The organism is Caballeronia sp. GAWG2-1 (genome assembly GCF_023631405.1).
GTDB lineage: Bacteria > Pseudomonadota > Gammaproteobacteria > Burkholderiales > Burkholderiaceae > Caballeronia.
Genome location: NZ_JALQDD010000004.1, coordinates 1 through 50,138, shown reverse-complemented (window position 1 = coordinate 50,138; position 50,138 = coordinate 1). Strand labels below are relative to the sequence as shown.

At 62.4% G+C, this 50,138-nt stretch carries 48 protein-coding genes and 1 pseudogene; 34 read left to right on the top strand and 15 right to left on the bottom strand.

Features of this window, described 5'->3' with window-relative positions:
- Positions 1 to 1,982: caspase family protein (locus NCR98_RS02390; protein WP_250525420.1), on the bottom strand; the 1,982-nt coding region annotated here is incomplete at its 3' end.
- 696 nt (positions 1,983 to 2,678) lie between these two features.
- Here NCR98_RS02390 and NCR98_RS02385 point away from each other — a divergent pair.
- Positions 2,679 to 3,347 carry a glycine zipper 2TM domain-containing protein gene (locus tag NCR98_RS02385; protein WP_250525419.1) on the top strand — a complete coding sequence of 223 codons (669 nt, stop codon included), beginning with the start codon at positions 2,679 to 2,681 and terminating at the stop codon, positions 3,345 to 3,347.
- A gap of 141 nt (positions 3,348 to 3,488) precedes the next feature.
- A complete protein-coding gene (locus tag NCR98_RS02380) occupies positions 3,489 to 3,968 on the top strand; it encodes a hypothetical protein (protein WP_250525418.1) in 480 nt (159 codons plus the stop codon).
- A gap of 320 nt (positions 3,969 to 4,288) precedes the next feature.
- Here NCR98_RS02380 and NCR98_RS02375 read toward each other — a convergent pair whose 3' ends face one another.
- Genes NCR98_RS02375 through NCR98_RS02365 form a run of 3 tightly spaced genes read right to left on the bottom strand, consistent with a single transcriptional unit; the run spans position 4,289 to position 6,173 of the window.
- The gene (locus NCR98_RS02375) at positions 4,289 to 4,636 is read right to left on the bottom strand and encodes a hypothetical protein (protein ID WP_244827090.1); all 348 of its coding nucleotides are present in this window, start codon (positions 4,634 to 4,636) and stop codon (positions 4,289 to 4,291) included.
- Between the two features lie 54 nt (positions 4,637 to 4,690).
- Positions 4,691 to 5,245 carry an outer membrane protein assembly factor BamE domain-containing protein gene (gene bamE, locus NCR98_RS02370; RefSeq protein WP_244827089.1) on the bottom strand — a complete coding sequence of 185 codons (555 nt, stop codon included), beginning with the start codon at positions 5,243 to 5,245 and terminating at the stop codon, positions 4,691 to 4,693.
- A 37-nt stretch (positions 5,246 to 5,282) separates the two neighbouring features.
- Entirely contained in the window at positions 5,283 to 6,173 is an 891-nt protein-coding gene (locus NCR98_RS02365) for a peptidoglycan DD-metalloendopeptidase family protein (RefSeq protein ID WP_250525417.1), read from the bottom strand.
- A gap of 382 nt (positions 6,174 to 6,555) precedes the next feature.
- Here NCR98_RS02365 and NCR98_RS02360 point away from each other — a divergent pair, with 382 nt between their 5' ends.
- Positions 6,556 to 6,807, top strand: a complete 252-nt coding sequence (locus NCR98_RS02360; RefSeq protein ID WP_244827961.1) for a GlsB/YeaQ/YmgE family stress response membrane protein — start codon at positions 6,556 to 6,558, stop codon at positions 6,805 to 6,807.
- Positions 6,808 to 6,885: 78 nt separating this feature from the next.
- Here NCR98_RS02360 and NCR98_RS02355 read toward each other — a convergent pair whose 3' ends face one another.
- On the bottom strand, positions 6,886 to 7,545 hold the full coding sequence (locus NCR98_RS02355; RefSeq protein WP_244827087.1) for a VTT domain-containing protein: 660 nt from the start codon (positions 7,543 to 7,545) through the stop codon (positions 6,886 to 6,888).
- A 193-nt stretch (positions 7,546 to 7,738) separates the two neighbouring features.
- Between NCR98_RS02355 and mutL the strand changes: the two genes are divergently transcribed.
- From mutL to NCR98_RS02335, 4 genes and pseudogenes are all read left to right on the top strand, one after another.
- Positions 7,739 to 9,673, top strand: a complete 1,935-nt coding sequence (gene mutL, locus NCR98_RS02350) for a DNA mismatch repair endonuclease MutL (RefSeq protein ID WP_250525416.1) — start codon at positions 7,739 to 7,741, stop codon at positions 9,671 to 9,673.
- The gene (gene miaA / locus NCR98_RS02345; RefSeq protein WP_250525415.1) at positions 9,670 to 10,614 is read left to right on the top strand and encodes a tRNA (adenosine(37)-N6)-dimethylallyltransferase MiaA; all 945 of its coding nucleotides are present in this window, start codon (positions 9,670 to 9,672) and stop codon (positions 10,612 to 10,614) included. The genes mutL and miaA overlap by 4 nt, the downstream gene beginning before the upstream one ends.
- A 101-nt stretch (positions 10,615 to 10,715) precedes the next feature.
- Complete coding sequence (locus NCR98_RS02340; protein ID WP_250463250.1) at positions 10,716 to 11,009, top strand: nucleotidyltransferase family protein; 294 nt, start codon at positions 10,716 to 10,718, stop codon at positions 11,007 to 11,009.
- Positions 11,006 to 11,361: pseudogene (locus NCR98_RS02335) on the top strand (HepT-like ribonuclease domain-containing protein). Before NCR98_RS02340 ends, NCR98_RS02335 begins: the two are co-directional and overlap by 4 nt.
- A gap of 80 nt (positions 11,362 to 11,441) precedes the next feature.
- Here the strand turns inward: NCR98_RS02335 and purM are convergent.
- Positions 11,442 to 12,497 carry a phosphoribosylformylglycinamidine cyclo-ligase gene (purM, locus tag NCR98_RS02330; RefSeq protein ID WP_250525414.1) on the bottom strand — a complete coding sequence of 352 codons (1,056 nt, stop codon included), beginning with the start codon at positions 12,495 to 12,497 and terminating at the stop codon, positions 11,442 to 11,444.
- A gap of 267 nt (positions 12,498 to 12,764) precedes the next feature.
- On the opposite strand from purM, the gene hda reads away from it, so the two are divergent.
- The 7 genes from hda (at position 12,765) to NCR98_RS02295 (ending at position 18,408) form a co-directional block, all read left to right on the top strand.
- Complete coding sequence (hda, locus tag NCR98_RS02325; RefSeq protein ID WP_244827083.1) at positions 12,765 to 13,568, top strand: DnaA regulatory inactivator Hda; 804 nt, start codon at positions 12,765 to 12,767, stop codon at positions 13,566 to 13,568.
- A gap of 11 nt (positions 13,569 to 13,579) precedes the next feature.
- On the top strand, positions 13,580 to 14,266 hold the full coding sequence (locus tag NCR98_RS02320; RefSeq protein ID WP_244827082.1) for a histidinol-phosphatase: 687 nt from the start codon (positions 13,580 to 13,582) through the stop codon (positions 14,264 to 14,266).
- Entirely contained in the window at positions 14,259 to 15,821 is a 1,563-nt protein-coding gene (gene pcnB, locus NCR98_RS02315) for a polynucleotide adenylyltransferase PcnB (protein WP_250525413.1), read from the top strand. Before NCR98_RS02320 ends, pcnB begins: the two co-directional genes overlap by 8 nt.
- 98 nt (positions 15,822 to 15,919) lie before the next feature.
- Positions 15,920 to 16,480, top strand: a complete 561-nt coding sequence (gene folK, locus NCR98_RS02310) for a 2-amino-4-hydroxy-6-hydroxymethyldihydropteridine diphosphokinase (RefSeq protein ID WP_250463170.1) — start codon at positions 15,920 to 15,922, stop codon at positions 16,478 to 16,480.
- Positions 16,477 to 17,157: a deoxynucleoside kinase gene (locus NCR98_RS02305; protein ID WP_244827079.1), complete on the top strand. Its 681-nt coding sequence runs from the start codon at positions 16,477 to 16,479 to the stop codon at positions 17,155 to 17,157. The genes folK and NCR98_RS02305 overlap by 4 nt, the downstream gene beginning before the upstream one ends.
- 47 nt (positions 17,158 to 17,204) lie before the next feature.
- Positions 17,205 to 18,020, top strand: a complete 816-nt coding sequence (gene panB, locus NCR98_RS02300) for a 3-methyl-2-oxobutanoate hydroxymethyltransferase (RefSeq protein WP_244827078.1) — start codon at positions 17,205 to 17,207, stop codon at positions 18,018 to 18,020.
- Positions 18,021 to 18,108: 88 nt separating this feature from the next.
- Positions 18,109 to 18,408 (top strand): hypothetical protein, encoded by a 300-nt coding sequence (locus NCR98_RS02295; protein ID WP_250463162.1) that lies wholly within the window; start codon positions 18,109 to 18,111, stop codon positions 18,406 to 18,408.
- A gap of 15 nt (positions 18,409 to 18,423) precedes the next feature.
- Here the strand turns inward: NCR98_RS02295 and NCR98_RS02290 are convergent, their stop codons facing one another.
- Positions 18,424 to 19,365, bottom strand: a complete 942-nt coding sequence (locus NCR98_RS02290; protein ID WP_250525412.1) for a CopD family protein — start codon at positions 19,363 to 19,365, stop codon at positions 18,424 to 18,426.
- Positions 19,366 to 19,834: 469 nt separating this feature from the next.
- Between NCR98_RS02290 and NCR98_RS02285 the strand changes: the two genes are divergently transcribed.
- The 4 genes from NCR98_RS02285 to NCR98_RS02270 all read left to right on the top strand — a co-directional run bounded on the left by NCR98_RS02285 (position 19,835) and on the right by NCR98_RS02270 (position 24,509).
- A complete protein-coding gene (locus NCR98_RS02285; protein WP_244827960.1) occupies positions 19,835 to 20,578 on the top strand; it encodes a c-type cytochrome in 744 nt (247 codons plus the stop codon).
- A gap of 21 nt (positions 20,579 to 20,599) precedes the next feature.
- Positions 20,600 to 21,898 (top strand): cytochrome c, encoded by a 1,299-nt coding sequence (locus NCR98_RS02280; RefSeq protein WP_250463157.1) that lies wholly within the window; start codon positions 20,600 to 20,602, stop codon positions 21,896 to 21,898.
- 110 nt (positions 21,899 to 22,008) lie between these two features.
- A complete protein-coding gene (trhA, locus tag NCR98_RS02275; RefSeq protein ID WP_250525411.1) occupies positions 22,009 to 22,629 on the top strand; it encodes a PAQR family membrane homeostasis protein TrhA in 621 nt (206 codons plus the stop codon).
- A 251-nt stretch (positions 22,630 to 22,880) separates the two neighbouring features.
- Positions 22,881 to 24,509, top strand: coding sequence for a DEAD/DEAH box helicase (locus NCR98_RS02270; protein WP_250525410.1), 1,629 nt, complete (start codon positions 22,881 to 22,883; stop codon positions 24,507 to 24,509).
- Between the two features lie 17 nt (positions 24,510 to 24,526).
- Here NCR98_RS02270 and NCR98_RS02265 read toward each other — a convergent pair whose 3' ends face one another.
- From NCR98_RS02265 to ggt, 3 genes are all read right to left on the bottom strand, one after another.
- The gene (locus NCR98_RS02265; protein WP_250525409.1) at positions 24,527 to 25,039 is read right to left on the bottom strand and encodes a hypothetical protein; all 513 of its coding nucleotides are present in this window, start codon (positions 25,037 to 25,039) and stop codon (positions 24,527 to 24,529) included.
- 66 nt (positions 25,040 to 25,105) lie between these two features.
- Positions 25,106 to 25,930, bottom strand: coding sequence for a ferritin-like domain-containing protein (locus tag NCR98_RS02260; protein WP_244827071.1), 825 nt, complete (start codon positions 25,928 to 25,930; stop codon positions 25,106 to 25,108).
- Positions 25,931 to 26,261: 331 nt separating this feature from the next.
- On the bottom strand, positions 26,262 to 27,899 hold the full coding sequence (ggt, locus tag NCR98_RS02255) for a gamma-glutamyltransferase (protein ID WP_250525408.1): 1,638 nt from the start codon (positions 27,897 to 27,899) through the stop codon (positions 26,262 to 26,264).
- Positions 27,900 to 28,343: 444 nt separating this feature from the next.
- On the opposite strand from ggt, the gene NCR98_RS02250 reads away from it, so the two are divergent.
- Positions 28,344 to 28,541, top strand: coding sequence for a hypothetical protein (locus tag NCR98_RS02250; RefSeq protein ID WP_244827069.1), 198 nt, complete (start codon positions 28,344 to 28,346; stop codon positions 28,539 to 28,541).
- Positions 28,542 to 28,589: 48 nt separating this feature from the next.
- Here NCR98_RS02250 and NCR98_RS02245 read toward each other — a convergent pair whose 3' ends face one another.
- Positions 28,590 to 28,970, bottom strand: coding sequence for a hypothetical protein (locus NCR98_RS02245; protein WP_250463143.1), 381 nt, complete (start codon positions 28,968 to 28,970; stop codon positions 28,590 to 28,592).
- A 255-nt stretch (positions 28,971 to 29,225) separates the two neighbouring features.
- Between NCR98_RS02245 and glpK the strand changes: the two genes are divergently transcribed.
- Complete coding sequence (gene glpK, locus NCR98_RS02240) at positions 29,226 to 30,722, top strand: glycerol kinase GlpK (RefSeq protein WP_250525407.1); 1,497 nt, start codon at positions 29,226 to 29,228, stop codon at positions 30,720 to 30,722.
- On the opposite strand, the gene NCR98_RS02235 is transcribed toward glpK, so the two are convergent.
- Positions 30,719 to 31,900 carry an MFS transporter gene (locus tag NCR98_RS02235; protein WP_250525406.1) on the bottom strand — a complete coding sequence of 394 codons (1,182 nt, stop codon included), beginning with the start codon at positions 31,898 to 31,900 and terminating at the stop codon, positions 30,719 to 30,721. The two genes, glpK and NCR98_RS02235, sit on opposite strands and share 4 nt — an antisense overlap.
- Before the next feature lie 19 nt (positions 31,901 to 31,919).
- On the bottom strand, positions 31,920 to 32,297 hold the full coding sequence (locus NCR98_RS02230; protein ID WP_250525405.1) for a VOC family protein: 378 nt from the start codon (positions 32,295 to 32,297) through the stop codon (positions 31,920 to 31,922).
- Positions 32,298 to 32,400: 103 nt separating this feature from the next.
- On the opposite strand from NCR98_RS02230, the gene NCR98_RS02225 reads away from it, so the two are divergent.
- The 14 genes from NCR98_RS02225 to NCR98_RS02160 all read left to right on the top strand — a co-directional run bounded on the left by NCR98_RS02225 (position 32,401) and on the right by NCR98_RS02160 (position 47,499).
- Positions 32,401 to 33,372 carry a LysR family transcriptional regulator gene (locus NCR98_RS02225; protein ID WP_459909435.1) on the top strand — a complete coding sequence of 324 codons (972 nt, stop codon included), beginning with the start codon at positions 32,401 to 32,403 and terminating at the stop codon, positions 33,370 to 33,372.
- 120 nt (positions 33,373 to 33,492) lie between these two features.
- A complete protein-coding gene (gene miaB / locus NCR98_RS02220) occupies positions 33,493 to 34,872 on the top strand; it encodes a tRNA (N6-isopentenyl adenosine(37)-C2)-methylthiotransferase MiaB (protein WP_244827063.1) in 1,380 nt (459 codons plus the stop codon).
- 21 nt (positions 34,873 to 34,893) lie between these two features.
- Complete coding sequence (locus tag NCR98_RS02215; RefSeq protein ID WP_250463127.1) at positions 34,894 to 35,979, top strand: PhoH family protein; 1,086 nt, start codon at positions 34,894 to 34,896, stop codon at positions 35,977 to 35,979.
- A gap of 4 nt (positions 35,980 to 35,983) precedes the next feature.
- Entirely contained in the window at positions 35,984 to 36,445 is a 462-nt protein-coding gene (ybeY, locus tag NCR98_RS02210; RefSeq protein WP_250463125.1) for an rRNA maturation RNase YbeY, read from the top strand.
- 35 nt (positions 36,446 to 36,480) lie between these two features.
- Complete coding sequence (locus NCR98_RS02205; protein WP_244827959.1) at positions 36,481 to 37,158, top strand: gamma-glutamylcyclotransferase; 678 nt, start codon at positions 36,481 to 36,483, stop codon at positions 37,156 to 37,158.
- Between the two features lie 193 nt (positions 37,159 to 37,351).
- On the top strand, positions 37,352 to 38,257 hold the full coding sequence (locus NCR98_RS02200) for a CorC family transporter (RefSeq protein WP_244827060.1): 906 nt from the start codon (positions 37,352 to 37,354) through the stop codon (positions 38,255 to 38,257).
- An 84-nt stretch (positions 38,258 to 38,341) separates the two neighbouring features.
- Positions 38,342 to 40,006 carry an apolipoprotein N-acyltransferase gene (gene lnt, locus NCR98_RS02195; RefSeq protein WP_250525403.1) on the top strand — a complete coding sequence of 555 codons (1,665 nt, stop codon included), beginning with the start codon at positions 38,342 to 38,344 and terminating at the stop codon, positions 40,004 to 40,006.
- A gap of 253 nt (positions 40,007 to 40,259) precedes the next feature.
- Positions 40,260 to 41,276, top strand: coding sequence for a glycine--tRNA ligase subunit alpha (gene glyQ / locus NCR98_RS02190; protein WP_250463120.1), 1,017 nt, complete (start codon positions 40,260 to 40,262; stop codon positions 41,274 to 41,276).
- 17 nt (positions 41,277 to 41,293) lie between these two features.
- Positions 41,294 to 43,393: a glycine--tRNA ligase subunit beta gene (gene glyS, locus NCR98_RS02185; protein WP_250525402.1), complete on the top strand. Its 2,100-nt coding sequence runs from the start codon at positions 41,294 to 41,296 to the stop codon at positions 43,391 to 43,393.
- Complete coding sequence (gene gmhB / locus NCR98_RS02180) at positions 43,390 to 43,950, top strand: D-glycero-beta-D-manno-heptose 1,7-bisphosphate 7-phosphatase (RefSeq protein ID WP_244827056.1); 561 nt, start codon at positions 43,390 to 43,392, stop codon at positions 43,948 to 43,950. Before glyS ends, gmhB begins: the two co-directional genes overlap by 4 nt.
- A gap of 25 nt (positions 43,951 to 43,975) precedes the next feature.
- Positions 43,976 to 44,749, top strand: a complete 774-nt coding sequence (locus tag NCR98_RS02175) for a lysophospholipid acyltransferase family protein (protein ID WP_250525401.1) — start codon at positions 43,976 to 43,978, stop codon at positions 44,747 to 44,749.
- A gap of 91 nt (positions 44,750 to 44,840) precedes the next feature.
- On the top strand, positions 44,841 to 45,722 hold the full coding sequence (locus NCR98_RS02170; protein ID WP_244827054.1) for a M48 family metallopeptidase: 882 nt from the start codon (positions 44,841 to 44,843) through the stop codon (positions 45,720 to 45,722).
- A 124-nt stretch (positions 45,723 to 45,846) separates the two neighbouring features.
- Entirely contained in the window at positions 45,847 to 46,233 is a 387-nt protein-coding gene (gene gloA, locus NCR98_RS02165) for a lactoylglutathione lyase (RefSeq protein WP_244827053.1), read from the top strand.
- 336 nt (positions 46,234 to 46,569) lie between these two features.
- Positions 46,570 to 47,499: a DMT family transporter gene (locus NCR98_RS02160; protein WP_250525400.1), complete on the top strand. Its 930-nt coding sequence runs from the start codon at positions 46,570 to 46,572 to the stop codon at positions 47,497 to 47,499.
- 86 nt (positions 47,500 to 47,585) lie between these two features.
- Here NCR98_RS02160 and NCR98_RS02155 read toward each other — a convergent pair whose 3' ends face one another.
- The gene (locus NCR98_RS02155) at positions 47,586 to 48,599 is read right to left on the bottom strand and encodes a DedA family protein/thiosulfate sulfurtransferase GlpE (RefSeq protein WP_244827051.1); all 1,014 of its coding nucleotides are present in this window, start codon (positions 48,597 to 48,599) and stop codon (positions 47,586 to 47,588) included.
- Between the two features lie 442 nt (positions 48,600 to 49,041).
- Positions 49,042 to 49,722, bottom strand: coding sequence for a FadR/GntR family transcriptional regulator (locus tag NCR98_RS02150; RefSeq protein ID WP_350029495.1), 681 nt, complete (start codon positions 49,720 to 49,722; stop codon positions 49,042 to 49,044).
- Positions 49,723 to 50,138: the final 416 nt, after the last annotated feature.

Genomic DNA, 50,138 nt, shown 5'->3' with positions numbered 1-50,138 from the left:
AATAGCTTTGCCTGTCCGCCAAGTCCCGCAGTTGGCTGCTGTCCTTTGATCGCTGCCGTTACAACCGACGCGATTGCTGGAATCAGGATTGCGTCGTCAACGCCAAATAGCTTTGCCTGTCCGCCAGGTCCAGCGGCCGGCTGCGTTCCTTTGATCGCTGCCGTTACAACCGACGCGATTGCCGGAATCAGGATGGCGTCGTCAACGCCAAATAGCTTTGCCAGTCCGCCAGGGCCAGCGGCTGGCTGTTGTCCTTTGATCGCTGCCGTTACAACCGACGCGATTGCCGGAATCAGGATGGCGTCGTCAACGCCGAATAGCTTCGCCTGTCCGCCAGGGCCAGCGGCTGGCTGCTGTCCTTTGATGGCTGCCGTCACAACCGACGCGATTACCGGAATCAGGATGGCGTCGTCGACGCCAAATAGCTTTGCCTGTCCGCCAAGTCCCGCAGTTGGCTGCTGCCCTTTGATCGCTGCCGTTACAACCGACGCGATTGCTGGAATCAGGGTGGCGTCGTCAACGCCGAATAGCTTTGCCTGTCCGCCAAGTCCCGCAGTTGGCTGCTGTCCTTTGATCGCTGCCGTTACAACCGACGCGATTGCTGGAATCAGGATTGCGTCGTCAACGCCAAATAGCGTTGCCTGTCCGCCAGGTCCAGCAGTTGGCTGCTGTCCTTTGATCGCTGCCGTTACAACCGACGCGATTGCCGGAATCAGGATGGCGTCGTCAATGCCGAATAGCTTCGCCTGTCCGAAAGGTTGTGTAACTGTCTGCCGATCGCTCTTCACAACACCGCCAATAATTGAGGCTATTGCAGAAATAAGCCTCGCCTCATCTGTATCTGCCGAATGTGCACGACTGATCAAGCCGGCAATGCCTTCTACAAGCGAACTTACATTTCCCTGCGTTTTCGCTGCGGTAGGCGCGGATATCGGCGGTAGGTTTAAAAAGCTCTTTGCTGCGAGCCCAGCCATTCCCTTAGGTTCTTTCACAACGGCGGTCTGCCCGAATCCCATTGCATGGAGCATTTTTGCCGCTTGATCGATCAGACTGGACGTTGAGGCGGCGACTCCTAAGGATTGAACAGATCGCAGGAGCGCAAAGGTGAAGGCGGAAAAGCCCGCAGTTGCAGACGTACTGGCCGCTGCGGTCTCACCCTCAAGACATGCCGATAGGAGCATCCCTTTCATTTGCACCTCGACGATCTCATCGCTCACTGGATTCATAAGCTTTGCAAGACCGCCCGCCATCACCAGCCGAGGCGCTTTTAGGAACGGCTTGTATTGAGTGCTTATCGCCTGGGTATCGACAAAATGCTTCGTTTCCAAAGGATCCGACTGAAAAGCCTTTATTTTGGCGGGCTCAATAGAATCCGACGCATTCAACATTCCGAACGCATCCGGCGAAAATAGATTGAAAGCCAATAAGCGAGGATTTACGACCGCCTTGAATAACTGTTTTTCCATTCCACCAGAAAAACAAGAGTCCAGCACCATTGTGAATATGCCGTTGGGCAACCCCTGAGTTCTGCCACTAATCTCGTCGTCGGAAAGCAAGCCATCATACAATACCAAAAATTCTTCTAATACTCCATTTCGAGGTCGCGTATCACCATGCCCCGAATAAAAAAACACTAGGCGATCGTCCGGGGTTGCATCGCGAAATAACCAATCCAGCCCTTCACCTACGCTCGCAAGCGTAGCGTCGGCGTCGGTCAGGGTGCGGACCTCGTCGAATTGGAGCGTGTTCAAAAGCAAGCTTTCGAAACCCGCAGCGTCGTTTTTACAACTTGGAAGATCATTTATCGTCCCCATATAATCGTTTATACCGACCACAACCGCTTTTTTCGTTCCTTTCGATATGGTGACCGCACTTGCGGACGTGCTTTTTACATCTTCGCCGTTCCCAGCGGTGGAGAAATCTCGCTTCTTACCGGATACGCTTTCGTCGATCTCATTACGCTTACTTTCGGGCCTAGCCATTTTTATCTCCTATTCGGCCGTTTAAAAGCATGAGCTACCTATAGCTTGAATAACTTGGATATCTGAATATTGAGCTATTCAAGATAAGACCAGGGTCTATAAGCTGACAATTTGCCTGTCAAGTTCTTTACGGATTACAAAGAAAGATAAGTTGTTCGTAGGCTAGGACTAAAAAGCTAAAAAATCCACTACGACAGGGTTTATACGTAGTGAACGCGATAACGCGCTGTGTTTTGAGGGTCCAGGGCAAGCGGCGCAGTTGCAGTCCCGTAGCGTCGCGTGGATGAATGAAGGGATGCCGCATTTTGATAGTTTTTGCGTGCAAAAGGCTCTTCTTAGTCTTTTCAACGGTCACACGATGTCCAACGGACTGTCGAGGGCATTGCGGGTCAATGGCGTGCATTGCTGCGCTACACCCGCACTTCCCAATGGTTTGACGGGCAATATGGAGACAAAGTAGGCCAATGCCACGGATTCTAATCCGCAGGTCCGGGGTTCGAATCCCTGATTCGCCACCAACAACACTCGTGACTTGCCCGCCGCGAAGTGACGCGACGCTTCTCAAACGCCTCCTCGTTCGAATCAAGGGAGATGTTTGCTTACAAATGTCACACCGAACGCGTCCACCGGGTAGCAAACGCGGCGTTATAGCAGGCAGGCATCAATGCCTTGCAAGCACTCAACGGAGACGCTGCCATGAACGCCGTACCCCAGTTCGATCAAAAGCCCTCGCGTATTCATCCGCTCATGGCGGCGGCCGCCGTCTCGGTGATCCTCGCTTGCGGCACGGGCGTGGCCGCGATGACCGGCCTTCTGCCGTCATCGAAAGCCACCGCGACGGCCGTGACGGCTTCGCCGCTGGTAGATGCGCAAGTCGCCAAGGCGTCGCCCGCAAGCGCGCCGGCTCTGACTGGAAGCGACGCGGATCGATTGCCGCGTGCGGTTCGCGGGCATCACTTGAAACCGGCGTCGACGACGGCACATAGCGTGGCGGCCGCGGCGCCCGCAGCGGTCGAAGCCCAACCGGCGTACGATCCGTATGCCGGCCAGGTCATGGCGGTGAACGCGGTGCAGACCGCGCAACCCACCACGGGTCTCGGTGCAATAGGCGGCGCGGTCGTCGGCGGTTTGGCGGGGACGCAGATCGGTAACGGTCGCGGACGCACGGCGGCGACGATCATCGGCGCACTTGGCGGCGGGCTCGCGGGCAATCAGATCGAACATGTCGTCCACAAGACGACGACGTATCAGGTGCAAGTCCGCATGAACGATGGCAGCGTGCGCAGCTTCAATTACGACAGCGCGCCCGGCGTCGCGGTCGGCGAGCGAGTGCGCGTGGCGGGTGAATCGCTGAGCCCGGCTTGAGAACGGCGCGCCTTTGCAAAGCCTGACGCGTCCTAAGACAACACTAATTATCGAGTGCGATGATGTTTCCATGCTCATTGCACGAAGCGTCCCGGCCCGCCGGTTCGGGTGCGCGAGCAAGAACCTGTTCCGGAGATTTCCGTGAAGAAAAAATCGACGAATACGAGGTCCGGCCGTCCTGCCATGTCGCCGCTGTTGCGCGCGCTGACCTATAGCCGCGCCGCCCGCGAACCGATGACCAACGCCATGCTGCTTCAAGCCTATGCCGCACTCGACGCCCTCCGGCGCGGACACGGCTCGAAGCCGCTCTTCATGGCGCTGTGCCGGCATCTGCTGATCGCGGAAGAACTCGGCCAGCTCGGTCACGTGACGGATCACGCCGACGACATCACCGCAGCCTATGAAGCGCTCGTCGAACTGGACGAGCGGCACACCGGCACGGGCGAGTGGACGCTCGACGACGCGGCGCACGCCAACCTGTGCGATGCACTCGCCATCTATGCCGACCAGCTCGAAGACGCGACACTCGAACACATCGCGCAAGCCGAAGCACGCATGGTCACGCAATCGCTCGTCGCGGCGAACCTGCGTCACGAGGCCAAACACGAAGAACTGGCTTAGTCGAAAAGCCGATCGGACGGTTAAGGGTTTATCCGCCACGTATCTTGCTTGCGTGTGTTCGAGAACGAACACTCATACAAAACCGTTGCCTCGATACTGTGTCTGCGCACGGGGGAAGTCGATTCAAGCGCAAACGGACCACAAAAAAGATGGGCGGCATTCGACCGAGTTGTGGGTAAAGGCACAGGCGCGCCAGGCAGGTAACGAATAAAGAGCGCACGGTTTTGCCAACAGCCCGGCGAGTAGCAGGCGAACCACGCCATCGCTCCGACAAAGAAGCTCAAAAGCCGGCACTCGCCGGCTTTTCTTTTTTGCGCGACTCAGCGGTACTTCGAAAACACCGTCCGGCCGCACTCCGCACACCATGAACGCTGCGCGGATTCGATATCCGCATCCCAGACGTGTCCCCACGCGCATCGCCAGGAAGGCGGCGCCTTGATGTCGGCACGGCCCGGCGATAACAGCGCACCGCCGCGCATCTGCGCGATGCCATGCAAGCGCTGCATCTCGACCTCGCGCCGGTGCGACGCGCAGTTCATGCAACGAATATTCTGAGCCGCATCTACCGCGTCGTCCCAGTGATGGCCACGGTCGCAAGCCCAGAGCGTGAGCGTCGCATCGTTCGCGTCTTGCAGATAACGGTCGCGATAGCGCGCGGCGTCATTCATCAAGGCGTTTCGTCTCTTGTCGTTATTCTGATTGTTCATTGCCTCTGCAACCTCTCAATGACGTCCGCCGCCCTCCGCCTCCGAGCGCGAAGTCGTCACCACGATGCCGTTCGGGTCGAAATGCGCGTTGAACATGGCGTCGCGATTCACGCCATCTTCGAGCCAGTGCCAACTCCACACGCGTTCCTGCTTCAGTCGATACTCCGCGACGGTGGTCGGCTTGCCAAGCAACCGGCGCACTTCATCCTGCGTCATGCCGGGCCTTACCTTCGCGATATTCGCCGCGGTCAGAACCTGCGTCACCGACACGAAGAGTCCGTCGGCGTCGAGATCGACGAAATAGGTGTTCGTTCCCGCCGGGCCGCGCGGATATTCGAGCCGCTTGGAACCGTCGGTGAAAGTCCGTTCGATTTCCGGGTCGCCCATCTGACTGCGAATCTGCGCCTCGGTCGTGACGCCAGGCTGCAAATCCTTCAGCAGCAGATTGTCGGGCTTCACGGCATTGAAAATTGCCTTGAGCTTGTTCAACCCATCCTCGCTTTGCTGCTGATCGCAGCCAGCAAGCAATGACAGCGCGACACATGCCGCGCCCATGACTTTCTTCACCATCACTCTCCTTCGACCTTCATTTTTCAACCTTCATTCTTCAACCACCTGCGCCAAGCAGGGGCAACGGGTCAACCGCCGCGCCCGACTTGCGTACTTCGAAATGCAGCTCCGGAGAGCCGCTCGGTCCCGTGCCCATGTCGGCGATGGTCGCACCTTGCTTGACCGTATCGCCTTCGTGCACGAGCAGCTTGTCGTTATAGGCGTAGGCGGTCAGAAAATCGTTGCCATGCCGCACGATGATCATGCGCCCATACGAGCGCAAGCCGCTGCCCGCATACACGACCTTGCCGCCGGCCGCCGCCTTCACGGGTTGCCCGACCTTGCCGGAGATATCGATTCCCTTGTTGCCGCTCGCGCCGAACTTGCGCACGACCTCGCCCTTCGCGGGCCACACGAACGTGCCCCTGGCCGCGCTCACATGTTCTTCGCTGGCTTCGGGCGCGGGCTTTTGCGCGACGGACTTTTCGGTCTTGTCGCTCGATGACTTCTGCGGTGTGGGAATGAGCGGCGGCATGTCTTTCTTTTGCGCCGTGCTCGCGGATGCCACGGCTGCGCCCGGCGGCGCCACGCGCAACAGCTGTCCGATATTCACCTGCTTGCTTTCGGGCAGCGTGTTCCATTTGGCGAGGTCGTCGGGCTTCTGCTTGTAGTTTCGCGCGATGCCGTAAAGCGTGTCGCCCGGCTTCACGCGATAGAAGCCCGGCTCCGCTGGCGGCGCGTTGAGCGGCACGACCGGCGCGGGAATGACGGCGGGCGACGTCGTCTGAACGACAGGCGGCGCGCTCGACGCCGAACTCTCGACGATAGGCGCGGGCGTGCGCGGTGTGGAGGAACATCCGGCGAGCATTGCCGCGACCGCTGCCCCCGCGATGCCCGCGCGGCTGAATAGCTTGAAACCTTCCATTTGCATCGACACCAACGTTCTCATTCTCTTGTTCTAGTCTCTTGCAGCGTGTTCAAAGCCCACAGCGCCGATTACAGCAATGCGTCGCGCCGCTCCTGTTGCAATACGTGAAACGATCAACATCCGCCAGCATAAAACATTACCGAAACAATTCCGCCGTCGTGACATAAACGACACACGTGGCCATTCGGTGCACCGGGCGTTTCGGCATTCTAAATTTTGATCAAATTACACACTATCTTCGGCGCGCTTGCCGTGTCTGGCGCGAGCCGTGGCATCGACAAAACTTGACACTCAGGCCGGTCCGCGTGGCCGTTCTTTGGGCTAAATTCACCGCGCTCGAAAGCAGGAGCTTCCTGCAGTCCTGCAATCATCCAATCTCTCGGAGTTTTTTCTCATGAATTTCTTGCAACACGGAATCATCCTCTGGCTGATCATCGGCGGCGTCGCGGGCTGGCTCGCCGGTCTCATCATGAACGGCAGCGGCTTCGGCGTGATCGTCGACATTATCGTCGGCGTGGTCGGCGGTCTGATCGGCGGCTGGCTGTTCGGCACGCTCGGTATCTCGTTCGGCGGCGGCATCTTCGGCTCGCTCGTGACGGCCGTGATCGGCGCAGTCGTGCTGCTGTTCCTTATCCGCCTGATTCGCCGCGGATAAAACGCATCGAGCGAGGCGCGCAGTAACACGCGTCTCGCTCGATTTCAGTGCCCCGAAGCAGCAATCGGCCGTTACGGCTTACGCCTTCGAGCGCCGCCGCGTCAGCTTCCAAAGCGCACCCAGCGCGATCGGCACCACTGCCGCGCCGATTCCCACCAGCACGATCACGTTCAAATACTGCCGAATGAACGGAATGTTGCCGAAGAAGTAGCCGAGTAGCACGAGCAACAGGACCCAAACCAGCGCGCCCAGAATATTGAAGAACTGAAAGCGCGTGTGATTCATCGACGAAGCGCCCGCCACGAACGGCGCGAAGGTCCGTACCACCGGCACGAAGCGCGCGATCACGATAGTCTTGCCGCCGTGATGCTCATAAAAGTTGTGGGTCTTCTGCAGCGCCGCGCGGTCGAGAAAGCGCTCCAGCACGGGAATGTTGGTGTCGAACACCTTCGGGCCGATAGCACGCCCGATCCAGTAATTCACCGTGTTCCCCAGAACAGCCGCCACGAGCAGCAGCACGATGAGCGCGCTCAAGTCCATCGCGTGGGACGCGGCAAACGCGCCGCCGATGAACAACAGCGAATCGCCCGGCAGGAACGGGAATACGACGAGCCCGGTTTCGCAGAACACGATGAGGAACAACACCGCATAAACCCAAGCGCCGTAGTGCTGGATAAAGACACCGAGCGACTTGTCGATGTGAAGGATCATCCCTAGAAATTGCAGCAGCGTGTCCAAAAGCTTTCCTCGAAAAAAATGGCCCGGCGCGACAGGAATCTGCCCGCCGTCAAGAACCGTGGAAGGTCGCGCCATGATACCGAACGCAAACGCGCCTTCAATTAGGAAGCGCTCATCCAGACGCCGTCTCGACGCCCTTTTGCCGCCAAAATCGCGCATCGGGACGCTCGGATGCGAATCGCTATAATTCGGGATGGCCGAACTCAACGATCCCTCCGCCTACACATTGACCGCAGACGCCGCGCGCGGTTCGCGCGCCATCGCGCCGCTTCCCGACCAGCTCATCAGCCAGATCGCGGCGGGCGAGGTGGTGGAACGGCCGGCATCGGTCGTGAAGGAACTGCTGGAAAACGCGCTCGATGCAAGCGCGCGCACCCTGCGCATCACGCTCGATGAAGGCGGCGTGAAGCGAATCGTCATTGCCGATGACGGCAGCGGCATTCCGCCCAACGAACTTCCGCTCGCGCTTTTACGCCACGCGACCAGCAAAATCCGCTCGCTCGCGGACCTGGAAGCCGTCGCCACGCTCGGCTTTCGCGGCGAGGCAATTGCCTCGATCGCTTCCGTCGCGGAGTTGTTCATCACGAGCCGCACCGAGAGTTGTCCGCACGCGACGCGCATCGACGCGCAAACGGGCGCCATTTCCCCGGCAGCCGGCACGGTCGGCACCACCATGGAAGTGCGCGAGCTGTACTTCAACACGCCCGCGCGGCGCAAGTTCCTCAAGAGCGAACAGACCGAACTCGGGCATTGCCTCGATGTGATCCGGCGCATGGCGCTCGCGCGCCCGGACGTCGCCATTTCGGTGATGCACAACGGCAAGGCCGTCGAGCATTGGAACGCGAGCGATCCGCGGACGCGCGTCGCGAAGATCCTCGGCGAGGTGTTCGAAACCGCGCATCTGCCGCTCGATGAACGCGCCGGGCCGCTCGCCGTCTACGGTTGCGCGGGCCTGCCGACCGCCAGTCGCGGACGCGCCGATCAACAGTATTTCTTCGTCAACGGCCGCTTCGTGCGCGACAAGCTGCTGACGCACGCGGTGCGCGCGGCCTATGAAGACGTGCTGCATGGCAATCGCTATCCGGCCTATGTGCTGTTTCTCGACTTGCCGCCCGAATCGGTGGATGTGAACGTGCATCCGTCGAAGATCGAAGTGCGCTTTCGCGATTCGCGCTCGATTCACCAATACGTGTTTCATGCCGTGCAGCGCGCGCTTGCGCGGCAAGCGGGCGCGTCGCCGGAAACCACGTCGGGCGGGCATGCGGCGCAGTTGTCGCCGACCGGACCGGCTTCGTTCAGCGCAAAGCCTTACGCCACGGGCAGCGGCGATACGGCGCCGATGCGCGGCGAAAACGGCACGTCATGGATGCGCCAGTCGCGCATGACGCAGGGCACCTTGCCTGTCGCGCAGCCGCTTGCGCTGTACGACGCGCTCTTCGGCCGCAAGGACAACGCCGCGCCCGAGGCGTCGCCTTCGGTGGCGTGGGCCGGCGAAAGCGCGCCGGCTTATGCGCCGCGACCCGCTCCGCTCGATCACGCCGATGACCAGCCGCTCGGCTTCGCCGTCGGGCAGATTCACGGCATCTACGTGCTTGCGCAAAATGCGCGCGGACTCGTGATCGTCGACATGCACGCCGCGCACGAACGCATTCTCTACGAGCAGTTCAAGAATGCGCTTGCGGATCGTGCGATCGTCGTGCAGCCGCTTCTCATTCCGGTATCGATGACGGCGGATGCGGTCGAGATCGGCATCGTCGAGGAAGAGCGCGCCACGCTCGATGCGCTCGGCTTCGATCTGGCCGTGCTCTCGCCGACATCGATTGCCATTCGCGCAGTTCCCGCGCTGCTCAAGGATGCCGATCTGCAAGCGCTTGCGCGCGCCGTGCTGGCGGATTTGCAGGCGTATGGCGGGTCGCGCGTGCTCACCGAGCGTCAGCACGAGTTGCTTGGAACGCTCGCGTGCCATCACGCCGTGCGCGCCAACCGGCGCCTTACGCTCGATGAAATGAATGGCCTTTTGCGCCAGATGGAAGCAACCGAACGCGCCGATCAATGCAATCACGGCCGGCCGACGTGGTTCCAACTCACGCTCGCCGACCTCGACCGTCTCTTCATGCGCGGACAATGACGGCTCGTTCCATCGCGTGTTTATTGGGGCCGACGGCATCGGGGAAGACAGCGGCGGCACTTGCGTTCGCCGCGCGCTCGGCGCGGCCGGTCGAGATTATCAGCGTGGATTCGGCGCTGGTTTATCGCGAGATGGATATCGGCACGGCCAAACCGAGCGCGGAAGAACGCGCGCTGGCCGCGCATCATCTGATCGATATCATCGATCCCTCACAGAGCTATTCCGCCGCGCAGTTTCGCGGCGATGCGCTGCGGCTCGTCGGCGAGATCGTCGCGCGCGGGCATGTGCCGCTGCTGGTCGGCGGCACGATGCTGTACTTCAAGGCGCTCACGCAGGGCTTGAACGACTTGCCTCCCGCCGATGCCGATACGCGCGCTCTTCTGGATGCCGATGCCGCGCGCGACGGCTGGCCGGCGTTGCATGCGCGACTTGCGTCAATCGATCCGCAAACCGCCGCGCGTCTCGCGCCGAATGACTCGCAGCGCATTCAACGCGCGCTCGAAGTGTTCATGCTCACCGGGCAGCCGATGTCGGCGCTGCTTGCCGCGCCGCGCGAGTCTTCGGGCGATGCGCCGTATCGCTTCGTGCCGATTGCACTCGAACCTTCGGATCGCGCGGTGCTGCATGCGCGTATCGCGGCACGCTTCGATGCGATGCTGGCGCACGGTTTCATCGACGAAGTGAAGCGGCTGCGCGCCCGTGGCGACCTCGATCTGTCGATGCCGTCGATGCGTTGCGTGGGTTATCGGCAAGCATGGGAGTATCTCGACGGCGCGACACGCTATGACGAAATGCGCGATAAGGGCGTCTTCGCGACGAGGCAGTTGTGCAAGCGGCAGTTGACGTGGCTGCGTTCGATACCGGAGCGGGCGGTGGTGGATTGTTGCGCGGGGGATGCAACGGAGCGGGCGGTGGCGACGGTGTTGGCGGTCGCGGGGTGAGTGGCGTCAAGAAAAGCGGCGAAACCGGTTCTCGCTTGCGCTTCATGCCTCAAGGCAAAGCCGCGTTATCATTCATGCGTGGCTTCTTATCGTTCCGTCCCATGACCAAACCTTCATCAGCGCTCGAAGTGCATCGCAACGACGTTCGTCGCATCATCGCGGCCAACCATGCGGCAAATCCGCGGGTATTCGGCTCGGTTCTTCACGGCGAAGACGACGACGGCAGCGATCTCGATATTTTGGTTGATGCTCTACAGGGAGCGACGCTTTTCGACCTTGGAGCAATTCAGGTCGAACTGGAAGAACTGCTCGGCGTGCCGGTGGACGTCGTGACACCGCAAGACTTGCCAATGAAGTTTCGATCCGTTGTTCTGAGTGAGGCGCGCGCGGTATGAATGCAAAACAGCGCCAGTTGCGCCTGACCGACTATATCGACCATCTGCTGGACGCTTCGCGAACTGCACGCGGCTACGTTCAGAAGCTGAGCAAGGAAGACTTCGTCGCTAATCGGATGGTTCAGCAGCCGGTTATTCTGACCCTCATCGTAATAGGGGAAGCCGCGGTTCAAATTGAGGCCGAGTTTCCCGACTTCGCGGAAAGCAACGCTGCCGTACCGTGGAAAAGCTACGCGGCATGCGCAATCGCATGACACACGGCTATTTCGATACGAATCTGGACATTGTTTGGGAAACGGTGCAAAGCGCGCTGCCCGAACTCGAACGCGTCCTCGCGCAGCCGTCTGAGTAATGTCGTTGCTGTAGTTGAAAAACAAAAACCCCCGCCACCAGCGAGGGTTTTCAACACCGACATCACAACGCGGCAAGCCTTCAAACCACCACCGTCTGCGCCTCCCCTTCCGCGCTTTCCCGCACCACACCAATCTGCCAAACCTGTTCACCCGCTGCCGACAGCAAGCCCGTGGCTGCCTGCGCGTCTTCCGCCGCGACGATCACCGCCATGCCGATGCCGCAGTTGAACACGCGATGCATCTCCGCATCCGCGACGCCGCCGTGCTTCTGCAGCCATGCGAACAGCGGCGGCAAAGGCCAAGCGCGATGGTCCAGCTCTGCCGTCAACCCTTCGCGCAGCGCACGCGGAATGTTTTCGACGAGACCGCCGCCCGTGATATGCGCCATGCCCTTCACGGTCACGGTCTGCATGGCCGACAGCAGCGACTTCACGTAGATGCGCGTGGGCGCCATCAGCGCGTCGGCGAGCGAACGGCCGTCGAAATCGGCGTTCAAATCGGGATTTGCCCGCTCGATGATCTTGCGCACCAGCGAATACCCATTCGAATGGATACCGCTCGACGCGAGACCCAGCACGATATCGCCCGGCTTGATCGCGCTGCCGTCGATAATCTTGCTCTTCTCCACCGCGCCGACCGCGAAGCCCGCGAGGTCGTACTCGCCGTCCGGGTACATGCCCGGCATTTCCGCCGTCTCGCCGCCGATCAGCGCGCAGCCCGCATATTCGCAACCCTGCGCGATGCCCTTCACCACGTCCGCCGCCGTATCCACGTCCAGCTTGCCGCAGGCGAAATAGTCGAGGAAAAAGAGCGGTTCCGCGCCCTGCACGAGGATGTCGTTCACGCTCATGGCGACGAGATCCTGGCCCACCGTGTCGTGCCGGTTCAGTTCGAACGCAAGACGCAGCTTGGTGCCGACGCCGTCCGTGCCCGACACGAGCACCGGTTCCTTGTACTTCTTGGGCACTTCGAACAGCGCGCCGAATCCGCCGATGCCGCCCAGCACGCCTTCGCGCAAGGTTTTCTTGGCGAACGGCTTGATCCGGTCGACGAGCGCGTCGCCTGCGTCGATGTCGACGCCCGCATCGCGATACGACAAACCGGGAGCATCAGGGGCGGATTTCGGTTGATTCATGGGGGGAGCGCAAGAAGGTCGGTAAAATGCGATTTTACCCGATGACAGCCGTCCGGCTGGTTTTCCCGCGCGTGCATCGAAGCCTGCCGGCGCTCTTTTCGAGATCGAATACGGTCCGGCGAAAGCAGCGGCGCCGCGCGCGAAAGGCGGCCAGCGGCGGCGTTTCGAACATCGGCGCACCCGAACCGCCTGTTTTCAAGACACGACGAAGACAAGACGAAGACACAACCGATCCGCCCAAACAGCCCGAACCGACTCCTTTCTCACGTGCAACGCCAACTGACGCTCGACCTGGGCACACCACCGCCCGCCACCTTCGACAACTTCTTCGCCGCGAGCAACCACGAACTGGTGACGCGCCTGCGCGAGCTCGAAGGCGCGCTCGCGGCCGGACCCGTCGCGGATCGCACGTTCTATATCTGGGGCGAAGCCGGCAGCGGCCGCAGCCATCTGCTGCACGCGCTCGTGTACGAGGCGAACGGCCGCGCGCGCTTTCTGAGCCCGCAAAGCGCGCTGAACGCGTTCGGTTTCGATCCGCGCGTGACGCTCTACGCCGTCGACGATTGCGACGGCCTCTCGCCCGCGCAACAAATCGCGCTGTTCAATCTCTTCAACGAAGTGCGCGCTTATCCCGCCAGCGCGCTCGTCGCGACCGGCAATGTCGCGCCAATGCAGCTCGCCGTGCGCGAGGACCTGCGCACGCGGCTCGGCTGGGGCCTCGTGTTCCATCTGCTGCCGCTCGCGGATGACGCCAAGGCGTCGGTGCTGCGGCACGCGGCGCGCGAGCGCGGCATCGTGCTGGCCGAAGGCGTGCCCGCTTATCTGCTCACGCATTTCCGGCGCGACATGCCGAGTCTCATGGCGCTGCTCGACGAACTCGACCGCTTCTCGCTCGAAAAAAAGCGCGCCGTGACCATGCCGCTTTTGCGCACCGTGCTCGCGCGCTTCGGCCAGCCTTCGTGGGACCTGGCCGGGTCCGAGACGGAAAGCGCATCGCCCGATTCCATCGACCTGTTCGGCGAGCCTCACGCGCACGCCGCTACAGACAACGCTCCGACCCGCTTCAAGTAAAATGCGCTCCCATGAACCTAGCCCTCTTTGATCTCGACCACACGCTCATTCCCACCGACAGCGACCACGAATGGGGCCGCTTCATGGTCAAGCTCGGTATCGTCGATGCAGACAGCTTCGCGCGGCAAAACGATGCCTTCTACGCTCAATACCAGGCGGGCGTGCTCGATATCAACGCGTATTTGCACGCCATGCTGGGGCCGCTTGCCAAGCATTCGCGCGAGCAACTAGACGACTGGCACGCGCAGTACATGCGCGAGGTGATCAATCCGCGCATCGTCCCGGCTGCCGTCACGCTCGTGCGCGAGCATCAGGATAATGGCGATCTCTGCTGCCTCGTCACCGCGACCAACGCGTTCATCACCGCGCCTATCGCGGAAGCGTTCGGCATCGAAACGCTGATCGCTTGCGAATTCGAAACCGTCGACAACGACCCGCAAGGGGCGCTCACGGGCCGGCCGACCGGCACGCCGAGTTATCGCGAAGGCAAGATCGTGCGGGTCGAGGAATGGCTCGGCACGCTCGGCAAGTCGCTCGCCGACTTCAAACACAGCTATTTTTATAGCGATTCGCACAACGACATCCCGTTGCTCGAACGCGTGACCGACCCGGTCGCAACCAATCCCGACGACACCCTGCGCGCGCATGCGCAAGCCAAAGGCTGGCGCATTCTGAACCTCTTCGATACACGTGATTAAAAAACTCATCCGCAAGCTGTTCGGACAAGAAAGCGCCGATACCACCGATGGCGACGTTCAAGCCAGCGCTTCGTCAGAAACGAAACCGGCTCGCAAGAGCACGCGCAAGAAAACCGTCGCGCCGCCCAAGCGCGATCCGAGCGTGCCGGTCATCCTGTCGTCGGATGTTCATGGCATCGATCCTTCGCTCATCTCGAAGAACGCGGTGCGCGTGACCGACGGGCTGCAACAGGCGGGGCATCGCGCGTTCATCGTCGGCGGCGCGGTGCGCGATCTCCTGCTCGGCGTCGCGCCCAAAGACTTCGATGTCGCGACCGACGCCACGCCCGACGAAGTGCAACGGCTTTTCAGGCGCGCGCGCATCATCGGGCGGCGCTTTCAGATCGTGCACGTGCAGTTCGGGCAGGAGATCATCGAGACTTCCACGTTCCGCGCGCTCGTGGATGCACCGTCCGCGCAAACCGCGCCCGCCGCCGAAGCGCCACGCCGCTACAAGCGCAGCGAACTCGACACGCGCACGCACGCGGTCGACGCGAGCGGCCGCGTCTTGCGCGACAACGTGTGGGGCGAGCAGCACGAAGACGCCACGCGCCGCGACTTCACCATCAACGCGATGTACTACGATCCGGCCACGCAAACCGTGCTGGATTATCACGACGGCATGGCCGACATCCGCGCGCGCCTGTTGCGCATGATCGGCGACCCGGCCACGCGTTATCGCGAAGACCCGGTGCGGATGCTGCGCGTCGTGCGCTTCGCGGCCAAGCTCGGCTTCGAGATCGACGACGCCACGCGCGCGCCCATTCAAGAACTCGCCGATCTCATGGACAACGTGCCCGCCGCGCGTCTGTTCGACGAGATGCTTAAGCTCTTGCTTTCCGGTCACGCATTGGCGTGTCTCACGCGTCTGCGCAAGGAAGGGCTGCATCATGGCGTCCTGCCTTTGCTCGATGTCGTGCTGGAGCAACCGCATGGCGAGAAGTTCGTCACGCTCGCGTTGACGAGCACCGACCAACGCGTGCGCGCGGGCAAGCCGGTGTCGCCGGGCTTTCTCTTCGCCACGCTGCTTTGGCACGATGTGCAGACGCGCTGGCAACAGTTCACCGCAGCCGGCGACTATCCGGTGCCGGCGCTGCATCGCGCAATGGACGACGTGCTCGACATGCAGACCGAAAAGCTCGCCATTCACAAGCGTTTTTCGTCGGATATGCGCGAGATCTGGGGGCTTCAGCATCGGCTCGAAAAGCGCGGCCGCACCGCCTTGAAGCTGCTGGAACATCCGCGCTTCAGAGCGGGTTATGATTTCTTGCTGCTGCGTTGCGAGTCGGGCGAACTGGATGCCGAAATCGGTCAATGGTGGACCGATTTCATCGAAGCCGATCACGCCGATCGCGAAGCATTGCTTTCGCAAGGCGGCACGAAAGATCGCGGTCCGAAGAAACGCCGGCGGCGCAGCAACGCGAAGCGCAAGAACGGCGAGACCGTGGAGCACGAAGCACACGAAGCAGGCGCGGCGAGCGACTCGGGCCCAGTCGAAGGCGCCGACAACGAATAACGCCGCTTTTCGTTACAGTAGCGAATACAGGTTTGCCCCCGGGCCGTATCGCCGGGATCTACCCGCTTTTCGCCGAACGACGGCGTAGGACTTCTGCCATGACGATTGCTTATCTGGGCCTGGGAGCGAATCTCGGCGATGCGCGCCAGACCCTGAAAGACGCAGTCGTGTGTCTCGCCCAGCAGCACACGATCACCGTGCTCGCCAAATCGAGCCTTTACCGCACCGCGCCGATCGACTCTTCGGGCGACGACTATTTCAATTGCGTCGTGAAGCTCGAAACATCGTTGCCGGCGCGCGCGCTTTTGCGCTTGTGTCACCACATCGAGGAACAATTCGGGCGCGAGCGGCCGTATCGCAATGCGCCGCGCACGCTCGACCTCGACATCCTGCTGTATGGCCAGTCGGGCATCGACGAAGCGGACCTGATCGTGCCACATCCGCGCATGACGGAGCGCGCGTTCGTGCTCGTGCCGCTGCTTGAACTCGAACCCGAACTCGTCATTCCGCAACGCGGCCGCGCCAATGCATTTCTCGCGGGCGTCGCCGATCAGCGTATCGAGCAGGTCGCGACCTGCCAATGTCAGGTGCTCACGCGCGCCGCTCCATCCAGTGCAGCAGAGGCACCCGCTGCCGCCACCAAACCCAATTGCCGATGAGCGCTCCGCCTCTCACTGTCACCGCGCCGCAACTGCGCCCGCCGCACCGCTATATCGCAATCGAAGGTCCGATCGGCGTGGGCAAGACCACGCTTGCAACCTTGCTCGCCGAACGCTGGTCCATGCGCACGCTGTTCGAGCGCCCGCAGGACAACCCGTTTCTCGAACGCTTTTATCGCGACACCACGCGCCATGCGCTCGCGACGCAACTGAGTTTCGCGTTGCAGCGCGTGACGCAGACGCGCGAAGCCGCGGAAATGCTCACCGGCCATACGCCGTTGATCGCGGACTTCCTCACGCAGAAGAGCGAGCTTTTCGCACGCCTCACGCTGCCCGACGACGAGTTCCAGCTGTACAAGGACCTGGCCTCACGCATCGGTACGACCGGGCCCGCGCCGGATTTCGTCGTGTATCTGCAGGCGAGTCCCGAAGTGCTGTTTTCGCGCATTCAAAAACGCGCGCTGCCCATGGAACTGCAGATTTCGGATTCATATCTGCGCGCACTGTGCGATGCGTATAACGAGTTCTTCTATCACTACGACGCAACGCCGCTGCTCACGGTGAACGCGGAGCATCTGAACCCGCTGACATCGGAAGAAGATCTCGCGTTGCTCGTCGAGCGCATCGAGACCATGCGCGGACGCAAGGAATCTTTCGTGAAAGGCGTGTCGGTCTGAGCGCTTGGCTTGCTGCTGTTTTCCCCTAATCGAGTTTTGAAACGACCATGACGTACTTGCAGGAAACGAGCCGTTCGGCGATCACCGTCCCGAAACTCCAGGCCATGCGTGAAGCCGGCGAGAAAATCGCGATGCTCACGTGCTACGACGCGAGCTTCGCCGCGCTGCTCGATCGCGCGGGCGTCGACGTCATGCTGATCGGCGATTCGCTCGGCAACGTGCTTCAGGGCCATGCGACGACGCTGCCGGTCACGCTCGCGGACATCGCGTATCACACGGCTTGCGTGGCGCGCGGCAGCAAGGGCGCGCTGATCGTCGCGGATATGCCGTTCGGCACCATCGGATCGCGCGAGGAAACCTACGCCAACGCCGTGCAACTGATGCGCGCCGGCGCGCAGATGGTGAAGCTCGAAGGCGGCGAATGGCTTGCGGACACGGTGCGCTTTCTCGTCGAGCGTTCGATTCCCGTGTGCGGACACGTCGGTCTCACGCCGCAATCGGTGCACGCGTTCGGCGGTTTCAAGGTGCAGGGCAAGTCCGAAGCGGCCGCCGAGCAAATGCGCCGCGACGCGCTGGCGCTCCAGCAGGCGGGCGCCCGCTTACTCGTGATCGAAGCCGTGCCGACGCTGCTCGCGCGCGAAGTGACCGAGAGTCTGGCGATTCCGACAATCGGCATTGGCGCGGGCATCGACTGCTCGGGACAGGTGTTGGTGCTGCACGACATGCTCGGCATCTTCCACGGCAAGCGTCCGCGTTTCGTCAAGGATTTCATGCAGGGACAGCCGACCATTTTCGCGGCGGTCGACGCGTACGTGCGCGCAGTGCGTGAAGGCACATTCCCCGGCCCGGAACACACCTTCTGATTTTTTTGACGCCGATTGCGTTTTGTCGTACATATGGCGAGATTCTTGCAAAGTAAGCTGCGAACAGTCACCAAGAACAAGAACAGCCATGTGGCAAGTCCTTCCCGATGAATATATCCGCGCGCAGATGGCCGTCGGCGCGCTCGTCGCTTTCGGCGTCGCGCGCGTCGTTGCGGCGGCAATTGGCGCGCAGCGTGGCTGGCGCATTCCTGTCGTTACCAACTGGTTCATTGGCGTGGCGGGCATTTTCTGCGCGCCGCAAATGCTCGAAGTGCTGCTCGTTGCAAGCTCGCACACGGCTTATGTCGAATTGCAGGGGAAAGTGATCGGCTGCGCGGTGGCGCTCTTCTGTGCGCCGATCGTCAGCCATCGGCTGGGATACGAGTAAGCGTTCGAAACGCGTTCAGCCGGCGAGCGCCGCGCCCGGCACGCCGTGAGATAACACCGACGCCGTGGCGAACACGCAAAGCATCAGCACCGCTTCAAGGCGCATCACGTTGATGACCGTGTGCGCATCCATCGTCGATGCCGTGCGCTGCAGGCGCGGCAACACCGACCAGCGGTTGAGCGCACCCAAGGCGAGCGCCGCCAGAACCAGTCCCGTTTTCACGATCAGCGCGTGCCCCCAGTTGCTGTCGACGAGCACCGCCGCCGATCCGTCCGTGCCGCGCCACGCGTTGAACACGCCCGTCGCGATGATGACGATCACCGCGAGCGTCGCCGCCCGCGACATGCGCGCGACGTTGCGAATCAACGACGCACGCGCCACCGATGTTCCGAGCGCCGGCAACACCGCCAGCGCGCCCACGATGACGATCCCGCCCCACACGCCCGTGGCAAGCAGATGCAGCGTCTGCACGGCTTCGGCGAGGGAAAACGCGCCGGCATCGGCGGCATGGCCGATAGCCGCTTTCCCTGCAGCGGCCACGAGCGCGCCGAAGATCGCGAACCCTGTCTTCGATGCGCCTTGCGGTCTGCCCGTCGCGCAGGCCAGCACGATCACCAGGCCGCCCGCCAACGCCACCAGCCAGCCGATGCCCGCTTGCGTGCTAGTCGCGACGAGCCACAGCGACGCGCCCGCATCGCTGACAGGCGAACCGCTCATCGCCGCGGCCTGAAGCCACAAGCACACGAAGTTGCAAGCCACGAAGGTAATTGCGGCCACGGTTCCGGCACGCGCTGCATGCCGCCAACCCCGATGCGCAGGCGAAACGACCGCGTGCGCTCTTTCGCCGCAGAGCCACGCGTCGAAGAGCGCCGCGCCAAGCGCACAGGCAAACGCCGTATCGCTCAATGCTCCGAATACGACCTGCGCGAGCCAGAGAAAGTCGAAATCGCCGTTCATGGCGCCGCCGTGGACGCTTCGGGAACGCCAATTGTTGGATGTAAGGCTGGGGAGATCATGGAAGAACCTGCGAGTCTCGGCCCGCGCAGTCTAAACGAACGCACCTTGCGCGGCACCATTGAAAGGTCTTGAACCTGTGCATCGAGCTTCCTAAGCTTGCCGTGAGAATGGAGTGCAGCGACCCCGTTTTTCGCACGAAGAAAGTCGATGCTTTGTCGACATGCATTTGTGTTGCGCTATGTCAAAGTTCTTGGTTGCGACGCGGCAGATTGTCGCGATTGCGCCTCAGTGAGGGCGGAAAGTTGTGTCAAATAGTCATCATCATGCATCGATGATAGAATTCCGCGTCGCATCAGAGGCTCGTCGAGCCACTATGGCCGTGGCCCGCCACCCTCCGCCACCCAACGCGTGGCCGTGGTTCGCCACCTTCGCACCGAGCCGCACGAAGCTCGGCAGGTCCCCGAATTTCATGGAGTGTCGCGTGTTTTCAAGACGCATTTTTCGTCCGCTGCTCGCTTTGGCCGTCGTCAGCAGCGCCGGCGTATTCGGCGCGGGTCAGGCACAAGCCCAGGCGCAGAACCAGCCGATCGCCCCGGACACCATGGCAGCGCGCGTGCAAGGCTGCACGGCATGTCACGGTGTTCATGGCGAAGGCACGGACAATGACTATTTCCCGCGTCTTGCCGGCAAGCCTGCCGATTATCTGTACAACCAGCTCCAGAATTTCCGCGAAGGCCGGCGCAAGTATCCGCCTATGAACTACCTCGTCACGTATCTCTCGGACGACTACCTTCATCAGATCGCCGGATACTTCTCGAGCCAGCGCCCGCCGTATCCGCCGCCCGCCAAGACGAATGTTTCGGCTTCCACGCTTGCGCGCGGCCAGCAAATCGTGCTGAACGGCGATGCATCGAAGAACATTCCCGCCTGCGCGGCCTGTCACGGCAAGGGTCTGACCGGCATGCAGCCGGCCATTCCGGGCCTCGTCGGGTTGCACTCGGATTACATCAGCGCGCAAGTCGGCGCATGGAAATCGGGCACGCGCCACGCGAAAGCGCCTGACTGCATGCAGCAAATCGCCTCGCGCCTGACCGACGACGACGTGACCGCCGTCGCCGCCTGGCTCTCAACGCAAACCGCACCCGCCAACCCGGTGCCCGCGCCCGCTGGCTCGTTGAAGATGCCGCTGACCTGCGGCAGCGAACCGCAATAAGGCGTCTGGAGCGACAACATAATGAAACGCAAGTCCCTGTTCGCACTCTCCTCGGCTGTCGTGGTGGCAGCCGTCGCAGCCGCCGCCGTCCTCTGGTCGGGCGGCGACAACCTGCATTCGGGCGGCGCCGTCGCGGCGACGCCTACCGACAAAGCCGCGCTGATCAAACAAGGCGAATACCTCGCGCGCGCCGGCGACTGTATCGCGTGCCACACGGTGCGCGGCGGCAAGGAATTCGCGGGCGGCCTGCCCATGGCGACGCCGTTCGGCACCATGTTCACGCCGAACATCACGCCGGACGATCAATTCGGCATCGGCAAATGGACGTCGGACGACTTTTACCGCGCGATGCACACCGGCCGCTCGAAGGACGGCAGTCTGCTCTATCCAGGCTTCCCGTTCACGAGCTACACGAAGGTCACGCGCGCCGACTCGGACGCGATCTACGCGTATCTGCGCTCCGTCCCGCCGGTCAACGAAGCGAGCCGTCCGCATGAACTGCGCTTCCCGTTCAACAACCGCAATCTGCTGATCGGCTGGCGCACCCTGTTCTTCAGCGAAGGCGAGTACAAGCCGGACCCGACCAAATCGGTCGAATGGAACCGCGGCGCGTATCTGGTCGAAGGCCTTGGTCATTGCGCCATGTGCCATACGTCGATCAACGCCATGGGCGGTCCGGTCAGCTCGGCGGCATTTGCCGGCGGTCTGATTCCGCTGCAAAACTGGTATGCGCCGTCGTTGACGTCGAACAAGGAAGCCGGTCTCGGCGACTGGGACATCAAGGACATCAACGACTTGCTGAAGTCCGGCGTGTCGCAGCGTGGCGCGGTGTTCGGCCCGATGGCCGAAGTCGTCCACAACAGCTTGCAGTACATGACCGACGGCGACATCAACGCGATCTCGACGTATCTCAAGTCGATTCCGCAAAAGAAGGAAGCGCCGGAGTCGTTGCAGCTCGAAACCTCCGAGAAGTTCGGCGGCGAATTGCTGACCATGGGCAAGAAGGTCTATACCGAGAACTGCGCGAAGTGTCACCAGGAGAATGGTCTCGGCAAGCCGCCGGCATATCCGCCGCTCGCGAATAACCAGTCCATCCAGATGCCGTCGGCCGTCAACCCGATTCGCATGACGCTCAACGGTGGTTATCCGCCGAGCACGGGTGGCAACCCGATGCCGCACGGCATGCCGCCGTTCGCGCAGTCGCTGTCGGATACGGAAGTGGCCGCGGTCGTGACGTACATCCGTATGTCGTGGGGCAATCACGGCACGCCGGTGTCGCCGCAGCAGGTGAGTAATCTGCGTTCGGCGCCGCTCGACTGACATTCGGGAAAGACAGCGTACAATACGCACTGGGGCGCAGCCTTCAACTTAGGCCGCGCCCCTTGTCTTTTGTGGCGCGTCACCGGCGCGTCTTTCGGTATGGATCGGGCATGTACATAGGCGAGCGGTTCAACAGCATCAGCCATTTGATCGGCACGGTCTTGTCGATCGCCGGTCTGGTGGCGCTCGTCGTCATGGGTGCGTTGGACGGCGATGCCTACAAGGTCGTGAGCTTCGCCATCTATGGCGCCATGCTCTGCGCGCTCTACCTGATTTCGACGCTGTACCACTGCGTGCGCTCGCCTCGCCTGAAGTCGATTCTGCAAAAGTGCGACCATTCGGCAATTTATTTGCTGATAGCAGGCAGCTACACACCGTTTACACTAGTGACATTGCGCGGTCCCTGGGGCTGGTCGCTATTCGGCGTAAGCTGGGGCCTCGCGGTTCTCGGCATTACGCAGGAACTCACGCTCGGGCGCCGAACCCGCAGCGTTTCGATGGTGCTGTACGTGTTGATGGGCTGGCTCGCGCTCGTAGCCGTCCGTCCGCTCGTGACGGCGCTGCCGCCCGCGGGCACCGCGTGGCTGGTGGCGGGCGGCGTGATCTATAGCGCCGGTATCTACTTTTTCATCAACGACGAGCGTATCCGGCACGGCCACGGTATCTGGCATCTGTTCGTGCTGGCGGGCAGTCTCTGTCAGTTCGTGAGCGTCGCGCGCTATGTCGCGTGAAACGGCGAACAGCGAGTGAGCCCGGGCATCGCGGCTTCATCGATGCAACTTACGGCCAGCCGGCGTGTCTTGATAACGCGTCGAATCCCCGCGGCAACGCTTCGCGCTCGTCGATGAATCGATGAACGCTCGATGGCAAGCCGCCCGATTTTTTTCCGAGCGTCGCACATGCGCGCAACCGGCAGAACCACGGTTCGCCGCAACGTCATTCGCATGCACGCCGTTCGACACAACGAATTCGAAAATCCCTTATGTCCTTTGATTCACTCGGCCTGTCCGAACCTCTGCTACGCGCTGTCAACGAACTGGGCTACACCGTCCCGACCCCGATCCAGCTCCAGGCCATCCCCGCCGTTCTGAAGGGCGGCGATCTCCTGGCGGGCGCGCAGACCGGCACGGGCAAGACCGCCGGCTTCACGCTGCCCATCCTGCAACGTCTTTCGCAACTGGCGCCCGCTGCCGCCGGAACGAAGCGTCCGATCCGCGCGCTCATCCTCACGCCGACGCGCGAACTCGCCGCGCAGGTCGAGGAAAGCGTGCGCGCCTACGGCAAATATCTGAAGCTCAAGTCGACCGTGATGTTCGGCGGCGTGGGCATCAACCCGCAGATCGACGCGTTGAAGCGCGGCGTCGATATCGTCGTGGCAACGCCGGGACGTTTGCTCGATCACATGCAGCAGAAGACCATCGACGTGTCGCAGCTCGAGATTCTCGTGCTCGACGAAGCCGATCGCATGCTCGACATGGGCTTCATTCACGACATCAAGCGCGTGCTCGCGCGCCTGCCCACGAAGCGTCAGAACCTGCTTTTCTCGGCTACTTTCTCGGATGAAATCAAGGCGCTGGCCGACAGCCTGCTCGATTCGCCCGCGCTGATCGAAGTCGCGCGCCGCAATACGACGGCCGAGCGTATCGAACAGAAGATTTATCCGGTGGATCGCGACCGCAAGCGCGAGATGCTCACGCATCTGATCCGCACGAACAACTGGTTCCAGGTGCTCGTGTTCACGCGCACGAAGCACGGCGCGAACCGGCTTGCCGAGCAATTGGGCAAGGACGGCATCAGCGCGCTTGCGATTCACGGCAACAAGAGTCAGTCGGCGCGTACGCGTGCGCTGGCCGAGTTCAAGGATCAGACCTTGCAGGTGCTCGTCGCCACCGACATCGCGGCGCGCGGTATCGATATCGATCAGTTGCCGCACGTGGTCAACTTCGATCTGCCGAACGTGCCGGAAGATTACGTGCACCGTATCGGCCGCACGGGTCGCGCGGGCGCGGATGGCGAAGCGGTATCGCTCGTCTGTGTGGACGAGCTTCAGTTGCTTAAGGACATCGAGCGTCTGATCAAGCGCCCGATTCCGCAGGAAGTGATCGCCGGCTTCGAGCCGGACCCGGATGCGCGTCCCGAGCCGATTCAGCGCCGCAGCCAAGGGCGCGGCGGTCCGCGTGAAGGCGGCGAAGCGAAGCGCAGCAGCGCCCCGCGACGCGAAGGCGAAGCGAAGCGCAGCAGCGCCCCGCGACGCGAAGGCGAAGCGAAGCGCGGTGGCGGCGAAGCGCGACGCGATGGCGGCCGTGCAAGCGGCGCGGCATCTGGCGAAGCGCGCGGCAGTGGCAAGCCGGCGAACGGTAATCGCAACGGCGGATCGCAAGCGGCGAATTCACGCGATGGCCGCGATGCACGCGGTCCCAAGCCTGCCGGCGCCAAGCCCGCCGCTCCCAACGCCAATGCAGGCGCGGCAACGCGCCGTCCGGATGCGGCACGCGCGGCGAATCCGAACGCAAAGGCCGGTAATCCCGGCGCGCTGCTCGGCGGCAAGGCGCGCAGCGACAGCGGCGGCGCGCGGCGCGACGGCATGCGCTCGGGCGGCCGCGGACGTTAAGTATTCGAAGGTGTGTTTCAGGCGGCAGCGCTCGCTGCCCGCTTCAGCCAGTCAAGCTGCTCACGCCAGCGCGTGAGCACGCTCTCGGTCTCCGTCAGTTCGAACGTAATCCCGCTCTTCAAACGCGCATAGGCGACACGTTGCGCTTCGCCGCTTTCGATCGTGGCGACAAAGCATGCGAGCGGGACATCGTCGAGCGCCACGCGGCGCGTATCCAGCTGAACCTGAAAGAACGCTTCGTCGAATACGAAGGCGATGGTCGCGCGCCCGCTCGCGGCGATCGCCTGCGCGGTACGCGAGCCGGGCCACAACGCGAACACGAGCGTGCGCGCGTCGGGCGCGAGCAGCTCGCCCGCACTTAGGAGCGCGGTGCGGACGCGCCCGCCGCTGTCGACGGCACATAGCGACGCCGTGAAGCCGACGGGCGCGCCGGTCAGCGTGCCATCTAAGAGCGTCCTGAGTTCCGGCGGCCATTCATCGAAAGGCGTTTGCGACGAGAGTTCGGCCTGACGCGGCGTGGCATCGGTCATGGGGGAAATGACTTGAAAGGCAGATCCACCGAATGCCCGCATGAACCTGAGCGGGCATCGTCCTGATCAGCGGAAAAACAACTGCGTGATCTTGGCAAGCGGATAGTGAACGCCCGGCTGAATACGCGCGGGCAGATCGAGCGGCTTCAACAGCATCTTGATGCACTGATCCGCCGAAAGATTGCGCCGCACGAGCGCGTTCACCTGCGCGAACAGTTCGCGGTTATAGCTCGAGTCCTTGACGCGCTCGGGATAACGCACCGCAAACACGTGCCGTAGCGCGATCTCCGAGTCTTCGCTCTTCAGTTCCATCACGCGACGGATCAACGCGCCAAGCACGGCGAGACGCCCGTTGCCTTCGATCTTGTTCCACTTCTTGAAGAAGCGGAAAAAGTGCTTGTAGTGGCGCACTTCGTCGGTGCGGATGTTGTCGGTGATCTCCTTCAACACCGGCTCGTCCGAGCAGTCGTTGATCGCGCGATACAGCGTGGCCGTGCCCGTTTCGACAACACACCGCGCCACCATTTCGAGCGCACGCTTTTTCTCGAACGCTTCGTAGGAACACGTTAGCGAGTACTCGTCGAAGAAGCTCTTGAAAGCCCGGTCCCAGTCGAATTCCGGCCAGATGTGGTTGATGTAAGTCTTGAGCGCCCGGCCGTGCTGCATTTCTTCGGGCTCCCATTCGTCGTTCAGCCACGCCGAAATCTCGGGGTCGTCGTGAAAATACTTGCTGAGATTGCTCGTGTAGAGATCCGTGCCGCTCTCGATGAATGAGCATGCGCACAACAGCAAAAGAAGATGTTCGTTGGATGCCGCCTTCTGACGATCGATCCGGTTGAGATCGATGTCTTCGATGCGCCACGGCATCACATGGGTACTATCGGTGTGCATGTATCGCGCTCCCTGGATGGACTGAACGCGCCATCGGCCAACAAGAGCGGGCCGAGGTTCAGGCGACGCCGCGAACCATTCGGCTCGGGCGACTTCAACTTCGCGTCTTAACGGCTTGTTTTTCCATCTTAGCCGTCCTGCAATGAATTTGCAGACATGGGGACAGACTTGCGCCGCATCAGCGCAGTTCCGTCTATGTCAAATTCTTACGAGTCGATGCGCAAGAACGGCTGGCGCACGAAGGAGCACGAAATGTGCCGCCAAGGGAGGTTGCGCGATTTGGCGTCGACGACGCGCCTGCCGCCGTGATTAGTTGCCGGCGCGTGCAGGCTCAGAAGCCGGCCGCGAGCCCGTCGCGTCGACTGTCGCTTGCGGCAACGTAACCACGCTCTGGATCGTGGCGATCCAGCTTCCAGATGTATTGTCCCGAGCCGAAATCCATGTATGGATCGTCGACCGACTTGATGGTGTGGCCGAGCCCTTCGAGCGCGCGGGCCGTTTCGAGGTCGAGTGTCGCTTCGATATCGATCGTGAAATCGTGATTCACCTTCCAGCGCGGCGCGTCACAGGCGGCCTGAGGCTGTTGCCCGTAGTCGAGCATGCGCACGATCGACTGCAGATGTCCTTGCGGCTGCATGTCGCCGCCCATCACACCGAAGCTCATGACGGCCTCGCGCTGGCCATCCACTTCTTGCGTGAGGAACGCAGGAATGATCGTGTGGAACGGCCGCTTGCCGCCCTCGACCACGTTCGCTGACTTCGGGTCCATCGAGAACCCGCAACCGCGGTTTTGCAGCGAGATGCCCGTATCCGGCACGACCACGCCCGAGCCAAAACCCATGTAGTTCGATTGAATGAAGCTCACCATCATGCCGCGCTCGTCGGCGACAGACATGTAGATGGTGCCGCCCGCTTTCGGCATGCCGAAGTCGAAATGCCTTGCCTTGTTCGGATCGATCAGCTTGGCGCGTTCCATGAGGTAGGCGTCGTCGAGCATTTGCTCGGGCGTGACTTCCATCGAGCGCGGATCGGCGACATAGCGATATACATCCGCGAACGCGAGTTTCATCGCCTCGATCTGCAGATGCTGCGACTCGATGCGGTCGACGGTCAGCGCGCGGACATCGAACTTGTCGAGGATGCCAAGCGCGATGAGCGCCGCGATTCCCTGTCCGTTCGGCGGAATCTCGTGCACGGTGTAGCCGCGATAATCCTTCTGAATCGGCTCGACCCACTCGGCGCGGTAGTTTCGGAGATCGTCCATGGTCATGGCGCCGCCGCCCTGCCGCGAGAACGCAGCGATGCGCTCGGCGCTTTCGCCTTCGTAAAACGCGCGCGGGCCGTGCTCCGCGAGCCGTCGCAACGTGTTCGCATGGCCGGGAAAACGCACGAGTTCGCTGACTTCGGGCGCGCGTCCACGCGGCATGAAGACATCCGCGAAACCTGGCTGGTCTTTCAGTTCAGGCACGGCGGCCGCCCATTTATAGGCGACGATGCTGGCCAACGCGTGTCCGCGCTCCGCGATTTCGATGGCCGGTTCCATCAAATCGGCGAATGGCAGCGAACCGAACTTCGCGTGAAGCGCTTCCCATCCGGCGATGACGCCGGGCACCGTCACCGCGTCCCAGCCGCGTTTGGGTTGACGGGCAAGACCGTTCTCTTCGCCGTATTTGGTGCGGAAATAGTCCACGTTCCAGGCTGCTGGCGCCACGCCCGAAGCGTTCAGTCCATGCAATTGGTTGCCGTCCCAGACCAGCGCGAACGCGTCGCCGCCGAGCCCGCATGAAACCGGCTCGACGACCGTGATAGCGGCCGCTGCGGCGATGGCCGCATCCACGGCGTTACCGCCCTTCCAGAGCATGCGCAAGCCAGCTTGAGCGGCCAGCGGATGCGACGTCGAAACGATATTGCGCGCGAAAACCGGCAAGCGCGGAGTCGGATAAGGGTTCTGCCAGTTGAAACGAGTCATGTGATTGATGTCCGGATTAACAGCGAGCCGATCTGGTCTGACGGCTTGCCGCGTCGATCAGCCGACAGTTCAAAAGAACGAATGGTGCATTGTCTGCTTAATTCAAAGCAAATTCATTTGTCGCCGCAATTGATGAGTCAATCGCATGGCGCTGAAAAAGACCTAGTTTGAGGTGTTTGCAGTGCGGCAAAACCTTCAAGTAATTTCTTCAAGTTCGGCTGACTTGGGACCCGCTTGCGCGACGAGGAAATGTCAAAGCCAAAATTTTCACCGGGAGTTTGGCACTCTTCAGACGCTTGCCTACAATCCGAATTCCCGGCAAACGCAGCACACGACAACGCGACTGCCCGGCAGATTGAAGTCTTCCAAATAAACGCTTAGAAGCAAAGAGACCCGGCTCACAAAGCCGGTCGCCTTGCCGTTCGGTCTTAATGGAGAACACGAATGCTGAGTCCGCACGAATTCGCCACGCTGCTGCTGGTTCAGGAAGAGCCCAATCAGGTCGACATGGAACGCGATGAACTCGATGCATTGCTCGAACGTCAACTCGTTCAACTCGAGAACCTGGCTTCGGGCCGACAACAATGGCGCCTTACCGCAACTGGCGACTCCACCATCAAGGCATTCAAGCGGTTCTCCTAGCCTTCGCTTCCCAAGCGATGTCGGACGCGGACTTATCTGCGCCGCGTCCTATCCTGCCCGCAGCGTCGGATCGACTGCCGCACGCCAGCTCAAAGCCTGCGCACGCTGATCCAGAAAGAAGCTGGCCCACGCACTTTGCGCCTCCGGCCCCGAATTCGCGCGATATACGCCGTAGCGCGCGGCGATCGTCCCCTGAAACGCGCAATAGCGATCCTTCGATAACCCGCCGCGCCGTTGCGCCACGTAAGCGTCGAAGAACGCCGTGTAGACGGACGGCGCGTCCCCGCCATAGTCCACCTGCGTGGTCCCGCACATCTCCTGCAACGCGCTGAACGACGGCGCACCGCTCGATCCGTCGATATTCGGCGTCGCTACACAGCCGGCCAGAACAGCCACGCCCAGCACGCCTGACACAACCTGCATTCGCATTGCATTCACCCGTTGCCCGATTTCGAGTTGCCAGTATCGGACGAACCGCGAGTTCGCGCCACTCGGCCAAATGGAATAGGCATTCTTACGGTTTCCTTGGCGCGAACGGCTCCTTAGGGCGCTTTGTGCTAATGGCCTATGCCATCCGGCCAGGTTGTACGCATGCCGCGCGTCCGATAGATTGCGCATGCAGACCTCGCACGGCATCGCTCGATTTCACAAGCACGCCGATCCGTGCACTTTCCGGAGATGAACATGCAGGATCAGTACGTCCTCGCGCTCGACCAGGGCACGACCAGTTCGCGGGCCATGCTGTTCGACAGGAATGGCAATGTCGTTTCGGTGGCGCAGAAGGAGTTTCAGCAGATTTATCCGCAAGCGGGCTGGGTCGAGCACGATCCGCAGGAAATCTGGTCGACTCAGGCGGGCGTCGCCGCCGAAGCCGTGACGCGGGCGGGTTTGAGCGCGTCGTCGATTGCGGCGGTGGGCATCACGAATCAGCGCGAAACGACCATCGTGTGGGATCGGGAAACGGGAAAGCCGATCTATAACGCGATCGTCTGGCAAGACCGGCGCACGGCCTCGCTGTGCGACGAATTCAAGGCGCGCGGACTCGAAACCATGGTGCGCGCGAAGACGGGGTTGCCCATCGACGCGTATTTCTCGGCGAGCAAGATCCGCTGGATTCTCGATAACGTCGAAGGCGCGCGCGACAAGGCGAAGCAGGGACGGCTCGCGTTTGGCACGGTGGATAGCTGGCTTGTGTGGAATTTCACGCGGCGCGATTTGCATGTCACCGACATCACCAATGCGTCGCGCACCATGCTGTTCGACATCCACGCGCGCCGCTGGGACGACGAACTGCTCGATGCATTCGAGATACCGCGCAGCATGCTGCCGGAAGTACGTAGTTCATCTGAGGTGTATGGCACGACGCAGGGCACCGTGTTCGCGGCCGATCTTCCACTCGCGTCCATTGCCGGCGACCAGCATGCCGCGTTGTTCGGCCAGATGTGTATCGATACCGGCATGGTGAAGAACACTTACGGCACCGGCTGCTTCCTCGTGATGAACACGGGCGAAACGCCGATCGAGTCGAGCAACAATCTCGTGACGACGATTGCCTGGCAAATCGGCGATACGGTGAACTATGCGCTCGAAGGCAGTATTTTTATTGCGGGCGCGGTCGTGCAATGGCTGCGCGACGGGTTGGGACTAATTCGCCGCGCGAGTGACGTCGAAGCCCTTGCGCGCGGCGTGCCGCATAGCGATGGCGTGTATCTCGTGCCCGCTTTCGCTGGCTTGAGCGCGCCGCACTGGAACGCGCGGGCTCGCGGCACACTGTTCGGCGTGACGCGCGGGACGACTTCCGCCCATATCGCGCGGGCGGCGCTGGATTCGATCGCTTATCAATCGGTCGATGTCTTGCGCGCGATGGAAGCGGATTCGGGCATACGCATCGCCCAATTGCGGGTGGATGGCGGTGCTTGCGCCAACGATCTGTTGATGCAGTTTCAGGCGGACATCCTGGGTGTGGATGCGGTGCGACCGCGTATCGCCGAGACGACCGCGCTTGGCGCGGCTTATCTCGCGGGGCTCGCGGTCGGATATTGGAAGGATATCGACGAGCTGAAATCGCAGTGGCAACTTGAGCGGCAGTTCACACCGACGATGCCCGCCGCCGATGTCGAGGCGTCTCTCGCGGGATGGCAGCGGGCGGTGAAGGCGGCGAAGGCGTGGGCGGATGGTTAAGCATTCGAATCCGCCGCCTTCACCCCCGACCTGACCTGCGGCGCATCGAAGCGCGCCGCGAACCACGTCACCCCAAGAGCGGCCACTGCGACCATCGCCGCCGCCCAAGGCAACACATCGAGCCCATAACCATGCGTCAACACCGCGCCGCCGAGCCAGGCGCCACCCGCATTACCGATATTGAACGCGCCGATGTTCAACGTCGAAGCAAGATTGGGCGCGTCCTTCGCCTTCTCGACCACGCGTGTCTGCAACGGCGGCACCGTCGCGAACGCCGCGATGCCCCAGACGAAGATCGTCACGATCGCGCCGACCTGACTGTGGCTCGTCTTCGCGAACACGGCCATCACGATGGCAAGCGCCAGCAAAATGCCCATCAGCGAAGGCATCAACGCGCGGTCCGCGAGCTTGCCGCCAATCGTATTGCCGACCGTAAGCCCGATGCCGAACAGCACGAGCACGAGCGTCACGCCGCGCGGCGAGAAGCCGCCGACCTGTTCGAGAATCGGCGCGATATACGTGAACACGACGAACACGCCGCCGAAGCCGAGCACGGTCATCGTCAGCGCGAGCCAGACCTGCGGGTCGCGCAACACGCGTACTTCGCGGCCGAGTCCGCTTGGTGCCGCATCGTGACGATTCGGCACGAGCGCGGTCACGCCGAGCGCGGACAGCAAGCCGAGACCGGCGACGATCCAGAACGTCGCGCGCCAGCCCAGTTCCTGACCGACGAACGTCCCGAACGGCACGCCCAGCACGTTCGCGAGCGTGAGGCCGGTGAACATGAGCGCAATGGCGCTCGCGCGCTTGTCGGCGGGCACGAGCGACGCCGCGACCACCGCGCCGATGCCGAAGAACGAACCGTGCGCGAACGAGGTCACGACGCGCGCGATCATCAGCAAACCGTAGTTCGGTGCGAGCGCGCAAAACACGTTGCCGACGATAAACACGAGCATCAGCAATTGCAGCGCGAGCTTGCGCGGCATTTTGCTCGTAAGCACGGCGAGCAGCGGCGCGCCGACTGCCACGCCGAGCGCATAGCCCGTGACGAGCAGCCCTGCCGATGGAATCGACACGGAAAGATCGCGTGCGACGTTGGGCAGCAAGCCCATGATGACGAACTCGGTCGTGCCGATGGCGAACGCGCTGATCGCCAGCGCGAGAAGAGGTAAAGGCATGGTCATGCTCCGAAATAGATCAATGGCGCGCGGTCACGAACTCGACAACCACGCCCGGCGCAAGCCGCACGAAAAGCTGACGTTCGCGCGCAAGCGGCACTTCCGCGATCCGATAGGCGTAGCCGCGACATTCGAGACGGTCGATGAGCGTGCGCCACTCGGCTTCGTCGTCGATACGCAGCGCGAGATGGTCGATGCGCGTCGCATCGGGGTGCGCGGCGACAGACGCATCGCCCTTCGCGATCAGATGCACGGCCGGCCGCGCGCCGAGATACAGCCAGTAGCCGCTCACACCGAATGGCGGTCGCGGACCCACCGACATCCCGGCGATATCGACGAAGAAACGCATCATCGAATCGCAGTCCGGCGCGACGATAGTCACGTGATCGAGTTGCATGGCGTTGAACCTGAAACGAGTTGGACCGATTGTGACCGCATGGCGCGTCGTTGATAATTGGGCTAGCCTTTGAATCATTGTCAAACCGGATTTGAAGATGACAATGGATCGGCTAGGCGACATGCGCCTTTTCACCGAAGCCGCCACGCTCGGCAGCCTGTCGGCGGCGGGACGCAAACTCGGCTTGTCGCCAGCGGCGGCGAGCGCGCGGCTCATCAAGCTGGAAAAAGCGCTGCACGCGCGGCTCTTCGAGCGCACCACGCGCCAATTGCGCCTGACGGACGAAGGGCGGCTGTACTTGCAGCATTGCCGTATCGCGCTGCAGGCTATCGACGACGCCGAAGCGGCGCTGCAAGCCGGGCAAAATCGCGTGCGCGGCAAAGTCCGCATTTCCGCGACGTCGGATTTCGGCCGGCACATGCTGCGCGGCTGGCTCGACGACTTCAGCCGCCTGCATCCGGACGTGAGCTTCGCACTCACGCTGTCGGACTCGGTGTCGAATCTGCTGCAGGAGGAAATCGATCTGGCGATTCGCTTCGGCGCGCCGCCGGACAGCGGGCTCGCGGCACGCTCGCTGGCGCCGAATCGGCGCGTGCTGTGCGCGTCGCCGAACTATCTCGCGCGCAAAGGCGTGCCGCAAACGCCCGCCCAACTCACCGGGCACCAATTCGTCGTGATTTTCACCGCTGCGGGAACCCTCAACGAACTGGCTTTCGTGCGCGGCGAGGAGCGCTATTCCTACACCTTGCCCGTCGCCGATGCCTGGGAAACCAACGACGGCGCAATCGCGCGCGCGTGGGCGCTGGCGGGACATGGCATCGCGCATCAGTCGATCTGGGACATTGCCGCCGACGTGCGCTCGGGCGCGCTGCAGCTGATTCTGCCCGACTGGTGCACGCACGAAGCGCCCGTACACGCGCTCTTCCACGCCAATCGATATATGGCGCCGCGCGTGCGCGTGCTGCTGGATTTTCTGATCGGACGCTTCGAGACGACCACGGGCGAACTGCTTGGCGATCTGGCGTATCCGCCCGAGCGCGTCGGGCTTCGTCAGGATTTGTCGCCAGAGCTATAATATCGGCCTAATTACAAGTAGAAGCCGTGCAGATTGCTGCAAAAGCGCGGCACTCACGCGCAAAACCCTCTCAATCTCTTTTAGCGCCCCCAGGTTAACCACTGCGACCGGCGACCATTCATGACCAAGAAAGTATATGTAAAGACCTTCGGCTGCCAGATGAACGAGTACGACTCCGACAAGATGGTCGACGTGCTCGGCGCGGCGGAAGGGCTCGTCAAGACCGACACGCCTGAAGATGCGGACGTCATCCTGTTCAACACCTGCTCGGTGCGCGAGAAGGCCCAGGAAAAAGTGTTCTCCGACCTCGGCCGCGTGCGCGAATTGAAGGAAGCAAACCCGAATCTTCTGATCGGCGTAGGCGGTTGTGTCGCGAGCCAGGAAGGCGCGTCCATCGTTTCGCGCGCACCTTACGTGGATCTCGTGTTCGGTCCGCAAACGCTGCATCGCCTGCCCGCCATGATCGACAAGCGCCGCTCGACCGGCCGCGCGCAGGTGGACATCTCGTTTCCGGAAATCGAAAAGTTCGATCACCTGCCGCCCGCGCGCGTCGAAGGCCCGAGCGCGTTCGTATCGATCATGGAAGGCTGCAGCAAGTATTGCAGCTATTGCGTCGTGCCCTACACGCGCGGCGAGGAAGTCTCGCGCCCGCTCGACGACGTGCTCACCGAAATCGCCGGCCTGGCCGACCAGGGCGTGCGCGAAGTCACGCTGCTCGGCCAGAACGTGAACGCTTATCGCGGCGCGCTGACGCTCGGTTCGCAGGAAATCGCCGACTTCGCCACGCTCATCGAGTATGTCGCGGAAGTGCCGGGCATCGAGCGCATTCGCTATACAACGTCGCATCCGAAGGAATTCACGCAGCGCCTCATCGATACCTACGCCAAGGTGCCGAAGCTCGTGAGCCATTTGCATTTGCCGGTGCAGCATGGTTCCGACCGCATTCTCATGGCGATGAAGCGCGGCTATACCGTGCTCGAGTACAAATCGGTGATCCGCAAGCTGCGCGCCATTCGCCCGGACCTTTCGCTATCGACGGATTTCATCGTCGGCTTCCCCGGCGAAACCGAAGACGATTTCAACAAGATGATGGCGCTCATTCACGAGATGAGCTACGACACGAGTTTCTCGTTCATCTACAGCCCGCGTCCCGGCACGCCCGCCGCGAATCTGCACGACGACACGCCGCGCGAAGTCAAGCTCAAGCGCTTGCAACATTTGCAGGCGACTATCGAGGAAAACGTCGTCAAGATCAGCAATTCCATGCTCGGCTCGGTGCAGCGTATTCTCGTGGAAGGCCCGTCGCGCAAGGACCCGAGCGAGCTCGCCGGGCGCACGCAGAACAATCGCGTGGTCAATTTCCCGGCGCCGCTTTCGGCTCACAAGCGCCTGATCGGCCAAATGATCGACGTCGAGATCAATCACGCGTACCCGCACTCGTTGCGCGGCGCACTGGTGCTCGCGCCGGATACGGCGGCGACGCCCGAGTTGGCCAACTAAGTTAAGGACACCCCCTTCGCCTTGAAGAACGCTCCTCAGCAGCATCTGGAATTCACCGCTCCGCGCGATGACAACGCGCGGCTCGCCAACCTCTGCGGCCCGCTCGACGAGAACCTGCGGCAAATCGAGCAGGCGCTCGACGTGACGCTTTCGCGGCGCGGCCACAAGATCGCCATTCGCGGCCGTGGCGCAAAGGTCGCGCTTACCGCGCTCGAAAACTTCTACAACCGCGCGCGCGATCCGCTCTCGGTGGACGACATCCAGCTCGCGCTGGTCGAAGCGCGCCACGCAACGCGCCGCGCGAAGGCGAAGGAAGAAGAAGCGCCGATCGATCCGCGTTTTCGCGGCGATCCGGACCATCCCTTCGACGAACCCAGCGCCACCATCGACCTGGGCGACGAAGAAGACCACGGTCCCAAGCTCTACACGCGCCGCGCCGATTTGCGCGGCCGCACGCCCGCGCAACGCGATTATCTGAAGCAGATCATCGCGCACGACGTGACCTTCGGCATCGGGCCGGCGGGCACGGGCAAGACTTATCTCGCGGTCGCCTGCGCGGTGGACGCGCTCGAACGCGATCAGGTCAAGCGCATCGTGCTTACGCGACCCGCCGTGGAAGCGGGCGAGCGGCTCGGCTTCCTGCCGGGCGACCTCGCGCAAAAGGTCGATCCGTATCTGCGCCCGCTCTACGACGCGCTCTACGACCTGCTCGGCTTCGACAAGACCGCCAAGATGTTCGAGCGCCAGATGATCGAAATCGCGCCGCTCGCCTACATGCGCGGGCGCACGCTGAACCACGCGTTCATCATTCTGGACGAGGCGCAAAACACCACGCCGGAACAGATGAAGATGTTCCTCACGCGTATCGGCTTCGGCTCGAAGGCGGTCGTAACCGGCGACACCACGCAGGTCGATTTGCCGCGCGGACACAAGAGCGGCCTGATCGAAGCGCAGCATGTGCTGGCGGAAGTGCGCGGCATCGCGATCACGCACTTCACGTCGGCGGACGTGGTGCGCCATCCGCTGGTCGCGCGTATCGTCGAGGCTTACGACGCGCAATCGCAGAAAGATGCGGCAATCGCGGAAGCGCGGCAAAGGTCCGAGTGAAGTCATGCCTCGCCTCACTTTGACGCTGCAGTTTCCTGCCGCGAAAGCGTATCCGTCGCACAAGGCGCTGTTGCCGCGTGCGACGGTTGCGCGCTGGATCAAGGCTTCGCTCTTCGCGGACGCCGAATTGACCGTGCGTTTCGTCGATGAAGAAGAAGGCCGCATGCTGAACCGGACGTATCGGCAAAAGGATTACGCGACCAATGTGCTGACCTTTGCCTATGCCGAGTCGGAAGAAGATCCGGTCGCCGGCGATCTCATTCTTTGCTGCCCGGTCGTCGAGCGCGAGGCCGCCGAGCAAGGCAAGCCGCTCGCCGCGCATTACGCGCATCTCATCGTGCATGGCACGCTGCATGCGCAAGGCTATGACCACGAGGTCGAAAGCGAGGCGGAAGAGATGGAATCCATCGAGACGGATATCATGCAGTCTCTGGGTTTCACCGATCCCTACGTGCCGCTCGTCTGATCCCCGGTCTTCATCGAGATGCCTTGCCACGCGCCGTGAACGACAAGACGCCTGAACCCACGCCCTTTTACGAACCCGCCACGCCGTGCCCCGACTATCCGCCGGTGCTGGGCAACTCCGCGCTGCTCACCGACGAAGAGCTCGCCGCCTCGCGCGCGGTGACTTTCGCCGATTGGGACGGCAAATCCGACATCTGGCTTTTCGGCTATGGATCGCTCATCTGGAACCCCGGCTTGCCGACGCTCGAAGCCGTGCGCGGCAAGGTGCATGGGTATCATCGCGGGCTCTACTTGTGGTCGCGCGTGAATCGCGGCACGCCGGAACAGCCGGGCCTCGTGCTCGCGCTCGATCGCGGCGGCTCGTGCACCGGCATGGCGTTTCGCCTGTCCGGAACCGAGGCGCACGAACATCTCGAAGTACTCTGGCGACGCGAAATGGCAATGGGCTCATACCGTCCCGCGTGGCTGCCGTGCACGCTGATCGACGGCCGGCGCGTCGATGCGCTTGCCTTCGTGATGCGTCGCGACGTGGTGTCGTACACGGGCAAGCTCGCGGACCCGATCGTTCGGACCGTGCTCGGCTGCGCGAGCGGCCGTTATGGCACGACGCTCGATTACGTGAGCCGCACGGTCGTGGCGCTGCGCGAAAGCGGCATGCCGGACCGCGCGCTGGAAGCGCTGTTGCGGCGCTGCAAGGGGCAAAACGCGGAGTGAAGGCGCGCGCTCGGGCATCGTACGAAGATCGTCCGGATGGCCAATCCGCGCACGAGACACACATCTCGCATAATTCTCGGCTAGCATCTCCTTCGCAGGAGAAGCGCGCGCCGCTTCACCCCGGCCGCTATTTTCCTTGGTGTATGCTTAACTTTCCGCTAAAACGCGCCCGGGCATTCCCGGGCGCTCCGCTATGAACGAACCCTATCCCAGTCGACGACACTCCGAAAAACCGCCGGAAAAGCGCTCGCTGCTCGAACGCCTGACCGACTTCATCTCGCACGAACCCGAGTCGCGCGACGAGCTTCTCGAAGTGCTGCAGGACGCGCACGAACGCAACCTGCTCGACGCCGATTCGCTTTCGATGATCGAAGGCGTCTTTCAGGTGTCCGATCTCTGCGCGCGCGACATCATGGTGCCGCGCGCCCAGATGGACGCCATCAACATCGCCGAAACGCCCGCGGAATTCATTCCGTTCGTGCTGGAAAAAGCACACTCGCGCTATCCGGTGTTCGAGGGCAATCGCGACAACATCATCGGCGTCCTGCTCGCGAAGGATTTGCTGCGTTATTATGCGGAAGAAGAGTTCGATGTGCGCGGCATGCTGCGCCCCGCCGTATTCATTCCGGAATCGAAACGTCTGAACGTGCTGCTGCACGACTTTCGTGTGAACCGCAATCACATTGCCATCGTCGTCGATGAATACGGCGGCGTCGCGGGCCTCATCACCATCGAAGACGTGCTGGAGCAGATCGTCGGCGATATCGAGGACGAATACGATTTCGACGAGGAAGCGGGCAATATCATCGCGTCGCCGGACGGAAAGTATCGGGTGCGCGCGCTGACGGGCATTGAACAATTCAACGAGCAATTCGGCAGCGACTTTTCCGACGAGGAAGTGGACACCATCGGCGGGCTCGTCACGCATCGTTTCGGGCGCGTGCCGCATCGCGGCGAGAAGGTGCGCATCGACGACTTCGTGTTCGAGATACTGCGTGGCGATGCGCGGCAGATTCACGTGCTGCTCGTGAGGCGCGTGCCGAGCGTGGCGCAGCATCGCCGGCATGATGCCGATGACGAGGATGAGCTGCGGGATTGAGGGGTGCGCGATTGATAAAGTCTCGATCGCAAACCACAACCACGCCTCCGCTCCCGCACGGCTCCGCCGTCAACCACGTATTCCATGACCGACTCATCGTTCCGTCTTTTTTCGCGCCGACGCGCGGCATCTGAATCCGCAACCGGCAATACGCCCCGCGCCCTTCCCTTCTGGCATTACCTCGTGGCCGCCGTGCTCGGCGCGGCCAACACGCTTTCGTTCGCGCCGACGCCGCATGGCGGCTGGATCGAGCTCGTGCTCTTCACGCTGTTCTTCGCGTGGCTCTCACGCGCGACCAGTTGGAAGAGCGCGGCGGCAACCGGCTGGGCGTTCGGTTTCGGCAATTTCGTCACGGGCGTGTGGTGGCTCTATGTCAGCATGCATGTGTACGGCGGCATGGCCGCGCCGCTCGCGGCGGCCGCCGTCGCGCTTTTTTGCCTGTATCTCGCGATGTATCCGGCGTTATCGAGCGCGCTTTGGGCGCTCGTCGCAGGGCGCGCGCGTTTCGGCGATGAAGACGCGGCCACGGTGCAAGATATCGAAACCGCGTCGCGCTACGTGCCCACCTGGCACGGCGCGTTCGCCTTCGCGAGCGCGTGGGCTATCGGCGAGTGGTTGCGCGGGCTCGTGTTCACGGGCTTTCCCTGGCTCGCAAGCGGCTATGCGCAAGTCGATGGACCGCTCGCGGGCTTCGGTTCGGTCGTCGGTGTATATGGCGTTGCATGGGTGCTGGCGCTCGTCGCCGCGCTGATCGTTCAAACGGTCTATCAAGTCAGCCGAGCGCGCGCTGCGCGTTTTGTACCGGGCGCGGTTGCGCTCGCTCTGATCGTCGCCGGCATGCTGCTCTCGCCCGTGCAATGGACGACGCCCGCCAACGCGCCGCTCACCGTGCGGCTCCTGCAAGGCAATGTCAAACAGGAGATGAAGTTCGAACAGGCGGGCGTGGATGCATCGCTCGCGCTTTATGAGCGGCTCATCACGGAGAAACCCGCCGATCTCATCGTGACACCCGAAACCGCGCTGCCGGTACTGGCTGTTCAGGTGCCGCATGATTTCGCCGCCAAGATTCGCAGCTTCGCCGACAATACGAAGTCATCGATCCTGTTCGGTGCAATTGGCGTAACGGTTCTGCCCGATGGCCGCGTGACCGACTTCACGAATAGTCTTTTCGGCATCACGCCGGGGACGCTCGATGTCTATCGCTACGACAAGCATCATCTCGTGCCGTTCGGCGAGTTCGTGCCGCTCGGGTTTCATTGGTTCGTGCAACTGATGGGCATTCCGCTCGGCGATCTCGCGCGCGGGCCGATCGCGCAGAAGGCGTTTTTCGTGCATAACCAGCCCGTAGCCGTCGATATCTGTTACGAGGACATCTTCGGCGAAGAGATCGCGCATACGATCCGCGAGCAGGAAGCGCCTGCGGGCGTGCTGGTGAACTCGACCAATCTCGCGTGGTTCGGCAATACGATCGCGCTCGACCAGCACTTGCAGATCGCACGCATGCGTTCGATCGAAACCGGCCGGCCTATGCTGCGCGCGACCAACACGGGAATGACCGCGGTGATCGCGGCGAACGGCGATATCGTCTCGCGTCTGCCGACGTTCACGACAGGCGTGCTGGAGGCGACGGTGCAGGGAATGTCGGGGCGCACGCCTTATGTGACGAGCGGGAACGTCACCGTGATTGCCGTTTCGCTGTTGTTGCTGGCGTTGGCATTTGCGTTTGCGCCGGGGAGAAAACGCTCGTAAATGCGACTGCGGCATGCGCTCATGCCGGTGCGCGCGCCGCATCGATCCAAGCTGCCGAGTCACGCGAAGGCTCACCGCGCATGGGATCGGTCCGACACCTTATCCGCGCTCGGCAACCCATACGCAAGCTCCCCCACCCCGCCATACGCTAGAATTGAGAGTTTCGGTATTCCGCCGAGCCTCGGGTCCGTGCCGTCACGAGCACCATGACGTCTGCGTCCACGGCCGCGTCCGGTCCGCATCAAAGGCAATCATGCTCACCTTTCAGCAAATCATCCTGACGCTGCAGTCCTACTGGAACGACAAGGGCTGCGCGCTTCTTCAGCCGATCGACATGGAAGTCGGCGCCGGCACCTCGCACGTTCATACGTTTTTGCGCGCCATCGGCCCGGAACCGTGGCGTGCCGCCTACGTGCAGCCGTCGCGCCGCCCCAAGGACGGCCGCTATGGCGAGAACCCGAACCGCCTGCAGCACTACTATCAGTATCAAGTGGTGCTCAAGCCCGCGCCGGAAAATATCCTCGATCTCTACCTCGGCTCGCTAGAAGCGCTCGGCTTCGATCTGAAGCAGAACGACGTGCGCTTCGTCGAAGACGACTGGGAAAATCCCACGCTCGGCGCTTGGGGTCTCGGCTGGGAAGTCTGGCTGAACGGCATGGAAGTCACGCAGTTCACGTACTTCCAGCAAGCAGGCGGTCTCGACTGCAAGCCGGTGCTCGGCGAAATCACCTACGGTCTGGAACGTCTCGCGATGTATCTGCAAAAGGTCGATAACGTCTACGACCTCATCTGGACCGAATGGCAGGAAGACGGCCCGAATGGCCGCGAACTGCGGCGCCTTACGTATGGCGATGTCTATCACCAGAACGAAGTCGAACAGTCCACGTATAACTTCGAACGCGCGAACGTCGATCTGCTTTTCACCTTCTTCAACAGCTATGAAGCCGAAGCGAAGAAGATGATCGAAGCGAAGCTCGCGCTGCCCGCCTACGAACTCGTGCTCAAGGCCGGCCACACATTCAATCTGCTCGATGCGCGCGGCGCCATTTCCGTGACGGAGCGCGCGGCGTATATCGGCCGCATCCGCGCGTTGTCACGACTCGTCGCGCAGGCGTATTACGATTCGCGCGAAGCGCTCGGCTTCCCGATGCTCGGCAATCCCGTGCACGCCGCAGCCGGGCTCATCACCGACAGCGAGGAAGCGGCGCGTCCCGCCTGGGCGCCCGCGTTGAAAGTCGAAAGCAATCCCGGCAACACCGAACAAGCTTGACGAGAGACGACAGAACAATGACGCAATCCACTTCCGCTTCTCTGCTCGTCGAGCTGTTGACCGAAGAACTGCCACCGAAGGCGCTCGCGCGTCTCGGCACCGCTTTCGCCGAAGGCATCGTCGAGCGTCTGGCCGCGCGCGATCTGATCGAAGGCGCGGCTTCGTTCGAAAAATACGCCACGCCGCGCCGGCTCGCCGTGCTGATCGAAAACGTGCGCAACGTCGCCCCGGAAAAGCAGGTGCGCGAGAAGGTGCTGCCCGTGACCGTCGCGCTCGACGCGAGCGGCAATCCCACGCCGCCGCTCGCCAAGAAGCTCGCGGCGCTCGGCTTTCCCGACTTCCCCATTGGCGAACTCGAACGCGCGCAGGACGGCAAGGCCGAAGCGTTCTTCCTGCGCTACGCGGCGCCGGGCGCAACGCTCACCGAAGGCTTGCAAGCCGCGCTCGACGAAACCTTGGCCAAGTTGCCGATTCCAAAGGTCATGACGTATCAACGTCCGGACGGCGCGAGCGTGCAGTTCGTGCGTCCGGTGCAGCGTCTGGTCGCGTTGCATGGCCGCGATATCGTGCCGGTCAGCGCGCTCGGCGTCGATGCGGGCGACACGACCATCGGTCATCGCTTCATGTCGGAAGGCTTCGTTGCGATCGCTCGCGCGGACGACTACGCCGAAACGCTGCGCACCAAGGGCCATGTCGTCGCCAATTTCGACGACCGCCGCGAATCCATTCGCACGCAGTTGCAGGCGTTCGCGGGTGAAGATCGCGTCGTGATGCCCGAAGCGCTGCTCGACGAAGTGAACGCGCTGGTCGAATGGCCGGTCGTGTATCAGTGCCGGTTCGACGACGAGTTCCTGCAGGTGCCGCAGGAATGTCTCATCCTCACGATGCAGACCAACCAGAAATATTTCGCGCTCACGGACCAGGACGGCAAGCTGCGCTCGCGCTTTCTGATCGTCTCCAATATCGATACGAAGACGCCCGGCGAGATCATCGAAGGCAACGAGCGCGTGGTGCGTCCGCGTCTCGCCGATGCCAAGTTCTTCTTCACGCAGGACAAGAAGAAGCGCCTCGAAGACCGCGTGCCGCAACTTGCGAACGTCGTCTACCACAACAAGCTCGGCTCGGCCTTGCAGCGCGTGGAGCGTCTCGAAGCGCTCGCGGGCGAGATCGCGCCGCTCGTCGGTGTCGATGCCGCGCTCACGCGCCGCGCCGCGCGTCTTGCGAAGGCGGACTTGCTCACCGACATGGTCGGCGAATTCCCCGAATTGCAAGGCACGATGGGCACGTACTACGCACGCCACGACGGCGAACCGGAGGAAGTGGCGCTCGCATGCTCGGAGCACTATCAGCCGCGTTTCTCGGGCGACGACACGCCGTCCACCGGCGTCGGTTGCGCCGTGGCGCTCGCGGACAAGCTGGAAACCATCGTCGGCATCTGGGGCATCGGCCTTGCGCCGACGGGCGAGAAAGATCCGTTCGCGCTGCGCCGTCATGCGCTCGGCGTGCTGCGCATCCTGCTCGAAAAGAAGATGCCGATCGACCTGCGCGAGCTCGTCAACGCGGCCCAACGCCAATTCGCCGGCATGCCGCAAGTCGCGGATTCGACCGAAGCAATCTACGCGTTCTTCCTCGATCGTCTGCGTGGTCTTCTGCGCGAACGCGGCTTCAACGCGAGCGAAATCGACGCCGTGCTGAGCCTGAATCCTACGCGTCTCGACGACATCGTCGCGCGTCTGGATGCCGTGCGTGAATTCGCCTCGTTGCCGGAGGCGGCATCGCTCGCGGCGGCCAACAAGCGCATCTCGAACATTCTCAGGAAGTCCGAGCAAGGCGTGCCGACGGCGGTCAACCCGGAACTGCTCGTCGAGGCTGCGGAGAAAGACCTTTACGCGCAAATCGAAAGTGTCACGCCGCGCGTGCAGAGCCAGCTCGCCGCACGCAACTACACCGAAGCGCTGACCGCGCTCGCCGCCCTTCGCGCTCCCGTCGACACATTCTTCAACGACGTGATGGTGAACGCGGAAGACGCGGCGTTGCGTAACAACCGCCTCGCGCTCCTCAACGCATTGCATCAGCAGATGAACTGCGTCGCGGACATCTCCAAACTGGCCGCATGACGATGATGAATCGCAAACTGGTCATTCTCGATCGCGACGGCGTCATCAACGTCGACTCCGATGCCTTCATCAAGTCGCCGGACGAATGGGTCGCCATTCCCGGCAGTCTCGAAGCCATCGCGCGGCTGAATCAGGCCGGTTTTCGCGTGGCGATCGCATCGAATCAGTCGGGGATCGGGCGCGGCCTGTTCGACATGGCCGCGCTCAACGCCATGCATCAGAAGATGAATCGCGCGGCGGCGGCAGTCGGCGGGCGTATCGACGCCATCTTCTTTTGTCCGCATACGGCCGAAGACCAGTGCGATTGCAGGAAGCCGAAGCCTGGCATGTTGCAGCAGATCATCGAGCGCTTCGAGATCGACCCGGAAGACACGCCGGTCGTCGGCGACTCGCTGCGCGACCTGCAAGCCGGCGCGGCGCTCGGCTTTCCCGTGCATCTCGTTCTGACCGGCAAGGGACCGATTACGCTCGCGGAAGGCAATCTGCCCGAAGGCTTAAGCGTTCACAAGGATTTGCGCGCCTTTGCGCTCGACTATCTCGCGCGGCATCGTGACTGACCGGCCGCCGCATCACTGACCTTCCATGCGCTTCATCCGTTCGTTGCTGTTGATGCTCTACTTCGTCGCGTACACCGTGCCGTACGCGACCGCGTGCTTCATCGCGTTCCCCTTCATGCGGGCCGACAAGCGTTACTGGATGGCGGCCGGCTGGTGCAAGTCGACCATCGTCGTGTTGCGCTATCTGGTCGGCATTCGCTACGATATCGTCGGCATGGAGAATCTGCCGCATGGTCCGGCGGTGCTGTTGTCGAAGCATCAATCGGCCTGGGAGACGCTCGCGTTTCCGGCGCTCATGCCGCGTCCGCTCTGCTATGTGTTCAAGCGCGAGCTGCTCTATGTGCCGTTCTTCGGCTGGGCGCTCGGACTCCTGAAGATGGTGCATATCGACCGCAAGCAAGGCCGCGATGCGTTCGTTTCCGTCGCGCGGCAAGGCCGTGCGCGCATGGACGAAGGCGCGTGGGTCATCATGTTTCCGGAAGGCACGCGCACACGCACCGGCACGCAGGGCAAGTACAAGACGGGCGGCGCGCGCTTCGCGGTGGCGACGGGCGCGCCGGTCGTGCCTATCGCGCATAACGCGGGGCGGCTCTGGCCGCGTAATTCGTTCATCAAATATCCGGGTATAGTCACGGTGTCGATTGGCCAGCCGATCGACACTGCCGGACTCACACCCGAGGAAGTGAACACGCGAGTCGAGAGCTGGATCGAAATGGAGATGCGCCGCATCGATCCGCTCGCTTATGCGACGCCCGACGTGCGACCGGGTGAACCTGGCGCGGCGGGCGCTGGCCGCTGACGCGGTCGTTCGCATTCGCATCCGATCGAGCCGCGGCGTGCCTTTCTCGTTCTTCTCGTCATTCCTGCGCCGGGAGCGCAAAGCCGAGCCGATGCAGAAGCAACCTTCGCGACAGCGCCCCGCCGTCGCGCTCGATACCCTGCAACTCGATCTGCCGTTCGAGCATGCGCCCGAGTTCTGTGCGCCATCCACGGCGCCCGCGCCTTTGCGCGGCGAAGTTCCTCCTTCAAGCGCACCACTGCCGGAAGGCGTGCGTCAGCGCCGCATCGTCCTGGGTGCGCGCGCGCTCGACTATCGGCTGAAGCGGTCGGCGCGGCGCACCATCGGCTTTTGCATCGATGGCACCGGACTCACCATCACCGCGCCGCGCTGGGTGACGATCGCCGATATCGAAAGCGCGATCGGCGGCAAGCAAAGCTGGATCTTCAAGAAGCTGACCGAATGGCAGACGCGTGTGGAAGAGCGCGCGTTGCCGCGCATCGACTGGAAAGACGGCGCGCAGTTTCCGTATCTCGGCAAGACCATACGCGTGGCGCTGAATGCGGGCGCGGGATCGCTTTCGTTCGATGACGAGACCGGCGTGCTGCGTGTGCCGCTTCCCGCACTCGCGGATGCGCAGCAGATCAAGGACCGCGTGCAAGGCTGGTTGCAAAGCGAAGCGAAGCGCATCTTCGGCGAGCAGCTCGCGGTCTATGCACGAAAGCTCGGCGTGGAATACCGGGCGTATGCGCTTTCGTCGGCGGCGACGCGCTGGGGCAGTTGTTCGAGCGATGGCAAGATTCGCCTGAACTGGCGGCTCATTCATTTTCCGATGTCGATCATCGACTATGTGGTCGCGCACGAGCTTGCGCATCTGCGCGAGATGAACCACAGTCCGCGTTTCTGGCAGACCGTCGAATCCATCTTTCCCGAGTTCCGCGAAGCCCGGCATACGCTCAAGCATCATCCGCCGGATCTGCTGCCCGCGCTTTGAGCGCCCGTCAGCGCGCGCCGCGGGTGCCCGGTACAATTCGAGACGAGAACCGCGCCGCCCGACCAATCGATAAAAACGAACCGGGCGTGTCGTCTTTTCGCAATCAAACAACAGGAACCCCACCATGCGACTCCTTCACACGATGCTGCGCGTCGGCGATCTGCAACGTTCCATCGATTTCTATACGCGCATTCTTGGCATGAAAGTGCTGCGTCAAAGCGAGAACACCGAGTACAAGTACACGCTCGCCTTCGTCGGTTACGGCGATGAGAGCGAGACCAGCGTGCTCGAGCTGACCTACAACTGGGGCGTCGAGAAGTACGAGATGGGCACGGCATATGGTCATATCGCGCTGGAAGTGGACAGCGCCGCCGACGCGTGCAACCGTATTCGCGAAGCCGGCGGCAAGGTCACGCGCGAAGCCGGCCCGGTGAAGGGCGGCACGACGGTGATCGCGTTCGTCGAAGACCCGGACGGGTACAAGGTCGAGTTGATCGAAAAACATTCTTGATCGACGTCCGACGTTGGACGTTCGATTTAGGGCAATTGCGGCAATCGGAAGCGGCGAAGTGATGCCGTTTGCTCAAGCAGACCGTGCTTACCGCTTCCAAACGACGTGCGCTTGCGCACGACGGCGCTTGTCGTCAAGCCGAACTCGGCGTGTTCGAACGTCAGGCTGTGGGCGCACGACCGACCACGGCTAAGCCGGCCGTAATCATCGCGCTCGAACGTAAGGCCGGTCACGCTTTCGCATCACCGTCGTGCTACTTCTGGTTTTTCACGCGCAGCGCCGCCACTTCGCTGGCACAATCGACGCTCCAAAACAGTGCGACGTCGATGCGTGAACATGAGCACATCCTCTTTCGCCCTGCGCCGCGCGCCCGACCTCACGGCCGTCGCCGTGATGATTGCGCTGTGCGGCGTGTGGGGCTTTCAGCAAGTCGCCATCAAGGAAGCAAACAGCTTCATTCGGCCGATGCTGCAAGCGGGCGTACGCTCGCTCATCGCCACTTTTCTGGTGTTGATCTGGACGCGCACGCGCGGCGTGCCGCTCTTTCAGCGCGACGATACCCTGCCCGCCGGAATCCTTGCCGGCATATTGTTCGGCGGTGAATTCGTCTGCATTTTCTTCGGCCTGAGTCTAACGACAGCCTCGCGCATGGCCGTCTTTCTCTATACCGCGCCCTGTTTCACCGCACTTGGCCTGCATTGGTTCGTCGCCGGCGAGCGGCTTGCGCGCACGCAGTGGTGCGGCATCATGCTCGCGTTTTGCGGCATGGCGCTTGCCTTTGCGGATGGTTTTCTGCACGGCGCGCCGCAAAGCGCATCGACCTTGCGCGGCATCGCAGGCGATGCGCTCGGCGTCATGGCGGGCCTCTTCTGGGCCGCGACGACGGTCGTCGTGCGCGCCTCGTCACTCTCGCGAACGAGTGCGAGCAAGACGCTCTTCTATCAGCTCGCGGTATCGGCGGTCATGCTGCTCGCGCTCGCGGCCGTCACCGGACAAACTCATGTCGACGCGCTGCCGCCGCTCGCTATCGCAAGTCTCGTTTATCAGGCCGTGGTGGTGGCGTTCGTGAGCTATCTGACCTGGTTCTGGCTGCTCACGCGCTATATGGCGTCTCGGCTCTCCGTATTTTCGTTTCTGACGCCGATTTTCGGTGTGACCTTCGGCGTATTGCTGCTCGGCGAGCACTTCACCGCGCGCTTCATGGTCGCCGCGGCGATGGTGCTTGCGGGCATCGCGCTCGTCAACCGGCGCGGCGGGAACGCTTGAGTTTCGATTCGAGCGCCGACCTGGAGCATGGGCGCTTGCGGCTACCACCCGAGTAAGCCGGCGCGGCAGGACCGCCCGAGTTTCGATTACTCGGGCGCCGTCGCGCGGATCGTGACCATGTCGTCCATGTCGCTGTCTTCGTGCGTATCGACGTGCGGCTTTTCCGGCGGAATGGATTCGATCGGATAGCCGTGCTTCTCCCACGCGTCCAGGCCGCCCTTGAGCGGACGCACGTTGGTGAAACCCTTGGCGCGCAGCCGACGCGAGATAGACTTGGCCGTCGCTTCGTTCGGGCAGACGCAATACACGACGACTTCGTGCTCCGACAGCAACTGATCGACGCGGCCGGGGGAATCGAGATCCAGCGCGACCGCGCCCGGAATGCGATACGGCTCCTTGCGACGTATGTCGATTGGCCGTGCATCGTAGATGACGGGCGGCGTATCGCTTTGCATCATGGCGTCGAGCTGGTCGGGCGTGATGTGATACTTCTCCAGCCACTGGTGAAACTGCACGCGCCGCACCCATCGATACAGAATGAAACCGACGCCCGCGAGCACGAGAATATCGATCACGGTCGCGCCGTTCGCGCGAACCAGCACGACGAGGCGCGCGATCTGCTCCTGCAGCGCCGCGCCGCCCAGAATCCAGAAACTGGCCCAGGCGGTCGCGCCGATCAAGTCCCACAACACGAACACGCGCACGTCGATCTGCGTGGTGCCTAGCAGCGGCGCCGACACGAGCCCGAGTCCGGGAACGAACTTGGACAACGCGAGCAGCGGCACGCCGAAGCGTTCGAACCAGCGACGCGCGGTGCGCAGCGTGGAGTCGATCGAGAGGGAGAAGCGCACCAGCGAGTTGAGGAAGCGTCGGCCGTAGAGACGGCCTGCCGCGAACCAGAGCGAATCGGCGATGAGCACCGCGAGCACGGCCGCGCCGAGCATCGGCCAGAAGGACGACTCGCCGGACGCGACGAGCGAGCCGGCGAGAATCAGCATCGGCGCGGCGGGGACCGGCACGCCAAGTTGCGTCGCGAGGACGCTGACGAACACGGCCCACGCGCCCCACGACGACGCAAGCGAAGTCGGGACGTGCGGCATTCAAACTCCTTCACGAGCTAGCGCACGGTTCTTCGATGCGGGCGTGCTTTCGGTGCGGTGCGCAAGGGCTCCACTTTATCGCGATCGTGAATGGTTTGCCTGAATGTAGCGGTGTCAGCGGGGCGTTTGGGTCGTGCGTGCGTGGCGCTGTCACTGCGGTGTGATGTGCGAGGAAGAAGGCGCGCATTGCCTTCTTGCCGATGAACGCCAGCCGGTTTGGCGACGACACATGCCGAGGTCGCAGGACAGATGGTTCATGCCTCCGATGTACGCCTCGATCTGCTGTCTGCTATCCGCGATTGCGTCACGCCAAAGCCGATTGGCCGGCGTGCGCCGTGCGCCGTGCGTCGTGCGCCGTGCGTCGTGCGCCGTGCGTCGTGCGTCGTGCGTCGTGCGTCGTGCGTCGTGCGGCATCGCGCACGATGATCCACCGACGCACGCCTCAACTCTCGATCCGCGACCGCGTCACGCCGAGCAGATCGGCCATTGCGCGGCGAGCGGCGCCAGCATTGCGCGCGATGATCGCATCGAACACCGCCGTGTGTTCGGCAAGCGACGCGTTGTACACCTCCGCGCGCTTCGCGTTCAGCCGAAGCTGGCCTTCCAGCGTGCGTTCGATCAGCGCGCCAAGCGGAATCAGCAACTCGTTGCTGCAGGCGGCCAGCACGCACAAATGAAAATCCAGATCGGCGCGTACCCATTCGTCGACGTTCTGCGCGCCGACCATCGCCTGATGCGCGCGCGTGAGCCGCTCGCGCGTCTGCGCTTCGTGATTGTCAGCGGCGAGCGCGGCTGCGTATGGCTCGATCATCTCGCGCATCTCCTGCAGCTTGAGCGCGAATTGCAGCGGCGGCGCCACGCGCGAGTACCAGTCGAGCATGTCGGCATCGAGCAGATTCCACGCGTCCCTTGCGCGCACGCGCGTGCCGACCTTGGGCCGCGATTCGATCAGCCCTTTAGATGTGAGCGTGCGCAGCGCCTCGCGCAGCACCGTGCGGCTCACGCCGAAGCGCTCCATCAATTCGGCCTCGCGCGGCAACGAAGTCTGCGGCGCGAAATCGCCGCGCAAAATGGCCATGCCGAGTTCGTGAGCGACGCGGCCGTGTAAATCGCGATGAATGATCTCGTTCTCCTGCTCGTTTGCGCACGATTATCGGGCATTGGCCGAGTGTGCTGAAGCGGTTTCCTTGGAACCGAAGCGGCTTTGCATGGATAGCGGATGGGGCATGCGCGAGCGTCGCCATATCTCCACCACTCCACCATCCGACTGCTCGTGCACCGATCCGCGACTTCGCCACTCTGCTGTTTCACCTCGCACCTTGGTCACTTAACCATCAAGCCACTCACGACTCCCACTACGCCAACTCACCATCCAACACCTAGCGAATCCGCCATTCCGCCATTCCGCCATTCCGCCATTCCGCCATTCCGCCATTCCGCCAATCCATCAATCCGCCAATCCGCCTTTCCGCCTTTCCGCCTTTCCGCCTTTCCGCCTTTCCGCCTTTCCGCCTTTCCGCCTTTCCGCCTTTCCGCCTT

Excerpts from the sequence above, each read along its gene's own strand:
- NCR98_RS02385 (WP_250525419.1), top strand. The coding sequence starts at position 2,679 with ATGAACGCCGTACCCCAGTTCGATCAAAAGCCCTCGCGTATTCATCCG.
- NCR98_RS02375 (WP_244827090.1), bottom strand. The coding sequence starts at position 4,636 with ATGAATGACGCCGCGCGCTATCGCGACCGTTATCTGCAAGACGCGAAC.
- bamE (WP_244827089.1), bottom strand. The coding sequence starts at position 5,245 with ATGGTGAAGAAAGTCATGGGCGCGGCATGTGTCGCGCTGTCATTGCTT.
- NCR98_RS02365 (WP_250525417.1), bottom strand. The coding sequence starts at position 6,173 with ATGAGAACGTTGGTGTCGATGCAAATGGAAGGTTTCAAGCTATTCAGC.
- mutL (WP_250525416.1), top strand. The coding sequence starts at position 7,739 with ATGGCCGAACTCAACGATCCCTCCGCCTACACATTGACCGCAGACGCC.
- miaA (WP_250525415.1), top strand. The coding sequence starts at position 9,670 with ATGACGGCTCGTTCCATCGCGTGTTTATTGGGGCCGACGGCATCGGGG.
- NCR98_RS02340 (WP_250463250.1), top strand. The coding sequence starts at position 10,716 with ATGACCAAACCTTCATCAGCGCTCGAAGTGCATCGCAACGACGTTCGT.
- purM (WP_250525414.1), bottom strand. The coding sequence starts at position 12,497 with ATGAATCAACCGAAATCCGCCCCTGATGCTCCCGGTTTGTCGTATCGC.
- NCR98_RS02320 (WP_244827082.1), top strand. The coding sequence starts at position 13,580 with ATGAACCTAGCCCTCTTTGATCTCGACCACACGCTCATTCCCACCGAC.
- folK (WP_250463170.1), top strand. The coding sequence starts at position 15,920 with ATGACGATTGCTTATCTGGGCCTGGGAGCGAATCTCGGCGATGCGCGC.
- NCR98_RS02305 (WP_244827079.1), top strand. The coding sequence starts at position 16,477 with ATGAGCGCTCCGCCTCTCACTGTCACCGCGCCGCAACTGCGCCCGCCG.
- panB (WP_244827078.1), top strand. The coding sequence starts at position 17,205 with ATGACGTACTTGCAGGAAACGAGCCGTTCGGCGATCACCGTCCCGAAA.
- NCR98_RS02295 (WP_250463162.1), top strand. The coding sequence starts at position 18,109 with ATGTGGCAAGTCCTTCCCGATGAATATATCCGCGCGCAGATGGCCGTC.
- NCR98_RS02290 (WP_250525412.1), bottom strand. The coding sequence starts at position 19,365 with ATGAACGGCGATTTCGACTTTCTCTGGCTCGCGCAGGTCGTATTCGGA.
- NCR98_RS02285 (WP_244827960.1), top strand. The coding sequence starts at position 19,835 with ATGGAGTGTCGCGTGTTTTCAAGACGCATTTTTCGTCCGCTGCTCGCT.
- NCR98_RS02280 (WP_250463157.1), top strand. The coding sequence starts at position 20,600 with ATGAAACGCAAGTCCCTGTTCGCACTCTCCTCGGCTGTCGTGGTGGCA.
- trhA (WP_250525411.1), top strand. The coding sequence starts at position 22,009 with ATGTACATAGGCGAGCGGTTCAACAGCATCAGCCATTTGATCGGCACG.
- NCR98_RS02270 (WP_250525410.1), top strand. The coding sequence starts at position 22,881 with ATGTCCTTTGATTCACTCGGCCTGTCCGAACCTCTGCTACGCGCTGTC.
- NCR98_RS02265 (WP_250525409.1), bottom strand. The coding sequence starts at position 25,039 with ATGACCGATGCCACGCCGCGTCAGGCCGAACTCTCGTCGCAAACGCCT.
- NCR98_RS02260 (WP_244827071.1), bottom strand. The coding sequence starts at position 25,930 with ATGCACACCGATAGTACCCATGTGATGCCGTGGCGCATCGAAGACATC.
- ggt (WP_250525408.1), bottom strand. The coding sequence starts at position 27,899 with ATGACTCGTTTCAACTGGCAGAACCCTTATCCGACTCCGCGCTTGCCG.
- NCR98_RS02250 (WP_244827069.1), top strand. The coding sequence starts at position 28,344 with ATGCTGAGTCCGCACGAATTCGCCACGCTGCTGCTGGTTCAGGAAGAG.
- NCR98_RS02245 (WP_250463143.1), bottom strand. The coding sequence starts at position 28,970 with ATGCGAATGCAGGTTGTGTCAGGCGTGCTGGGCGTGGCTGTTCTGGCC.
- glpK (WP_250525407.1), top strand. The coding sequence starts at position 29,226 with ATGCAGGATCAGTACGTCCTCGCGCTCGACCAGGGCACGACCAGTTCG.
- NCR98_RS02235 (WP_250525406.1), bottom strand. The coding sequence starts at position 31,900 with ATGCCTTTACCTCTTCTCGCGCTGGCGATCAGCGCGTTCGCCATCGGC.
- NCR98_RS02230 (WP_250525405.1), bottom strand. The coding sequence starts at position 32,297 with ATGCAACTCGATCACGTGACTATCGTCGCGCCGGACTGCGATTCGATG.
- NCR98_RS02225 (WP_459909435.1), top strand. The coding sequence starts at position 32,401 with ATGGATCGGCTAGGCGACATGCGCCTTTTCACCGAAGCCGCCACGCTC.
- miaB (WP_244827063.1), top strand. The coding sequence starts at position 33,493 with ATGACCAAGAAAGTATATGTAAAGACCTTCGGCTGCCAGATGAACGAG.
- ybeY (WP_250463125.1), top strand. The coding sequence starts at position 35,984 with ATGCCTCGCCTCACTTTGACGCTGCAGTTTCCTGCCGCGAAAGCGTAT.
- NCR98_RS02200 (WP_244827060.1), top strand. The coding sequence starts at position 37,352 with ATGAACGAACCCTATCCCAGTCGACGACACTCCGAAAAACCGCCGGAA.
- lnt (WP_250525403.1), top strand. The coding sequence starts at position 38,342 with ATGACCGACTCATCGTTCCGTCTTTTTTCGCGCCGACGCGCGGCATCT.
- glyQ (WP_250463120.1), top strand. The coding sequence starts at position 40,260 with ATGCTCACCTTTCAGCAAATCATCCTGACGCTGCAGTCCTACTGGAAC.
- glyS (WP_250525402.1), top strand. The coding sequence starts at position 41,294 with ATGACGCAATCCACTTCCGCTTCTCTGCTCGTCGAGCTGTTGACCGAA.
- gmhB (WP_244827056.1), top strand. The coding sequence starts at position 43,390 with ATGACGATGATGAATCGCAAACTGGTCATTCTCGATCGCGACGGCGTC.
- NCR98_RS02175 (WP_250525401.1), top strand. The coding sequence starts at position 43,976 with ATGCGCTTCATCCGTTCGTTGCTGTTGATGCTCTACTTCGTCGCGTAC.
- NCR98_RS02170 (WP_244827054.1), top strand. The coding sequence starts at position 44,841 with ATGCAGAAGCAACCTTCGCGACAGCGCCCCGCCGTCGCGCTCGATACC.
- gloA (WP_244827053.1), top strand. The coding sequence starts at position 45,847 with ATGCGACTCCTTCACACGATGCTGCGCGTCGGCGATCTGCAACGTTCC.
- NCR98_RS02160 (WP_250525400.1), top strand. The coding sequence starts at position 46,570 with ATGAGCACATCCTCTTTCGCCCTGCGCCGCGCGCCCGACCTCACGGCC.
- NCR98_RS02155 (WP_244827051.1), bottom strand. The coding sequence starts at position 48,599 with ATGCCGCACGTCCCGACTTCGCTTGCGTCGTCGTGGGGCGCGTGGGCC.